Source organism: Roseivivax sp. GX 12232, from assembly GCF_021272185.1.
Classification (GTDB): Bacteria; Pseudomonadota; Alphaproteobacteria; order Rhodobacterales; family Rhodobacteraceae; genus Roseivivax.
In genome coordinates, this window is record NZ_JAJSEC010000003.1 from 389,148 (window position 1) to 434,625 (window position 45,478).

The following is a 45,478-nucleotide window of genomic DNA, read 5'->3' on the forward strand; positions in this document are numbered from 1 at the left end:
GTGCTTGAGGCCTTCCGCAAGTCCTGGCCCGACGTGGATGTCGACATCCGCCCCGGCCTGGCCTTCGACGCGCTGCCCGCGCTGATGAAGGAAGAGGTCGACCTGGTGGTCTCCTCGGACCCCGAGGACCTGCCCGGCGTCACCTTCACCGAGCTTTTCGACTACAACCCGGTCTTTGTCGCCGCCTCGGCGCATCCGCTTGCGCAGAAGCCCTATGTCGAGGCCGAGGATTTCCGCGGCCAGACGCTGATCACCTACCCGGTGGAGCGCTCGCGGCTCGACATCTTCTCGCAGCTCCTGACGCCCGCCAAGGTCGAGCCCGCCTCGGTGCGCCAGGTCGAGCTGACGGCGGTGATCCTGCTGCTCGTGGCCTCGAACCGGGGCATCTCGGTGCTGCCCGACTGGGTGGTGCGCGAGGTGAAATACAACTCCGACTATGTCACCCGCCCGCTCACCGCCGAGGGCGTGACCCGCAGGCTCTATGCCGCCACGCGCACCGCCGACCAGGACAAGGGCTTCGTGCAGGAGCTGATCTCGCTGGCCCGGCAGGAGGCCGAGAAGCTGCAGGCCGCCTGACGCGGGGGGAGCCGTGGAACCTCGCGCGGGGCGGCGCGGTTTCCCGCCTGACCACCACGCAAGACCACGACGCGAGGCAAGCCATCATGAAAATCTACGGTATCAAGACCTGCGATAGCTGCAAAAAGGCCCAGAAGGCGCTGCCCGACGCGGAGTTCGTCGACGTGCGCGAGGACGGGCTTCCGAGCGATGTTCTGACCGCCGCGCTCGACCGCTTCGGGGATCGGCTCCTGAACACCCGCTCGACCACCTGGCGCGAGCTTTCCGAGGAAGAGCGCAAGAAGCAGCCGGTCTGGCTCATCGCCGCGCATCCGACGCTGATGAAGCGTCCGCTCATCGTGAAGGGCGAGGAGATGCACCTGGGCTTCGACGCCACCACCCGCGAGGCGCTGGGCGCCTGAGCCTCAGATCCGCGCGGCCCCGCGCTCCGGGGCCGCGAGCCGCGCCTCGAGCAGGCGATCGAGCGAGAGCGCGCCCGCGCCTTTCACCACGATCAGCACCAGGGTGAACGTCCAGAAGGCGCGCTGGTCCAGGATCACCCCGTCGGGGAAGCGGTCGAACCAGGCGCCCAGCGTCTCGGCGTGTTCGATGCCGCCGTGGCCGTAGAGATCGGTCAGGCTCTGGATCACCAGGAAGCCGATCATCCCCAGCGCCGCGAGCCGCGCCAAGAGCCCCAGCACGATCAGTGCGGGCAGGATGAACTCCGCATAGGTGCCCGCCAGCGCCACCAGGTAGTGGAAGACCCCGAGCTGGCTCGCGTCATATCCCACCGCCGCGAAGGCCTTGGGGAAGATCTGCGCATAGGCCCCCATCGACAGGCTGAAGGGCCCGCCCTCAAGCTTGGTGAGCCCGGCGTTCCAGAAATAGACCAGAAGCGTCGCGGCGAAGACGAACCGCGCGAGCAGCGGCAGGACCATGTCGGTCCGGTCGGCGGGCGTGAAGAGAAGCCGGTTCAGCATGGGTCAGGTCCTTTCGGGGCGCGCACCAGCGCGCGATGAGTGAAAAGTAGCGACAGCGTGGCGCCGAGGTCGAAGCCCGGGCCCGCCGCCGCGATGGCGCGGCCCAGGGGCGCGCCGCTGCCGCAGGCGGTCAGGAAGGCATAGGCGCCGGGCGGCAGGGCCACCGGTTCGGGGTCGAACTCGGCGCGCAGGATCGCCAGCGTCTCGGCCCCGCCCTTGGGTTTCTCGGAGGTGCGGCCCATGGTGTAGCGCCAGACCTGCAGGACCGGCCAGCGCGAGGACAGAAGCCGCACCGAGGGCGCCAGTTCCAGCACCTGCGCCTCCAGCGCCTCTTCATCCAGCGCGGCCAGCGCCTCGGGCGCGAGGGGCGCGTGGTCCCCGGCGTGGTAGCTCTGGCGCATCATCAGGTCGATCCGCGCCACATCGGGCAGATAGGGCAAATGCGACAGCGCCGGCAGGCCCGCGATGAAGTCGGGCAGGTCGCGGCCATAGGTGGCGATCAGCGGCGTGCGGGGCGGATGCGCGCGCAGGAAACTGCCCGCGAGCCCGCGCATGGCCTGCGCCCCGATCAGCCGGGTGATGGCGGGAAAGCCGGTCTCCAGCGCCTCGGTCAGCGAGGCGGCGATATTGTTGCGATAGACCGCGTAGCGCCGCCCGGCCGGGCGGCCCGCGCCATCGGTCAGCCCCTCGGGCACCGGCGCCGCGGGATCGAGAAGCGCGGCGCGAAAGGCGTCCTCTGCGCTCATTGCCCCGCCCCGAGCCGGTCGAGCGCCCGGCCCGCGCGTTCGGCTTCGGCGGCGAGCACCGGCCAGTCCGGCACATCGGTGTCCCATTCCACCAGGAGCGGCAGCGGCCCGGTGCGCCGCAGCACCATGGCGAGCAGCGCCCAGACCGGGTCGGCCACCGCGCGGCCATGGCTGTCGATCAGAAGCGGCGCGCCGCGGTCGTCCTCGTCACTGTCGTGGCCGCCCAGGTGGATCTCGCCCACGGCGGCCAGCGGGAAGGCCTCGATGTAGCTCTCGGGCGCATAGCCGAGGTTGGTGGCCGAGACGAAGACGTTGTTCACATCGAGCAGGAGCCCGCAGCCGGTGCGCACCACCAGTTCCGAGAGGAACTCGGTCTCGGTCATCTCGGACTCGGTAAAGGCCAGGTAGGACGAGGGGTTCTCCAGCAGCATCTGCCGGTCGAGCCGCTCCTGCACCTCGGAGACATGCCCCGCCACCCGCGCCAGCGTTTCCTCGGTATAGGGCAGGGGCAGGAGGTCGTTGAGATAGCTGGTGTCATGGGTCGACCAGGCCAGGTGCTCGGAAAAGCGCGCGGGCGCGATCCGGTCGACCAGCGCCTTCAGGCGCGCCAGGTGATCGGCGTCGAGCGGCTCGGCCCCGCCGATCGACAGGCCGACGCCATGCACCGAGATCGGGAAGCGCTCGGCCAGGGCGGCAAGCTGGGCCTGCGGGCGGCCGCCCGCGCCCATGTAGTTCTCGGCGTGGATCTCGAGCCAACCGACCGGGCCGGGGTCGGCCATGAGCGCCTCGAAATGGCGCGCCTTGAAGCCGACGCCGGGCCTGTTCGGCAGGCCCTCGCGGGTCAGATCGAACATCTGCGCTGCCCTCCCCCTAAGCGGTGGCGCGGGGGGCAAGCGCGCGCGGGCGGTGCCTTGGCGCCCGCGCGCGGCCCCCCGCGCCGCTGCCGATGCCTTAGGCCGGCAGGTCGCGGTCGAGCGGCTCGAGCGAGCCCTCGCGCGCGGTGCCGTCGGCCATCTCCGGCAGGTCGATCTCGGCGCATGTGCCCTCGGCGACGAGGGTCCAGGCGTTGCCCTGGTAGTCGACGGTCGAGGTGCCCGCGCAGGTGGTGCCGGGGCCCGCGGCGCAGTCGTTCTCGCCCGCCAGCGAGATGCCGTAGCACTTCTCCTGGGACTGGGCGGAGACGCCGGTGGCGGCGAAACTTGCGGCGACGGCGCCGACGATGGCGGCGGTCTTCATGGTCGTGGACATCGCGTCCTCCCTTCAATCGAACAGGTCAAAGGCCCGCCGGACGTACCGTGCGGGTCCTCTTCAGCCTCGCCTGCGACGGGCTGTCGCGCCACTCACAGGGGTGTCAATCACGCCGCTCTTATCGCGCGTCAGCCGCGCCCGCGCCGCGAAATGCCTCGTAACCACCTGTCCTGGTTGAATAATATGCCTGCCGCACAAGGCGCGCCGCAGCGCGCCCCTTGTAACATTTCGCGCTTCCCACGCTGGAATGTTGCAACCCCGGACCCGCGCCCGCCCGCCCGATCACGCGCCCCGCGCGAATTGTTACAATCCCGCCGCCGGGCCCGGAGAGCGGCACCAAAGCCCGCGCCCCCCGAAAGCCCCTTCAGCTTGGCGAAAATACCTCGGGAGCGCGAGGGCAGAGCCCTCGCCGGCTCCGCCGCCCAACGCGCCCCGCGCGCGCCCCGGGCGCAGCAGCCGAACCAACCGCGCCGCGCCCTTACAACGCCGCAGCCCGCGCCTCGGCGCAATGGGTCCAAAACCCCCGTCAGACAAGCCCGGCCCGACCCGAAGGCCGGGCCGCGCGCAAGATCACCCCATGTCCGGGGGCGTCGCCTCCGCGCCGAGCGCCGCGATCACCTCGTCGAGCGCCATTACCTCGGTCTTCTTCTCGCCGAGGCGCCGCAGGGTGACGGTGCGCTCCTCGACCTCGCGGTGGCCGATGGCCAGGATCACCGGCACCTTGCCGACCGAATGCTCGCGGACCTTGTAGTTGATCTTCTCGTTGCGCAGGTCGGTCTCGGCGCGGACGCCGGCGGCCGAAAGCGCCGCGGCGACCTCCTGGCAGTAGTCGTCGGCCTCCGAGGTGATCGAGGCCACGACCACCTGGCGCGGGGCCAGCCAGAAGGGCAGCTTGCCGGCGTGTTCCTCGATCAGGATGCCGATGAAGCGCTCGAAGGAGCCCAGGCAGGCGCGGTGCAGCATGTAGGGCCGGTGCTTGGCGCCGTCGGCGGCGATATAGCTCGCGCCCAGCCGCTCGGGCAGATTGGGGTCGACCTGGAAGGTGCCGCACTGCCAGACCCGGCCGATGGCGTCGGTCAGGTAGAAGTCGAGCTTCGGGCCGTAGAAGGCACCGTCGCCGGGCTCGAGCACGTAGTCGCGACCGACCGCCTTGATGGCGTTCTCCAGCGCGCCCTCGACGTGGTCCCAGCTTTCCTCGGAGCCCACGCGCTTCTCGGGGCGGGTGGCGAAGCGGATCTCGAACTCGGGGAAGCCCAGCTCGCGGTAGACCCCGGCGAGGAAGTCGATGAAGCGCGCGCATTCCTCCTGGATCTGGTCCTCGGTGCAGAAGATATGCGCGTCGTCCTGGGTGAAGCCGCGCACCCGCATGATGCCGTGCAGCGCGCCCGAGGGCTCGAAGCGCGCGCAGGAGCCGAACTCGGCCAGCCGCAGCGGCAGGTCGCGGTAGGACTTCAGGCCCTGGTTGAAGACCTGCACGTGGCAGGGGCAGTTCATCGGCTTCAGCGCGTTGATCCGCGTCTGGTCCTTGTTCTTGGCGCTGGCGTCATCGGTCTCGCCGTCGCGGCTCTCGTCCACTTCGACCACAAACATGTGGTGCTGGTACTTGTCCCAGTGGCCCGAGGCCTCCCAGAGGCGGCGGTCGACCACCTGCGGGGTGTTGATCTCGCGGTAGCCGCCGGCGCGCTGCTTGCGGCGCATGTAGTCCTGCAGCTCGGTGTAGATGGTCCAGCCGTTGGGGTGCCAGAAGACCTGGCCCGGGGCCTCTTCCTGCATGTGGAAGAGGTCCATCTCGCGGCCGAGCTTGCGGTGGTCGCGCTTGGCGGCCTCCTCGAGCATGGTCAGATGCGCCTTGAGCGCCTCCTTGTTCTTGAAGGCGACGCCGTAGATGCGCTGCAGCATGGCGCGGCTCGAGTCGCCGCGCCAGTAGGCGCCGGCCACCGACATCAGCTTGAAGGCGTCGGCGGGCACCTGGCCGGTGTGCTGCAGGTGCGGGCCGCGGCAGAGGTCCTGCCAGTCGCCGTGCCAATACATGCGGATCGGGTCGGTGCCGGGGATCGCCTCGATCAGCTCGACCTTGAAGGGCTCGCCGCGCGCCTCGTAGTGGGCGATGGCGCGGTCGCGCTCCCAGACCTCGGTGGTCACCGGGTCACGCGCGGCGATGATCTCCTTCATGCGCTTCTCGATCCGCCCGAGGTCCTCGGGGGTGAAGGGCTCCTGGCGGTCGAAGTCGTAATACCAGCCGTTGTCGATCACCGGGCCGATGGTGACCTTCACGTCGGGCCAGATCTCCTGGACCGCGCGCGCCATGATATGGGCGAGGTCGTGGCGGATCAGCTCGAGCGCCTGGTCGTCGTCCTGCAGCGTATGGATGGCGATCTGCGCGTCCTGCGCGATCGGCCATTGCAGGTCCCAATGCGTGCCGTCGACCGAGGCCGAGATGGCCTTCTTCTGCAGCGACTTCGAGATCGAGGCGGCGACCTCGGCAGGGGTCACCCCTGCGTCGAAAGCGCGCGCATTGCCATCGGGAAATGTCAGGGAAATCTGGGGCATAAAGCCTTGTCTCCTCGTCGGTTTGGCGCCCACGGAACGCCCGGTTGCGGGTTTTATGTGATGCCCCGCCTTCTGCGCGGCGCGGAACCGGCTGTCAAGCGCCGGCGTTTGGGCCATCTTTACCGAGGGGACCGGCATGAACGAGATCACCGACACCGACGCCAAGGACATCTACGGCGCGCTGACCGACGACGCGGGCGCCGCGGATGCGCGCGAGGCCCAGAACGGGCTGCGCCACATGCTGTCGCTGTCGATGACCAAGGTGGCCGACGGGCTGATCTCGCCGAAGCTGGTGCTGGCCTACATGATGCAGGCGATCGGCGCGCCGGCGGTGCTGGTGGGCCTTCTGGTCCCGATCCGCGAGGCCGGGGCGCTCCTGCCGCAGGTGCTGATGGCCGGCCCGGTCGAGGGCGCGGAGCGGCGGAAGTGGTTCTGGGTCGCGGGCTCGGCGGGGCAGGGTCTCGCCGCGCTCGGCATCGCGGGCGCCGCACTGACGCTCGAGGGCTGGACCGGGGGGCTCGTGATCTGCGGGCTCCTTGCGCTTCTGGCGGTCTCCCGCGCGGCCTGTTCGGTGAGCTACAAGGACATCCTCGGCAAGACCGTGAAAAAGACCCGCCGCGGCGCGGTCAAGGGCGTGGCGGGCTCGGCCGCCTCGGCGGCGGTCCTGCTGTTTGCGCTGCTCCTGATGTCGGGGCTCCTGCAGGAGGTCACGCCGCTCGCCGTGGCGGTGGGCCTCGCGGCGCTGCTCTGGCTCCTGGCGGCGCTTCTCTTCACCCGGATCGAGGAACAGCCCTCGGAGCCGCAGGACCGCGCGGCGCTGAACCTCGCGCCGCTGCGCGAGGATGCGCAGTTCCGCCGCTTCATCGCGACGCGCGGGCTGCTCACGGCGACGGCGCTGGCGCCGCCCTACCTCGTGCTACTCGACGAGGGCGGCGGGGCGCTCGGCCAGCTTGGCGCGCTGCTTCTGGCCTCGGCGGCGGCGGGCTTCCTGTCCTCCTTCGTCTGGGGGCGGCTCTCGGACCGCTCGGCGCGGCAGGTCATGGCGCTGGGCGGGCTGGTCGGCGGCGGCGCCATGGGCGTCGCGGTGCTGGCCGCACTTCTGGGCTGGACCTCGGCGGTCTGGGCCACGCCGCTGGTGCTGTTCGTGCTGCAGACCGGCTACCACGGGGTGCGGGTCAGCCGCTCGACCTACCTCGTGGACATGGCGCCCGAGGACCAGCGCGCCTCTTACGCGGCGCTGGCCAATACCGCGATCGGGGTGCTGCTCCTGGTCGTGGGTGCGCTGGGTGGCGCGCTGGCCGCGTTGGGGCCCGTGGCGGCCCTGGCGGGTTTCGCGCTCCTGTCGATCGCGGGCGCCGTCCTGGCGCTGCGTCTGAACGAAGTCGAACAAGCCTGAGCCCGTGACGCATCCGCCGGGGCTGGCCAGCGCCGCCCCGGCCCGGCATGGTCGCGCGCGAGGCGACGGAGGCAGAACGATGAGCGAGATCCAGAAACTGACGAGCCCCGAGGGGCGTGAGCTGGCCTATGCCAAGACCGAGGGCGAAGGGCCGACGGTGGTCTTCCTCTCGGGCTACAAGTCCGACATGGAGGGCACCAAGGCGGTGCACCTCGAGGCCTGGGCCAAGGCGCAAGGCCGCGCCTTCCTGCGGCTCGATTATTCCGGCCACGGCCAGTCGGGCGGTGTCTTCGAGGAGGGCGCCATCGGTGACTGGGCCGCTGATGCCGAGGCGGTGATCCGCGCGGCGGCCCCGGGCAAGGTGCTGCTGGTGGGCTCCTCCATGGGCGGCTGGATCGCGACACTCCTGGCCAAGCGGCTGGGCGAGGCGGTCGCGGGCTTCGTCGGCATCGCCGCGGCGCCGGATTTCACCGAAGAGGGCTTCTGGGCCGGTTTCTCCGAGGCCGAACGCCAGACGATCATGGAAGACGGGCAGATCGAGCTGCCCTCGGACTACGGCGATCCCTATATCGTCACCCGCCGGCTGATCGAGGACGGGCGGGCGAACCTGGTGATGCGCAGCCCGCTGGTCATGCCTTACCCGGTGCGGCTTTTGCAGGGCACCGAGGACGAGGCCGTCACCCGCGCCACCGCGCTGGGCCTGCTGGATCACATCTCCGGCGACGACGTGCGGCTGAGCCTGGTGCGCGGCGCCGACCACCGCTTCTCGGACCCCGCCTGCCTGCGGATGATCGAAGTGGCGATCGAGGATGTGTTGGCGGGAGGCGCCGCCGCTGGGTGAAGGGCGGGGTGCGTCGGCGCACGCCGGGGGCGGCCTTGCAAGGGCAGGGGGCTTGGATGCCCCCGTGCATGGTTTCTTACAGCCCGCCGCCCCGCGGTCTCGGCCGGTCCGCGCCTGGTTTCCTCCAGCCGCCGCCCCGCAGTCTAGACCAGTCCGCGCAGGGTCCTAGCGCACCGCGCCGCACCGACGGCCATTCGGCGCTTGGTTCTCAGCGCCCACCGCGCCGCCCCGCCACCCGCTGCCCACCGCGCCGCCCACGCTGCCCGCTGCCCAGCGCGCCGCTCCCGCCTCTGGCCACGCGAGCCCCTCACACCAGAGCATCAAGCGGAACCCGGTCGCGCGCGGCACGTTCGGCTTGTGAGTTATCGCAAATCCACGGAGGACCCATGTCCCGCATCGACCCCGGCCAACCGCTTCCCGCCATCGAACTGCCGACCCTCTCGGGCGGCGCCGCCAAGCTCGGCCAGCCGCAGGGCGACCACGACTGGCAGATGGTCGTGGTCTACCGCGGGCTGCACTGCCCGATCTGCAAGACCTACCTCAAGGAGCTGCAGGAACTGGCGCCGCGCTTCTCCGAGCTGGGCATCGACCTCCTGGCGATCTCGGGCGACCCCGAGGACAAGGCCCGCGCCTTCGTCGAGGAGACCGGCATCTCGCTGACTGTCGGTTATGACCTGAGCCTCTCGGACATGAGCCGCCTCGGCCTCTACATCTCGGACCCGCGCGGCCCGCAGGAGACCGACCAGCCCTTCGCCGAGCCCGGCCTCTACGTGGTCAACGCCGAAGGCAACCTGCAGATCGTCGACATCTCCAACGCGCCCTTCTCGCGGCCCGACCTGCAGAAGGTGATGAAGGGCATCTCCTTCATCCGCGAGAAGGACTACCCGATCCGGGGCACCAGCAAGGCCGCCTGATCGACGCCTATGCCCGAGCCCAAGCTGCGGCCGCGTCCCTCCGAGGGCGCGGCCGCTTGCGTTTGGGGTAAGGGAGTGCGCCCCAGACACCCGCCTTTCGGCACGAGGTGCACCGTCCCCGGTCCGCTGATCCGGGGTGCGTCGCTCGGGGCGAAGCGTCCGCACCCGACGAAACACCCCCCATTCTCCGAGGCCCCCCCTCCCTGAGCCAATGACAGGGACCGCGCCCCTTGAGACGCACCGCCCCCAACCCACCGACACCCGCGACATCGCCCCGGGCGCGGCCGCTCGCGCATGGGCGAGAGTTTCTCTGGCCTGAGCGCGGCAAGCCCGCTACTATGACGCCCGAGACCCGGACAACCGGGCGTATCGAGGCAGAAAATTCGGGCGGTTCCCATGACCGAGATGGTATATGGCACGGTACCGGTGCGCGACAGCGAGCCGATCCTGCCGAAATGGTGGCGGACGATCGACAAGTGGTCGCTCTCCTGCATCCTCATTCTCTTCGCGATCGGCATCCTGCTGGGTCTCGCGGCCTCGCCGCCCCTGGCCGAGCGCAACGGCTTCGACCCCTTCCACTACGTCCAGCGCCAGGCGGTCTTCGGCTTCGCGGCGCTGGGGGCGATGTTCATCACCTCGATGATGGCACCCGCGACGGTGCGGCGCCTGGCGATCCTGGGGTTCCTGGTGTCCTTCGTGGCGCTGGCGCTCCTGCCGTTCTTCGGCACCGACTTCGGCAAGGGGGCGGTGCGCTGGTATTCGCTGGGCTTCGCGAGCCTGCAGCCCTCTGAGTTCCTGAAGCCCACCTTCCTCGCGGTCGCCGCCTGGATGATCGCCGCGGCGCAGGACATCGGCGGCCCGCCGGGGCGGCTCTGGTCCTTCTGCCTGGTGACGGCCATCGTGCTGATGCTGGCCATGCAGCCCGACTTCGGCCAGGCCTGCCTGGTGCTCTTCGGCTGGGGGGTGATGTATTTCGTCGGCGGCGCGCCCATGGTGCTGCTGATCGGCATGGCCGGGCTCGTGGTGCTGGGCGGCATGGTCGCCTACAACAACTCCGAGCATTTCGCCCGCCGCATCGACGGCTTCCTCGATCCCGACATCGATCCGACCACCCAGATCGGCTATGCCACCAACGCCATCCAGGAGGGCGGCTTCCTGGGCGTGGGCGTCGGCGAGGGCCAGGTGAAATGGTCGCTGCCCGATGCCCATACCGATTTCATCATCGCGGTCGCCGCCGAGGAATACGGGCTCGTTCTTGTCCTCCTGATCATCTGTCTTTATGCGCTCGTCGTCGTCCGGTCGCTCCTGCGGCTGATGAAGGAACGCGATCCCTTCATCCGGCTTGCCGGGACCGGGCTGGCCTGCATGTTCGGCGTGCAGGCGATGATCAACATGGGCGTCGCGGTGCGGCTTCTTCCGGCCAAGGGCATGACCCTGCCGTTCGTGAGCTACGGCGGCTCGTCGCTGATCGCCATGGGCATTACGGTGGGCATGCTGCTCGCCTTCACCCGGACGCGGCCGCAGGGCGAGATCGGCGACCTCCTGCGCGGGCGGCTGCGCTAAGCCGGGCCTCGCGCGCGGGTCGGCACGCGCGCCAGGATAGGAGGGATGAGATATGACCGAGGGCACTCCCCCGCTTCTGGTCATCGCGGCCGGCGGCACGGGCGGGCACATGTTCCCCGCCCAGAGCCTGGCCGAGGTCATGCTGCGGCGCGGCTGGCGGGTGAAACTCTCCACCGACGCCCGCGGCGCGCGCTACACCGGCGGATTTCCGCATACCGTCGAGATCGAGCAGGTCTCCTCGGGGACCTTCGCCCGGGGCGGGCTCCTGTCCAAGGCGCGGGTGCCCTTCACCGTGGCCGGCGGCACGCTGGCAATGACCTGGCGGATGATGCGCGACCGCCCGACGGTGGTGGTGGGCTTCGGCGGCTACCCCTCGATCCCGGCGCTGAGCGCCGCGACGCTGCTGCGGCTGCCGCGGATGATCCACGAACAGAACGGCGTGCTGGGCCGGGTGAACGCGCTTTTCGCCACCCGCGTCGACCGCATCGCCTGCGGCACCTGGCCGACCGAGCTGCCCGAGGGCGTCGAGGCCATGCACACCGGCAACCCCGTGCGCATGGCGGTCTACGAGCGGCGCGGCGCGGGCTACATCCCGCCCGGCGACTACCCGATGTCGCTTCTGGTGATCGGCGGCAGCCAGGGCGCGCGGGTGCTCTCGGACGTGGTGCCCCCGGCCATCGCCAGCCTGCCGGTCGACTACCTGCGCCACCTGCGCGTCAGCCACCAGGCCCGCGAGGAGGACCTCGAGCGGGTGCGCGGCTTCTACGCCGAACACGGCATCGACGCCGAGGTGGCGCCCTTCTTCAAGGACATTCCCGCGCGCATGAGCGAGGCGCAGCTGGTGATCTCGCGCTCGGGCGCTTCCTCGGTGGCCGATCTCTCGGTGATCGGGCGTCCGGCGATCCTGGTGCCCTTCGCCGCCGCCACCGCCGACCACCAGACCGCCAATGCCCGCGGGCTGACCGAGGCCGGCGGCGCGATCCGCATCCCCGAGCGCCGGCTCTCGGTCGAGAGCTGCGCCGAGGCGATCCAGAGCGTGCTCGAACATCCCGACGGCGCCATGCAGATGGCCCGCGCCGCGCTGAGCACCGGCAAGCCCGAGGCCGCCGAGGCCCTGGCCGAGCTGGTCGAAGACCTCGCCCGGCCGTGACCCTCAGACCCGCCCAGACCTGCGCCCAGACTTGCGCCCAGAGCTGCGCCACTACCCGCGCCCAGAAAGGAGCCTTCCGCCCATGAACGCCGCCGCCACCAAGCTGCCGACCGATGTCGGCCCGATCCATTTCGTCGGCATCGGGGGCATCGGCATGTCCGGCATCGCGGAGGTGCTGTTGAACCACGGCTACGCGGTGCAGGGCTCGGACCTGAAGGCCTCCAAGATCACCGAGCGGCTCGCGGGCCTCGGTGCGCGGATCTTCGAGGGCCAGAGCGGTGAGAACCTCGAGGGCGCGGAGGTCGTGGTGATCTCCTCGGCGATCAAGCCGGGCAACCCCGAGCTCGACGCCGCGCGCCAGCAGGGCCTGCCGGTGGTGCGCCGCGCCGAGATGCTGGCCGAGCTGATGCGGCTGAAGTCCAACATCGCGGTCGCCGGCACCCACGGCAAGACCACCACCACCACGCTGGTGGCCGAGCTCCTGGTCTCGGGCGGGATCGACCCGACGGTGATCAACGGCGGCATCATCCACGCCTATGGCTCCAACGCCCGGATGGGGCAGGGCGAATGGATGGTGGTCGAGGCCGACGAGAGCGACGGCACCTTCAACCGCCTGCCCGCGACCATCGCCATCGTGACCAACATCGATCCCGAGCACATGGAGCACTGGGGCGACTTCGAGCGGCTGAAGCAGGGTTTCACCGATTTCGTCTCGAACATCCCCTTCTACGGGCTGGCGGTCTGCTGCACCGACCACGAGGAGGTGCAGCGCCTGGTCGGCCGGATCTCCGACCGCCGGGTGGTGACCTACGGCTTCAACAGCCAGGCCGACGTGCGCGCGGTGAACCTGCGCTACGAGGCGGGCGTGGCGCATTTCGACGTGGCGCTGCAGGCCGAGGGCCAGGTGATCGAGGGCTGCACCCTGCCGATGCCCGGGGACCACAACGTCTCGAACGCGCTTTCTGCGGTCGCCGTGGCGCGGCATCTCGGCATGAAGGCCGAGGAGATCCGCGCGGCGCTGGCCAAGTTCGGCGGCGTGAACCGGCGCTTCACCCGGGTCGGCGAGGTCGGCGGCGTCACGGTGATCGACGATTACGGCCATCACCCGGTCGAGATCCAGGCGGTGCTGCGCGCCGCCCGCCAGGCCACCACCGGCCGGGTCATCGCGGTGCATCAGCCGCACCGCTACTCGCGGCTCTCGAGCCTCTTCGAGGACTTCTGCGGCTGTTTCAACGAGGCCGACGTGGTGGCCATAGCCAATGTCTATGCCGCCGGAGAGGACCCGATCCCCGGCGCCTCGCGCGACGACCTGGTGGCCGGGCTGATCCGCCACGGCCACCGCAACGCCCATGCGATCAGCGACGAGGAAGAGCTCGCCGCCCTGGTCCGCGCCGAGGCCCGCCCCGGCGACATGGTGGTCTGCCTCGGCGCCGGCACGATCAGCGCCTGGGCGCATGGCCTGCCGGCCCAGCTCGGGGGCTGAGGGGATGGGAGCGGTGGTCCTGATGGCCGGTTCGGTGGCGCTGCCGGGAGCGGGTGCGTGAGGGCCGTGGTTTTCAGTTGGTGCCGCATCGCGGGGCTGGGGCACGAGTGCCCCGATTTCGATTTGGTTCGGCTTCGCGGGGCGGGTGCGTGAGCCCCTCGCTGATCCTGGTGCTCTGCTGGGCGCTCCTGGCGAACCTCCTGGCGATGCTGCCCTCGCGGGACAACCACTGGACTCGGGCCTATGTGCTGATCGCGCTGGGCATCCCGCTCCTGGGTTTCGTGACCTATCAGAACGGGCCTTTCGTGGGCCTCCTCGCCTTTGCCGCCGGTGCCAGCATGCTGCGCTGGCCCCTGCGCTTCCTCGCCGCCTGGCTGCGGAGGCGTTTGGGGCGCGGGGTTTAGGAGGGGGCTGACGGAGATGGCGCGGGGAGGTGGTTTGCTGCCGAGCTGCTTCACAGCCGAGCATCAAGCTTCTTACCCTCCAAGAGCGCCGCGCGCCCCGAGTTCCATTCAGAACCGAAAGCGCCAAGCGCACACCTGATCCAACCCGCTCGATCCGCTCGCCGCACCCAACTCATCCCCAACGGCAATCTCAGGCGCCACTTGCGCCCGAATAGCACCGAAGGTGCCGGGCGCGCGCCGGACCGGCCCCTTGGGCCGGCGCTCCTTGGGATGGTATGCATCGCTCACCCCTAGTCCTGACCTTGCATGGATTAAGCGCATAGCTCAGAGGTCGGCAGCGCCGGCCCCCGGTCCGGCGCGCGCCCTCTGGTGGGGTGGGTGGAGAGGGCGGTGGTTTGGCTTTCAGGCGTGCCCATCTGCACCGCCGTTCCACTAGAGTGGATCGTCTCAACAAACGCCTCCTTGCGCCCGAATAGCACCGAAGGTGCCGGGCGCGCGCCGGACCGGCCCGATGGGCCGGCGCTCCTTGGGGCGGCGTGCGCAGATCAGCCCTAGTCCTGACCTTGCTGGGATAAAGTGCCTCGCTCGGAGCTCAGCAGCGCCGGCCCCCGGTCCGGCGCGCCCTCTGGCGGGATGGGTGGAGAGGGCAGGGGGGCGGCTTTAAGGGGCGTCAGTCTGCACGACTGTTCGTTCTCGCCTTCACCTGGCCAACAGACGCTCCCTCCCGCCAGGAGTTCACCAAAGCTGCCAGGCGCGCCGCGGACTGGGGCAGGCGCCTGCCGACCCACCCTGCCCCCACACCCCTTGCACCTCCGTCTCGCCGCGCCGATAAGCGCCGCATGATCGACATGCCCCAGACCCGAGGAAAACTCACCCAGGACCGCGCGCTGGCGGATCTGACCTGGCTGCGCGTGGGCGGGCCGGCCGACTGGTTCTACCAGCCCGCCGACCGCGAGGACCTCGCCGCGTTCCTCGCCGCCCTCCCCGAAGACCTGCCGGTTTTCCCCATGGGCGTCGGCTCGAACCTGATCGTGCGCGACGGCGGGCTCCGGGCGGTGGTGATCCGGCTCGGACGGGGCTTCAACACAATCACCGTCGAGGCGGGGAACCGCCTGCGCGTCGGCGCCGCGGCGCTCGATGCCCATGTGGCGCGCAAGGCGGCGGATGCGGGCGTGGACCTGACCTTCCTGCGCACCATCCCCGGCGCCATCGGCGGGGCGGTGCGGATGAACGCGGGCTGCTACGGCACCTATCTCGCCGATTGCCTGGTCGAGGCGACGGCGGTGACGCGGAGGGGCGAGGTGGTGACCCTCACCCCCGCGGACCTGAACCTGCAATACCGCCAGAGCGACCTGCCCGAGGGCTGGGTGTTGACCGAGGCACTCCTCGAAGGCCCCGCCGGCGCGCCGGACGACCTGCACGCCAAGATGGAAGATCAGCTCGCCCGCCGCGATGCCTCCCAGCCCACCAAGGAGCGCACCGCAGGCTCGACCTTCCGCAACCCGGCGGGCTTTTCCTCGACCGGGCGGGCGGACGACAGCCAGGAGCTCAAGGCCTGGAAGGTGATCGACGAGGCGGGCCTGCGTGGAGCGCGCCGCGGCGGCGCCCAGATGAGCGAGAAACACCCCAATTTCCTGATCAACACCGGCGGCGCCAGCGCCGCCGACCTCGAGGAATTGGGCGAGGAAGTTCGAAAAAAGGTTTTCCAAAACAGCGGAATACGGCTAGACTGGGAAATCAGACGCGTGGGCGATCCCGCGTAGGCGACAGAAGGGCAGAACAGCCCCGGCGCCAGGTGCAATCGCAGGCAGGTTGCAAAGAAGAATAGGGGCAAAGCCCCGACTTGAGAGGCAGTTTCGGGATGTCGAGCAGGGCAACCCCGAAAGTGGCGGTGATTATGGGCGGACCCTCGCGAGAACGCGAGGTCTCACTCAGTTCCGGCAGGGAATGCGCCGCCGCTTTGCGGACAGAGGGTTTTGAGGTGATCGAGGTCGATGCCGGCCGCGACCTCGTTGCGCGTCTCTCGGAGATTTCCCCAGATGTCGTCTTCAACGCCCTGCATGGCCGCTGGGGCGAGGACGGCTGCGTCCAGGGGCTGCTGGAATGGCAGGGCTGGCCCTACACCCATTCGGGCGTCCTGGCCTCGGCGCTCGCCATGGACAAGGAACGCACCAAGGAGGTCTACCGCGCCGCCGGGCTGCCGGTGGCCGAGAGCCGCCTGGCGACCAAATCCGAGGTCATGGCCGCCCATGTGCTGCCGCCGCCCTACGTAGTTAAACCCTATAACGAGGGCTCCTCGGTCGGGGTCTACCTGGTCCATGAGGATGCCAACGGCCCGCCGGTCCTCGACGATCAGATGCCCGATCTGGTCATGGTCGAGGCCTTCCTGCCCGGCCGCGAGCTGACCACCACGGTCATGGGCGACCGGGCGCTCGGGGTGACCGAGATCGTCACCGAGGGCTGGTACGACTACGCCGCCAAATACACCCCCGGCGGCTCGCGCCACATCTGCCCCGCCGAGATCCCCGAGGAGATCACCGAGGCCTGCCTCGACTACGCGCTGCGCGCCCATGCGGCGCTCGGGCTGCGCGGGGTCAGCCGCACCGATTACCGCTGGGACGAGCGCCGCGGCCCCGAGGGGCTGGTGCTGCTCGAGACCAACACCCAGCCCGGCATGACGCCGACCTCGCTTTCGCCCGAGCACGCCCAGCTTGCCGGGATGAGCTTCGGCGCCTTCTGCCGCTGGATGGTGGAGGATGCCTCGTGCCCCAGGTGAGCCGCTTCGATCCCGCGCCCTCGCGGCTGAAATACCGGCTCGAGCGGATGATGCTCACGCCGGTCTACCGGCTGATGCTGCGCTTCGGGCTGCCTTTCCTTCTGACCTTCGGGGCGACGACCTGGTGGTTCTCGGTCGAGGAGAACCGCGACGCCTTCCTGCTGACGCTCGCCGACATGCGCGCCGCGATCGAGCAGCGCCCGGAGTTCATGGTCAAGCTCATGGCCATCGACGGCGCGAGCGACGGCGTGGCCGAGGACATCCGCGAGGTGGTGCCGCTCGATTTCCCGATCAGCTCCTTCGATCTCGAGCTGGACGCCATGCGCCAGACGATCACCGGGCTCGACGCGGTGAAGAACGCCAATCTCTTCATCCGCCAGGGCGGCATCCTGCAGATCGACGTGATCGAACGCGCGCCGGTGGTCCTGTGGCGGACCCGGCAGGGGCTGGAGCTTCTCGACCGCGAGGGGGTCATGACCGGCCCCGTCGCCGAGCGCGCCGATCATCCCGATCTGCCGGTCATCGCGGGCGCAGGCGCCGACCGCCAGGTGCGCGAGGCGCTGCGGCTGCTCTCGGCGGCAGCGCCGCTGCAGGCGCGGCTGCGTGGGCTCGAACGGATCGGCGAGCGGCGCTGGGACGTGGTGCTCGACCGCGGCCAGCGCATCCTTCTGCCCGAGACCGGCGCGGTGCGCGCGCTGGAGCGGGCCATCGCCATGGATCAGGCGGTCGACATGCTGGGCCGGGATGTCGTCGCCGTCGACCTGCGTCTGGCCGAACGGCCGACGCTCCGGCTCTCAGAATACGCGCTGGAGGAACTCCGGCGGATCAGAAAAATCGAGGTAGGGGACAGGTAACATCATGATCGAGCTGTACGAATCCCAGCGAGCGATGCGCAACATGCGCCGGGCCGCCATGCAGCGCGGGGTTGTTGCCATCCTGGATGTGGGCTCGTCCAAGATCGCCTGCCTGATCCTGCGTTTCGACGGGACCGAGCGTGACTTCGACAGCGACGGGGTCGGCTCGCTCGCGGGGCAGTCGGGCTTCCGGGTGATCGGCGCGGCGACCACGCGCTCGCGCGGGGTGCGCTTCGGCGAGGTCGCCTCCATGGGCGAGACCGAACGCGCGATCCGCACCGCGGTGCAGGCGGCGCAGAAGATGGCGCAGATCCGGGTCGACCACGTGATCGCCTGTTTCTCGGGCGCCGATCCGCGCTCCTACGGGCTGGCGGGGCAGGTCGAGCTCGAGGGCACCCAGGTCAGCGAACAGGACGTGGCGCGGGTGCTCTCGGCCTGCGACGTGCCGGACTTCGGCGACACCCGCGAGGTGCTGCACGCTCAGCCGGTGAACTTCGCGCTGGACCACCGCTCGGGCCTCTCGGACCCGCGCGGGCAGATCGGCCAGGAGCTGGCCACCGACATGCATATGCTCACCGTCGACGGCATGGCGATCCAGAACCTCGCCCATTGCGTGAAGCGTTGCGACCTGGAGCTGGCGGGCCTGGCCTCGTCCTCCTATGCCTCGGGCATCGCGGCGCTGGTCGAGGACGAGCAGGAGCTGGGCGCGGCCTGCATCGACATGGGCGGCGGCTCCACCGGGATCTCGATCTTCATGAAGAAACACATGATCTACGCCGATGCAGTGCGCATGGGCGGCGATCACATCACCTCGGACATCTCCATGGGCCTGCAGGTGCCCATGGCCACCGCCGAGCGCATCAAGACCTTCTACGGCGGCGTCGTGGCCACCGGCATGGACGACCGCGAGATGATCGAGATCGGCGGCGAGACCGGCGATTGGGAACACGACCGCCGCACCGCCAGCCGGGCCGAGCTGATCGGCATCATGCGCCCCCGCGTCGAGGAGATCCTCGAGGAGGCGCGTGCCCGGCTCGACGCGGCGGGCTTCGACCATCTGCCCTCGCAGCAGATCGTGCTGACCGGGGCGGGCAGCCAGATCCCCGGGCTCGACGGGCTGGCCTCGAAGATCCTCGGCCAGCAGGTGCGGCTCGGCCGGCCGATGCGCGTGCACGGTCTGCCGCAGGCCGCCACCGGGCCCGGCTTCTCCAGCGCGGTGGGGCTCTGCCTCTTTGCCGCGCACCCCCAGGACGAATGGTGGGACTTCGAGATCCCGGTCGAACGGCTGCCCGCGCGGTCGTTTCAACGGGCGGTAAAATGGTTCAGGGATAATTGGTAACCGCAAGATATCGCTGAATCGGCGAAATACCGCGAATCTGGGGGTCTGATTTCCCAGATTTGGTAGAAAATACGTGTTTTTCACGTGACGAGATGCGCTGCCATCGGTAATACTTGGGGGAAATAGGCGAAAAAGGGCTGGCAACCGGTCCAGAACAAGCAGGCGGATTTGCGATGACTTTGAACCTTTCTGTGCCCGGGCACGAAGAGCTGAAGCCGCGTATCACCGTGTTCGGTGTCGGCGGTGCGGGCGGCAATGCCGTGAACAACATGATCGAGAAGTCGCTGGACGGCTGCGACTTCGTTGTGGCGAACACCGATGCCCAGGCGCTGCAGCAAAGCCGCGCGCAGGCGACGATCCAGCTGGGCGTGAAGGTGACCGAGGGTCTCGGGGCGGGCGCCCGGGCCACCGTCGGCGCCGCCGCCGCCGAGGAAAGCATCGAGCAGATCGTCGATCACCTGGCCGGCGCGCATATGTGCTTCATCACCGCGGGCATGGGCGGCGGCACCGGCACCGGTGCGGCGCCGATCATCGCCCAGGCGGCCCGCGAGCTGGGCGTGCTGACCGTCGGCGTCGTGACCAAGCCCTTCCAGTTCGAGGGCGGCAAGCGGATGCGCCAGGCCGAGGACGGCGTCGAGGCGCTGCAGAAGGTCGTCGACACGCTGATCATCATTCCCAACCAGAACCTCTTCCGGCTGGCGAACGAGCGCACCACCTTCACCGAGGCCTTCTCGATGGCCGATGACGTGCTCTACCAGGGCGTGAAGGGCGTGACCGACCTGATGGTCCGTCCGGGCCTCATCAACCTCGACTTCGCCGACGTGCGCGCGGTCATGGACGAGATGGGCAAGGCGATGATGGGCACCGGCGAGGCCGACGGCGAGGATCGCGCGATCCAGGCCGCCGAGAAGGCCATCGCGAACCCGCTGCTCGACGAGATCAGCCTCAAGGGCGCCCGCGGCGTGCTGATCAACATCACCGGCGGCCACGACCTGACGCTCTTCGAACTGGACGAGGCGGCCAACCGCATCCGCGAAGAAGTCGACCCGGACGCCAACATCATCGTCGGCTCGACCCTCGACGACACGCTGGAAGGCTGCATGCGCGTGAGCGTCGTGGCCACCGGCATCGACGTCAGCGAAGAACAGGCCGAGGTGCCGGTCCCGCGCCGCACCCTGCGCGAGCCCCTGAACCAGGGTGACGAGGTCGAGGAAGTGGCGCCCGCCGCCGCCCCGGCCCCTGCCGCGCAGCAGCCCGCCCAGCGTCCCGCCGCCCGCGCGGTCCGCGCCGAGACCTACGAGGACGAGGAGCCCTCGCTCTTCACCGACCTCGAAGGCCAGCGCACCGCCGACGGCCAGCTGCCGCCCTCCTACGATGACGGCCAGCAGCACGCGGCCCAGGGCGACGACGGCCTGCCGCCGCCGGCCTACCAGCCGCGCGTTGCCGAGTTCCAGCCGCAGCCCGACGCGGTCGACCAGAACGCCGAGGCCTTCGTCGCCCCGCGCGGCCAGCAGCAGCCCGCCGGGCGGCCGTCGCCGGACACGCTGGCGCGCCTTCAGGCCGCCGCCGACCGCGCCCGTGACGAGGCCCCCGCGGGCCGCGGAGCACCGCGCGGACAGGAGCGGGGCACCGGTGGCGAGGCCGAGAAATCGCGCTTCGGGATCAACTCGCTGATCAACCGGATGACCGGCCATCACGGCGAAGGATCGGCCGCGCCCGCGCGCCGCACCCAGCCGCCGATGCACGCCCGTCAGCCCGACCCGATGACCAGCCACGACGAGGAGGAAGACGAGGATCGGATCGAGATTCCCGCCTTCCTGCGGCGCCAGGCGAACTGAAAACCGGTCACGAATGACCCAGGCGCCCCCGGATTTCCGGGGGCGTTTTTGTTTGTATTCCAGGTATTTATCCCCGATGGGCGGGGTGCCGCCGCAATGTTACGGGTCATGTTTCATTCGGTCGTAATACTTGATTTGAGCCATCCGGCGCGGGTCTTTACCTCCGAGACAACGCAAGAAGTGCGCCCGTCGAGGCGCGACGAAAGGGGTCACACCGTGCAGACGACGCTCAAGGCACCGGTCACATTCGAAGGTCACGGCCTGCATTCCGGCCGGCCCGCCCGCATGACCGTGCGCCCCGCGGTGGCCGAGCATGGCATCTGGTTCAAGCGCGTCGACATCGCCATCGGCGACAACCTGATCCCGGCCCTCTGGAACGCCGCCGAGCGGACGCCGCTTTGCACCCGGATCGTGAATGCCGCCGGCGTCTCGGTCTCGACCATCGAGCATGTCATGGCCGCACTGGCCGGCACCGGCGTGCACAACGCCCTGATCGAGATCGACGGCCCCGAAGTGCCGATCCTCGACGGCAGCGCCGCGCCCTTCGTGAAGGGCATCCTCGAACGCGGCCTGCGGATGCTGAACGCCCCGGTGCGCGCCATCGAGGTGCTGAAGCCCGTCAGCGTCGACACCGGCTCCGGCTGGGCCCGGCTCGAGCCCGCGCGGCTGCCCTCGATGTCCTTCTCGATCGACTTCGACGACGCGGCGATCGGCGTGCAGTCCAAGCGCATGACGCTGGCCAACGGCGCCTTCGTGCGCGAGCTTTGCGACAGCCGCACCTTCTGCCGCCAGCGCGACGTGGAGGCCATGCAGGCCCAGGGCCTCGCCCTCGGCGGCACCTACGAGAACGCCGTGGTGGTCGAGGGCGACCGCGTGCTCTCGCCGGGCGGGCTGCGCCATGCCGACGAGGCGGTGCGCCACAAGATGCTCGACGCGCTCGGCGACCTCGCGCTCGCGGGCGCGCCGGTGCTGGGGCATTACACCGGCATGCGCGCCGGTCACTCGATGACCAACATGCTGCTCGAGGCGCTCTTCACCACCGATGGCGCCTTCCGCATGATCACCTGCGACAGCAGCCGCCGGGCGGCTCTGCCCGGCGCGGGTGTGGTCCTCGACGAGGTTCCCGCGGTCGCGTGAACCGGCGTGACGACGGCCCTCCGCGAAATCGCGCTAAGGCGTTTTGCACCGGAATTTTCTGTGCTACGACCCGGTGTGAACCGGGCCGGATTGCCCGGTCGGACCGGCGAGGGACATCGGGCATGGCAAGGGGCGCATCCATGAAATCGGCATTCGCTGCAGGTTGTCTGGCGCTGGCGCTGTCGGGCTGCGGCGCGCTTGGAAACCTGACCGGCGGCGGCGGCGCGGAAGCGGGGCTCGGCCCCGGCGGCCAGCCGCTCGAGAACTTTTCGGCCGATCAGATCTTCGAGCGCGGCGAGTTCGAGCTCGACCGCAACCGCCCCGACGACGCGGCGACCTATTTCGCCGAGGTCGAGCGGCTCTACCCCTATTCCGATCTCGCCAAGCGGGCGCTGATCATGCAGGCCTTCGCCTTCCACCAAGACCGCGATTACGAGAACTCGCGCTCCGCCGCGCAGCGCTACATCGACTTCTACCCGCTCGATGACGACGCGGCCTATGCACAGTATCTCCTGGCGCTCAGCTATTACGACCAGATCGAGGACGTGGGCCGCGACCAGGGGCTGACCTTCCAGGCGCTGCAAAGCCTGCGCACGGTGATCGAACGCTACCCCGAGAGCGAATACGCACGCTCCTCGATCCTGAAGTTCGACCTGGCCTTCGACCACCTGGCGGCCAAAGAAATGGAGATCGGGCGCTACTACCTCAAGCGCCAGCACTACGCCGCCGCGGTGAACCGCTTCCGCGTCGTGGTCGAGGATTTCCAGACCACCACCCATACGCCCGAGGCGCTGCACCGCCTGGTCGAGGCTTATCTGTCGCTCGGGTTGACCGACGAGGCGCAGACCGCCGGCGCGATCCTGGGGCACAACTACCGCTCGACCGAATGGTATGAGGACAGCTTCGCGCTGCTGACCGGGCAGGGGCTCGAACTGCGCCCCCGCGGCGACAGCTGGCTTGCGCGCATCTATCGCCAGACGGTCAAGGGCGAGTGGTTGTAACACACGCGGGGCTGACCGATAAGCGTTCCCATGCTGCGCGCGCTTGAAATCAGGGACATGTTGATCATCGACCGGCTGGATCTTGCCTTCCAGCCGGGGCTGAACGTGCTGACCGGCGAGACCGGGGCGGGCAAGTCGATTCTGCTGGATGCGCTTGGCTTCGTGCTGGGCTGGCGCGGCCGGGCCGAGCTGGTGCGCTCGGGCGCCGACCAGGGCGAGGTGGTGGCCGAGTTCGCGCTGCCGCCGGGCCATGCCGCCCGCGAGATCCTGGAGGAGGCCGGGCTGCCGATCGAGGATGCGCTGATCCTGCGCCGGGTGAACACCCGCGACGGCCGCAAGACCGCCTGGGTCAACGACCGCCGCGCCTCGGGCGAGGTGCTGCGGCGGCTCTCGGACACGCTGGTCGAGCTGCACGGCCAGCATGACGACCGCGGTCTTCTGAACCCGCGCGGGCACCGCCAGCTTTTGGACGCCTATGCCGACACCGAGGCGGCGCTTGCCGCCACCCGCGCCGCCTGGCGCGCCAAGGCCGCCGCCGAGAAGGCGCTGACCCGCGCCGAGGCGGAGCTGGCCGAGGTCCGCGCCGAGGAGGACTTCCTGCGCCACGCGGTCGAGGAGATCGACGGCCTGTCGCCCGAACCCGGCGAAGAGGACCGGCTCGACACCGAGCGGCGGCGCATGCAGGCCGCCGAGAAGATCCGCGAGGACATCGCCCGCGCCTACCAGGTGCTTTCCGAGGGCGCCGAGGGCTCGATGAGCGACGCGCTGCGCTGGCTCGAAGGCGCCGCCGACAAGGCCGAGGGCGCGGTCGAGGCCCCGGTCGCCGCGCTGGAACGCGCCATGGTGGAGCTGGGCGAGGCGGTCTCGGGCGTGGAAAGCTGCCTCGAGGGGCTGAGCTTCGACCCGCACGAGCTGGAGGCGACCGAGGAGCGGCTCTTCGCGATCCGGGCCCTGGCGCGCAAGCACCAGGTCGCCCCCGACGTGCTGCCCGACCTCGGCGAGGAACTGCGGAGCCGCCTGGCGCGGCTCGACCGGGGCGCCGAGGACGTCGAGAGCCTGCGCGCCGCGCAGAAGACCGCGCTCAAGGACTATGCCCGCGCCGCCGAGGACCTCTCGGAGATCCGCCGCAGCGGCGCCAAGGCGCTCGATGCCGCGGTCAGCGCCGAGCTCGCGCCCCTGAAGATGGAGCGCGCGGTCTTCGAGACCCAGATCACCGAGGCCGAGCCCGGCCCCGAGGGCATCGACGCCGTGGCCTTCACCGTGGCGACCAACCCCGGCGCCCCGGCGGGGCCCCTGAACAAGATCGCCTCGGGGGGCGAGCTGTCGCGCTTCCTGCTGGCGCTGAAGGTCTGCCTGGCCGAAGGCGAGGCCGCCCGCACGATGATCTTCGACGAGATCGACCGCGGCGTCGGCGGGGCCACCGCCGATGCGGTCGGCCGCCGCCTCAAGGCCCTGGCCGAGGGCGGGCAGGTGCTGGTCGTGACCCACAGCCCGCAGGTCGCGGCCCTTGGCGCGCATCACTGGCAGGTCGCCAAGCGGGTCGACGGTGAGGTCACCACCTCGACCGTGGCGCCGCTCGGCGCCGAGGACCGCGAGGACGAGATCGCCCGGATGCTCGCCGGCGACACGGTCACGCAGGAGGCCCGCGCGGCGGCCCGGGCGCTTCTGCAGGGCTAGGGCGCGGCGCTTCGGTGACAGCCGCCCGCCAAGCCGCGGGGCCACTCTTGCCCGGGGCCGGGCCGGCACTTTACCCTCGGGACGTAACTCCTTAAGAACTCGGGCGAGTTCGGGGAGGGAGATGGCCGAGAACAGCCTCATGCGCATGAACGTCCAGGCTTTCACCGCCAAGTGCGGAGAGGGCTGGGACCTTTTGCGGCACCGCGGCCCCGGCCAGGTGCAGTTCTGGTTCATCGCGCTGGCCATCGGCATCGCCTCGGGTTTCGCGGCGCTGATCTTCCGCATCGGCATCGAATGGCTGCAGACCCGGCTCTACGGCACCGAGGACCCGAACCTCCTGGCCAGTTTCGCCGAGACGCTGCCCTGGTACTGGGTGCTGGCGATCCCGGTCCTGGGCGGGGTCACCGTCGGGCTGATCGTGCATTTCTTCACCCCCGACGGGCGCGTGCGCAGCGTCGCCGACGTGATCGAGGGCGCGGCGCTGAACGACGGACGGGTCGAGAAGAAGGCCGGCATCGCCTCGGCGCTCTGTTCCTGGATCACGCTCTCCTCGGGCGGCTCCTCGGGCCGCGAAGGGCCGGTGGTGCATATCGCCGCGATGATCGCGAGCTGGGTCTCGAACCTCCTGCGGGTCGACGGGATCACCGGGCGCGACCTGCTGGGCTGCGCCGTGGCCGCCGCCGTCTCGGCCAGCTTCAACGCGCCCATCGCCGGGGCGCTTTTCGCGCTGGAGGTGGTGCTGCGCCACTTCGCGCTGCATGCCTTCGCGCCGATCGTGGTGGCGAGCGCGGCGGGCACGGTGATCAACCGGCTGGCCTTCGGCGATGTGACCGAGTTCCGCCTGCCGGGCACCACCACGGTGGAGTTCTACCTCGAACTGCCCGCCTTCCTGATCCTGGGGCTCCTTTGCGGGCTGATCGCGGTGGTCACCATGAAGGCGATCTTCGCCGCCGACGACCTCGGCACCGGGCTGCAGCGGCGGCTGGGCCTGCCGCATTTTCTGCGCCCGGCGGTGGCGGGGGTGCTTCTGGGCGGGCTCGCGATCTTCTATCCGCATATCATCGGGGTCGGCTACGAGACGACTTCGCTGGCGCTGACCGGGAACCTTCTGACCCATGAGGCCATCGTCTTCGCCGTCCTCAAGGTGGCGGCGCTGGCGATCACCATGGCCGGGCGCATGGGCGGCGGGGTCTTCTCGCCCTCGCTGATGATCGGGGCGCTGACCGGGCTGGCCTTCGGGCTGATTGCCACGGGGATGTTCCCGAACCAGTCGGGCTCTTCGACGCTCTACGCGCTGGCGGGCATGGGGGCGGTCGCCGCGGCGGTGTTGGGCGCGCCGATCTCGACCACGCTGATCGTCTTCGAGCTGACCGGCGACTGGCAGACCGGGCTGGCGGTGATGGTCTCGGTCTCGATGTCCACGGCGGTGGCGGCGCGGCTGGTCGACCGGTCCTTCTTCCTCAGCCAGCTCGAGCGGCGCAACGTGCACCTGGCCGCCGGGCCGCAGGCTTACCTCCTGGCGATGTTCGGGGTCTCGGGGGTGATGCGCAAACCCACCGACCTCAGCGCCGCCGACGAGGAGAGCTGCCACGCGATGATCGAGCAGGAGCTTTTCGTGAACGCCAGCTCGACGCTGGAGACGGCCATGCCGCTCTTCGAGAAGTCCGGCGTCGCCTTCCTGCCGGTGATCCGCCGCGACCCCGAGAGCGACGCGCCGATCCTGCAGGGCGCGCTGTTCCACGTCGACGCGCTGAAGGCCTACAACAAGGCGCTGGCCGCGACGGCGGCGGAGGAGCACAGCTAGGGGGGCAGGGGGGCCGCCGGGTTGGGCCGCTTGGCGGCGTGGACAGGGTTCCCGTGGCCCCGCCGCAACCGCAGGTCTGACACCCGCGCAGTGACCGGCCAAAACCGCGCGCCCAACTCCGTCCCGCTGCCAAAGCCCATGCCGCGCCTCCCTCGGCACCCGCCCAAAGAAAAACCGCCGCGAGGCCCCCGCGGCGGTTCACTCAATTCCATAGGCCGTCCGGCCCAGCCCGTTCAGAGCTGCTCGACCGTCACCCCGTCCTGGACGTGGAAGGCGAGGTGGTCCTTGATCTCGGCCACACCCTCCTTGGGGTCCTCGTAGGTCCAGACCGCGTCTTCGTAGGTCTTCGACTTCGACATGATCGAATAATAGTTCGCCGTGCCCTTCTTGGGGCAGGTCGTCGTGGTATCGGTGCGGTCCAGGAAGGCCATGCCGATGTCCTTGCGGGGGAAATAGATGACGAAGGGATGGCCCTCTTCGCTCAGCTCCAGCGCATTGGCGCTTTCCCCCAAGACAGCGCCGCCTGCGCGCACAACCCAGGTGCCCTCGGCGGGGCGGATCGCGATATCCTTGCTCATGCCAATCTCCCTTTGGCGCCCTGTCCTGACAGACCAGGACAACAGCGATGTAACAGCCCCGTCGTCGCGCGCGGGCCCCGCCTCAGAGCGGCGCGGTCGCCGCCTCCAGCCAGTCCGCCGCCGCACCCTCGAGCTCGGGCGCGAGGCGCGCGCGGCAGGTGGCGTGATAGGCATCCAGCCAGTCGCGCTCTTCTGCGGTCAGCATCTCGGCCACGATAAGCCGTCGGTCGATCGGGACATAGGTCAGCGTCTCGAAGGAGAGCATCGTCTCGACCGTCTGGCCGGGCAGCGCCTCGGCCTTGTGCACCACGACGAGGTTTTCCAGACGGATACCATAGGCCCCTTCACGATAGAAGCCCGGTTCGTTGGAGAGAATCATGCCCGGCTCGAGCGGCACATTGCCGGTCTTCGAGAGCCGCTGCGGGCCCTCGTGCACGCAGAGATAAGAGCCGACGCCATGGCCCGTGCCATGGCCGAAATCGAGCCCCGCCTGCCAGAGCGCATGCCGCGCGAAGGGGTCGAGGTCGCGCCCCGCCATGCCCTTGGGCCAGCGCAGACGCGAGACCGCGATCAGCCCCTTGAGGACGCGGGTGAAGTTCTGCCGCTCCTCCTCGCCGGGCGTGCCGATGGCCAGCGTGCGGGTGATGTCGGTGGTGCCGTCGGCGTATTGGCCGCCTGAATCGACCAGGTAGAGCTCGCCCTCGTTCAGGGCCGCATCGGTGCTTTCGGTCACCCGGTAATGCACCACCGCCCCATGGGCGCCGGCGCCCGAGATGGTCTCGAAGGAGATGTCGCGCAGCGCGCCGGTCTCGCGCCGGAAGGCCTCGAGCTCTTGCGCGGCGGCGATCTCGGTCAGGCTGCCCGGCGCCTGGGCGTCGAGCCAGGCGAGGAAGCGGCACATGGCCAGGGCGTCGCGCTGATGCGCGGCGCGGGCCCCGGCGATCTCGGTCTCGTTCTTCAGCGCCTTGGGCAGGAGGCAGGGGTCCTTGCCCTCGGTGATCTCGATCCCGGCCTCCGACAGCGCATCACCCACCGCCAGCGGGCAGCTCGCCGGGTCGATCAGCACCGGACCCGCCAGTTCGGCGAGCGCGGGCAGGAAATCCTCGGGCCGGGCCAGATCGGCCTCGAGCGGGGTCTCGAGCCCCTCGAGCTTCTCGGGCGCGATGAAGAGGCGCAGCCGCCCCGAGGCTTCGAGGATCGCCGTGGCATGCGGGATCGGGTTCCGGGGGATGTCGCTGCCGCGGATGTTCAGAAGCCAGGCGATGCTGTCGGGCTGGGTCAGCACGGCGTGCGCGGCGGGGGCGAGGCCCTTGGCCAGCCGCGCGATCTTGGCGGCGGCGGCCTCGCCCGCCAGCTCTTCGGGCTGCCGGGTCACCCGGCCAAGCGGCGGCTCGGGCTGATCCTCCCAGATCGCGTCGACCAGGTTGGCGCTGCGCACCAGCTCCGCCTCGGGCAGCTTCTCCTCGAGGTCGCGCGCCTGGTCCAGCGTCAGAAGCCAGGGGTCGATGCCGATCCGCGCGCCCTTGGGCGCCTCGGCGGCGATCCAGGCCGCCAGCGTGGTCTCGGGCCAGTCGACCGGGGTGAAGACCTCGGCGACCTGGTCGCGGACCTGCACCCGGTAGCGCCCGTCGACGAAGACCCCGGCCTTCTCGGCCAGCACCACGCAATGACCCGCCGAGCCGGTGAACCCCGTCAGCCAGGCCAGCCGGTCGTCGCGCGGGGCGACGTATTCGCCCTGGTAGGCATCGGCGCGGGGGACGTGGAAGGCGTCGAGCCCGGCCTCACCCATGGCGGCACGCAGGGCCTTAAGGCGCGGCGGCCCCTGATCGGGGCAGGTGCTGTCGGCAAAGCTCTGGAACTGGGTGTCGGGCATGAAACCTCGGGGAACGTCGGTCTGCGGGGAGGGGTCGGAACGCCTGCGGGCGGCCCGGAGCCCGGACCGCCCGCAGGTTGGGAATGGATCAGGAGGCGCGGCGGATGCCCATCACCCGGGCCCGCGCGCGCGGATCGCTGTCGAAGAGCGAGGCCAGCTGCTCGGTCATCGCGCCGGCGAGCTGTTCGACATCGGTGATCGTCACCGCGCGGTCGTAGTAGCGGGTCACGTCGTGGCCGATGCCGATGGCGAGAAGCTCCACCTGGCGCTTGCGCTCGACCATGGCGATGACGTCGCGCAGGTGCTTCTCGAGGTAGTTCGCCGGGTTCACCGAGAGCGTCGAATCGTCCACCGGCGCACCGTCGGAGATCACCATGAGGATCTTGCGTTGCTCGGGCCGGCCGGCCAGCCGGCGGTGCGACCATTCCAGCGCCTCGCCGTCGATGTTCTCCTTCAGGAGGCCCTCTTTCATCATCAGCCCGAGGTTCGCCCGTGCCCGCCGCCAGGGGGCGTCGGCGCCCTTGTAGATGATGTGGCGCAGGTCGTTGAGGCGCCCGGGCTGCTGCTCGCGGCCCGAGTTCAGCCAGTCCTCGCGGCTCTGGCCGCCCTTCCAGGCGCGGGTGGTGAAGCCCAGGATCTCGACCTTGACGTCGCAGCGTTCGAGCGTGCGCGCCAGCACGTCGGCGCAGATCGCCGCGATGGAGATCGGCCGCCCGCGCATCGAGCCCGAGTTGTCGAGCAGCAGCGTCACCACGGTGTCGCGGAACTCCATGTCCTTCTCGACCTTGAAGCTCAGCGGCGTCGTCGGGTTGGCCACCACCCGCGCCAGCCGCCCGGCGTCGAGGATGCCTTCCTCGCGGTCGAACTCCCAGGAGCGGTTCTGCTTGGCCTGGAGCCGGCGCTGCAGCTTGTTGGCCAGCCGCGAGACCGCGCCCTTGAGCGGGTCGAGCTGCTGGTCGAGATAGGCGCGCAGGCGCTCGAGCTCGGCCGGTTCGGCCAGCTCCTCGGCGCGGATCTCCTCGTCGTGGGTCGAGGAATAGACGCGGTAATGCGGATCGGCCTCGGAGGCCGGCGGCGGCGCCGGGGGCTCGAGCGGGGCCTCGCCCTCGGGCATTTCGATCTCTTCGGCCTGGTCCTGGTCGGCCTGGTCGTCCATCGAGACCTGCGCCTGGCTGGCGTCCTGGGTCTGCTCCTGGCTCTGCTCGGGGGCGGCCTCGTCGTCCTCTTCGCCGTCGTCCTGGTCCCCGTCCTGCTGCTCTTCCTCGCTGTCATCCGAGCTGTCCTCGGCCTGGTCCTCGGAGTCCTCGTCCTGATCGTCGGGGTCGTCGCCGAGCTGGTCGCCATAGCCCAGGTCGGTGATCATCCGGCGGGTGAAACGCGAGAACTCGGACTGGTCGGCGAGCTTCTCGCCGAGGTTCTCAAGGGTGTCGCCGGCCTTGTCCTCGATATGGCCGCGCCAGAGCTCCATGACGTTCTGCGCCGCCGGCGGCAGGTCGCGGCCGGTGGCCAGGTGTCGCACCAGGTAGTTCAGCGCCTGGGGCAGGGGCACATCGGCGGCCTCGCGGACCTCGGCATAGCCCTTGCGGCCGGCGTCATGGCCGATCTTGGTGTCGATGTTGACCGCGGTGCCCGGCATGTCGCGGGCGCCCATGGCCTCGCAGCGGGCGGTTTCCATCGCCTCGTAGATCTCGCGCGCCATGTCGCCCTGGGGGGCGTAGCGGGCATGGGTTCCGGCATCGTGGTAGCGGCGGTGCAGCGCCAGCGCGTCGGCGGTGCCGCGCGCCAGCATGACCTCGTCCCGGCTCATCCGGCGCGAGACCTGCGGCAGCCGCATCTGGTCGCCCGAGACGCCCGAAGGATCGACGCTGTAGCTGACCTGCAGCTCGGCGTCATGCGCCATGACCTTGGTCGCTTCGGCAAGCGCCTTCTTGAAGGGATCGGCCGGGTTGTCGGAACTCTTGCTCATGGGGCTTTGTGTTCTCAGTGGCGCTGAAAGGCAAGGGCGCGGGCGCGCCCCGCACTCTATAGAAGTAAGCCGCCCCGCGCCCGGCGCAAGCGCGCCTCTTCCGCGCATTTGGCCTATTCAAGCCAGATTTCCGGGTATAGGTGCTTCGGTGATGCGACTTCTCTTTCTAGGCGACGTCATGGGCCGCGCCGGGCGCGCCGCCGTGACCGAACAGCTGCCGCGCCTCCGGGCCGACTGGAAACTCGATTTCGTCGTGGTCAACGGCGAGAACGCCTCCAACGGGGCGGGCCTCAGCGTGGCCCATGCCAAGCTCCTCTTCGAGGCAGGCGCGGACTGCGTGACGCTGGGCGATCATGCCTTCGACCAGAAGGACATGCTGCAATACTGCGAAGAGGAGACCCGCATCATCCGGCCCGTGAACTACGCCAAATCGGCGCCGGGCCGCGGGTTCCGCATCTTCGAGGACCGCCGCGGGCGCAAGGTGCTGGTGGTGCAGGTCCTGGGCCAGGTCTTCATGAAGCGGCCCTTCGACGACCCCTTCAGCCACATGGAGCGGGTGCTCAAGACCCATCCCATGGGCGGCCAAGCCCAGGCGGTGCTGGTCGACATGCATTGCGAGGCGACCTCGGAGAAGATGGCCATGGGCCATTTCTGCGACGGCAAGGCGAGCCTGGTGGTCGGCACCCACACCCATGTGCCCACCGGCGACGCGCAGATCCTGCCGGGCGGCACGGCCTATCTGACCGACGCGGGCATGTGCGGGGATTACGATTCGGTGATCGGCATGGAGAAATCCGAGCCGCTCCGCCGCTTTGTGACCGGCATGTCCAAGGGCCGCTTCCAGCCCTCGCGCGGGGAGGCGACGCTTTCGGGCGTCTACGTCGAGACCGACGACCGCAGCGGCAAGGCCACCCGCATCGAGATGGTGCGCCAGGGCGGCCGGCTCGCCCCCGCGGGGCCCGTGGCGGGCTGAGTTTCTTTTTTCGTTGGTCTGTCCCCTTTTGCCGGGGGCAGGCGCCTCCCGGGCATCGAGCCCGGTCGGCGCCTCCGAGAGCTCTGCTCTCGGGCTCTCGGAGTATTTTCAGCCCGGTCAGGCCGGAAGTGGGGTTGCGCCTCGCGGGCGGCGTTGGACGTGGGATGAGAGGTGGGCTGTCGGTTGCGCTTCGTTCCCGGTGATCTGCGTGGGGTGTGCGGTTGGTTGAGGGGGGGCGCGCCGCTGGGAGCGCGGGGCGTGCTCGACGGTGACGGCATGGGCGCAGGCGTCGGCGTGGCGCGCGGCTTGATGCGCTGCGCGGGGTGGGGCAGGTCCGAGAGGTCGCGCAGTGCCGCCGGGGCGGCCCGCTCAGCGCGACTGCACGGGGGCGCCAAGGTCGGCGGGCGGCAGGGCGGCGACGAAGGCGAGGATGTCCTCGATGTCGGTCAACGTCATCTCCAGCGGCGCGATCGGCGAGGGGCGCGCGGGGTCGAAGGGCGGGGTGACCTCGGCGACCTGGGTGAAGGCGGGATGCGGCGCCAGCGCGAAGAAGCTTCGGAAGCGGCGGGCCCAGTCGGGCAGGGTGCGCAGCATCGCGAAGGAGGGCGTCGAGCCGATGGCCTTCATGCGGTTGACCTCGCCGACGACATGGCAGCGCCCGCAGAGCGCCAGCGCCCGCTTGGCGCCGCGCGTCGCTTCGCCCGCAAGCTCGGGCGCGGCCTTGGCCTGCCGTTGCGGCGCGCCTGGGGTGAAGGCGGCGCGGCCCTCGGGCGCATAGCCCGCGATCGTGGCGCGGCCGGCCTCGGAGGCCAGCCAGTCGGCGAAGGCCCGGGCGTCGGGATCCTCGGGCGCGGCGAGGACCAGCGCCCAGGGCCCGCCGGGCCCGGTGAAAAGCGCGGTCCCCTCGCGGGTGAAGCGCGCGTCGGCACCCTCGGCCGTGCCGGGCTGGCGGGTGATCCGCGTCGCGGTCTTCAGCGAGAAGCGTGGCAGCAGGTGGTCGGGCAGGCCGCTCTCGGCCAGATCCGCGGGCAGGGCGAGCGAGAAGGCCTTGTCGGGCGCCGGGGCGGTGCCTTCAGCATGGGCCGGGGCGGGCGCGAGCCCGAGGCCCGGGGCGCCGAGCGCGAGCAGCAGGGGGGCCGTGGCGAGGGCCGGTCTGATCATCGCGCGCGCTCCTCTTCGCGGGCTCTGGCTTGCAAGGCTAGTGGGCCTATCCTACAGAGGTCAACGGCCTGAGGAGGAGGACGAGCCGATGAACGAAGACCTGAACATGTCGATGCGGAAGTTCCTCAAGCAGGTGGGCGTCACCTCGCAGAAGGCGATCGAGGACGCGGTCGCCGCGCAGGGCGGGGTCGAGGGCCAGAGCTTCGAGGCGAAGGTGGTGCTGACCGTCGAGGGACTTGACCTCGAACATGTCGTGACCGGAACCATCAAGGGGTAGACGCAGAAGTGGCGCTTACACGCGACGCGGTATTGACCGCACTGAAGGATGTCGAGGACCCGGCCGGCGGTGACCTGGTCGGCCAGGGCCGGATCAAGGCGCTGAACGTCGAGGGCGGAGCCGTGCGCTTCGTGCTCGAGGTGCCGGCGGACAAGGGCGAGGCCTACAAGCCGGTGCGCGAGGCCGCCGAAGGCGCCGTGAAGGCGCTCGAAGGGGCCGAACAGGTCTCGGTGGTGATGACGGCGCATAGCGCGCCGAAGCCGCCGCCGGATCTCAAGGGCGCCGGCAAGCCCAAGCCGCAGGGGCCGCAGCGGGTCGAGGGCATCGACCGGATCGTCGCCGTGGCCTCGGGCAAGGGCGGCGTCGGCAAATCCACCGTCTCGGCCAACCTGGCCTGCGCGCTGGCCGCCGAAGGCCGCCGCGTCGGGCTGCTGGACGCCGATGTCTACGGGCCCTCGCAGCCGCGCATGCTCGGGGTCTCGGGCCGCCCGGCGAGCCCGGACGGCAAGACCATTCTGCCCTTGCGCAACTTCGGCGTGACGATGATGTCGATCGGGCTGATGACCAACGAGGGCCAGGCCGTGGCCTGGCGCGGGCCGATGCTCATGGGCGCGCTGCAGCAGATGATGAACCAGGTGCAATGGGGCGCGCTCGACGTGCTGATCGTCGACCTGCCGCCGGGCACCGGCGACGTGCAGATGACCCTGGCGCAGAAGTTCGCCGTGGACGGGGCCATCGTTGTCTCGACGCCGCAGGACGTCGCACTGCTCGATGCGCGCAAGGGCATCGACATGTTCCGCCAGCTCAAGGTGCCGCTGATCGGCATGATCGAGAACATGTCGACCCATGTCTGCTCGAACTGCGGCCACGAGGAGCACATCTTCGGCCATGGCGGCGTGGTGCAGGAGGCCGAGGCCCTGGGCGCGCCGCTCCTGGGCGAGATCCCGCTGCATCTCGACATCCGCACCGCCTCGGACGGCGGTGCGCCGATCGTGGTCTCCAAGCCCGAGAGCGCCGAGGCGCGGGCCTTCCGCGACATGGCGCGGAGGCTCGTGGCCGACGGCCAGGCATGAGCGCCGCGCCGGGCTTCCCGCCGCTTCTGCGCGGGCAGGCGCTGCCCGGCGGGCGGCCCTACGCGGAAGCCTGCGCGGCGGCACGGGCCGGGGCCGAGCCGGGGCTGGTTCTCTATGATCCGCTGGGCGCGGATCTGCAGGCCGCCCTGGTCTTCGCCCCCGAGGTGCCGCGCCGTGAGGCCGCGGTCATGCTGCCGCTCGCCGGCGTGGCGCTGCAGAACGCCCTGGGCTCGGTGGCGCCGCCCGAGGTGGCGCTGCATCTGGGCTGGGACGGTGCGGTGCTGGTCAACGGCGGCCGGGCCGGGCGGCTCCGCGCCGCCGCGGCGCCGGGGCCCGAGGACGCGGTGCCGGACTGGCTGGTCATCGGGCTCGAGCTGCGCTTCGAGGCGCCCGAGGATGACGGCGGGCTCCGCCCCGGCGAGACCGCGCTTTATGCCGAGGGCTGCGGCGAGCTGACGCCGCTGCCGCTGCTTGAAAGCTGGACGCGGCACCTGCTGCACTGGCTGCACGACTGGGAGACCGACGGGCTGAAGGCCTTGCACCGCGACTACGCGGGCCTTGTCTGGCAGCTTGGCGAGGAGACCGAACTGGCCGGCCGGCGGGGGCATTTCCTCGGCCTCGACGAGGGGCTCGGGGCGCTTCTGAAGACCGGCGGCACCACCGAGGGCCTGGCCCTGCACATGCTTCTGGAGGACGGGGAATGAACCTCGCGCGGGCGATCCATTTCGACGAGAGCGACACACGGGTCTTCCACAGCCCGGCCCGGACGGGCGAATGGTGCATTTCGGGCGGCTTCGAGTTCTCCAACTGGGGCGAGGCCGACCTCGAGGGCAAGGCCCGGCAGGCCTTCGCCAACGGCTGGCTCGGGCTCGAGACCTTCGGGCGGGTGACCTTCGTCGCCGTGACCCGGATCGAACCCGAGGAACGCGCCCGGCTGGTCGAGGCGCTGGCGGGGCATTTCATGCAGATCTACGGCGCTCCTTCCGAGGCCGCCGCGCGCGAGGTCGCCGAGGGCGAGATCGCCGAGATGATGTCGATGTGCGACGACTTCGCGCCGAACACCATCCTGACCGTGGCGCGGGAGCTGTCGGACGCGGGCGTGCGCGAGGCTTACCGGGTGATCGAGGCGCCCGAGGCCGAGCTTGAGGCCTTCGCGGTGCACGGCAGTCTCGACGACTGAGGGTCCGGGGCGCTGAGCCTTGGGTCTAATTGGGGCGGGTCGGCTTGGCCGAATCCGCTGCAGTCTGGGTCAGGCCCGCGCCAGCCCGCCTTTCAGCGGCAGATGTTCTCCACCTCCGCCCCCGACCAGGGGATGCGGACGTTGCGCGCCTGCAGCAGCGCCTCGAGCCCCGAGAGGTCCATCGCCCCCTCGATCGTCGCCTTGAGCCGCGCGGTGCGCGGGGCCTCGGGATCGAGCACCTGGCAGCAGACGTATTCCTCGACCAGCGAGCCCTGCTGCTCGTAGCCGTAGTCCGCGAAGACCCCGGTGCTGTCGGGATCGAAGAGATAGGGATCTTCGCTCCGCTGGTGCTCGGCGGCGGCGCGGAAGGGGTGGTAGCCGGTCACCTTGCGCTGCTGCCATTGCCAGACATGGGTCATCTCATGGGCAAAGAGCATGGCGGAATAGAGGTCGATGACCTCGGGCATCTCGGCGAAGAAATCCTCGCGGTAGAGATCCTCGCGCCAGAGCACCCGCTGGAAGAGCGCGATGGCGCCCGGGGAGAGCTCCACCGTCTCGCCGCGGGAGGGCGGGAAGAGCCGCTCCTGGCAGGTCAGCCGCGGCCGGATCGGGCGGGTGTAGCTGTAGGAGGCGAAGGGGTGGCCCTCGTGGAAACGCACCGGGCCGGGGTCGATGGTGCCCCCCGAGAGCGCCGCGGCGACCGCCGTCTCGCGCGGGGTCAGCGGGCGGCCGCAGGCGGCGGTGAGGATCAGGGCGGCAAGGAGCAAGAGGCGCATGCCAGGAGCGAAGCGCAAAGCGCGCGGCGCCGCAAGAGGGGGAAGCGGCGAGCGGCGCGGGGGCGCTGGTGGGGGGCGGTTGGTGGCGGGTGTTGCGTGTGTGTTGGGCGCGGGGGTGTGTGCTGGTTGTTCGGCGGTTGGTGCCTTGCGCTGATGCTTGGCGGCAATCGTGCGAAGCCGTCCGCCCGAAACACTGAGCGCGGAGCGTCACGCTCGGAAGGTGGTTCGACACATGCGCAACCCGCTGCCTCTCGCCGGAACGTCGCGCCTAAATCCGGGATCCCGACGCCTGCCTCGGGAGGCCGGGCGACTCACGCACTCAGCTCGGAGCAGAGACACCATCGTGCTGCCCACGGCCCGAACAGCACCGAAGGTGCCGGGCCAGCGCCGGACCGGCCCGATCGGTCTGGCGCTTTGCTCTGTCACGCGCGGCACGGGCCGAGCGATGAGGTTGCGGGATAAAGCGCGCAATTCCTCCGTGGCTGCGCCAGCCCGCCGGTCCGGCGCTGGCCCTCGGAGGATGAGAGGGGGGTATTGGGCGCGAGGGCCGCGGCTATGCGTGCAGCCCCGGGCGCTGGTTGGCTTGCTGAGTGCGGGCTCTCGGAAGGGGAAGCCCGACCCGAAACGGGACAGGCGTTGAGCGCGGAAGCGACCCGCGCTCGCGCGCATCGCCGGAGCCCCGCATCACCCCCGGGCCGGAGAACAGGCAGCCACCAAAAGCAGCCGCCCCCTCTACCTCACACGTCCAGCTCTTCCACGAAGCGCGCGTTCTCCTGGATATACTGGAACCGCAGCTCGGGCTTCTTGCCCATCAGCCGTTCCACCAGGTCGCCGGTCTCGCCGGGCTCGTCCTCGTCGATGGTCACCCGGATCAGCTTGCGCGTCGCGGGGTCCATGGTGGTCTCCTTGAGGTCCTTGGCGTCCATCTCGCCCAGACCCTTGAAACGCTGCACGTCGATCTTGCCCTTGCCGCCGAGGCCCTTCTCCATCCAGTGGTCCTTCTCGGCGTCATCGGCCACGTAAAGCCGCTTCGGCCCCTGCGTCAGCCGGTAGAGCGGCGGGCAGGCGAGGTAGAGATGCCCCTGGTCGATCAGCGGCCGCATCTGGCTGAAGAAGAAGGTCATCAGAAGCGAGGCGATATGCGCCCCGTCGACATCGGCGTCGGTCATGATGATGATCCGGTCGTAGCGCAGATCGTCGATCCGGAACTTCGATCCGAGCCCGACGCCCAGGGCCTCGCAGAGGTCGTTGATCTCGGCATTGGAGCCGAGCTTCGAGGAGGCCGCGCCCAGGACGTTCAGGATCTTGCCCTTGAGCGGCAGGAGCGCCTGGGTCTCGCGGAAGCGCGCGCCCTTGGCCGAGCCGCCGGCCGAGTCGCCCTCGACGATGAACAGCTCGGTGCCCTCGCGGTTCTTCGAGGTGCAGTCGGTCAGCTTGCCCGGCAGGCGCAGCTTCTTGGTGGCCGACTTGCGCTGGGTCTCCTTCTCCTTCTTGCGGCGCATCCGCTCTTCGGCGCGCAGCACCAGGAAGTCGAGGATCGCGCCCGCGGACTTGGTGTCCGAGGCCAGCCAGTTGTCGAAACGGTCGCGCACCGCGCCTTCGACCAGCTTGGCGGCCTCGGTGGTGGCCAGCCGGTCCTTGGTCTGGCCGACGAACTCGGGCTCGCGGATGAAGCAGGAGACCAGCGCGCAGCCGCCGGTGGTCAGGTCCTCGCGGGTGATCTGCTGGGCCTTCTTGTTGCCCGCCAGATCGCCGTAGGCGCGGATGCCCTTGAGGATCGCCGCCCAGAAGCCGGCCTCGTGGGTGCCGCCCTCGGGGGTCGGCACGGTGTTGCAGTAGCTCTGCAGGAAGCCGTCGCGCGAGGGCGTCCAGTTGATCGCCCATTCCACCTTGCCGGGCCGGTCGAAACGCTCGCGGAAGTCCACCGTGCCCGAGAAGGGCTGCGCGGCATAGGTCGAGGCGCCGCCCAGGGTCTCGATCAGGTAGTCCGAGAGGCCGCCGGGGAAGTGGAAGCTGGCCTCGGTCGGGGTCTCGCCGTCGTCCACGGCGCTTTTCCAGCGGATCTCGACGCCCGAGAAGAGATAGGCCTTGGAGCGCACCATCTTGAAAAGCCGCGCGGGCTTGAGCTGGTGGTGGCCGAAGATCTCGGCATCGGCGTGGAAGGTCACCGTGGTGCCGCGGCGGTTCGGCGCCTGGCCGGCCTTCTCGACCGGGCCGAGCGGCTTGCCGCGCGAGAAGCGCTGGACGTAGAGCTCGCGGTTGCGGGCGACCTCGACGACCATGCTGTCCGAGAGCGCGTTGACCACCGAGGCGCCGACCCCGTGCAACCCGCCCGAGGTCTCATAGGCCTTGCCCGAGAACTTGCCGCCGGCGTGCAGCGTGCAGAGGATCACCTCGAGCGCGGATTTGCCGGGGAACTTCGGATGCGGATCGATCGGGATGCCGCGGCCGTTGTCGCGGATCCGGCAGCCGCCGTCCTCGAGCAGCTCCACCTCGATGCGGTTGGCGTGGCCCGCCACGGCCTCGTCCATAGAGTTGTCGAGCACCTCGGCGACCATGTGGTGCAGCGCCCGCTCGTCGGTGCCGCCGATATACATGCCCGGCCGCTTGCGCACGGGCTCGAGGCCCTCGAGCACCTCGATGGAAGCGGCGTCGTAATCGGAGGGCTCATGCCCGTCGAGGAGGTCTTCGGCCATTCTGCTCGGTCCCGGATTCTCTGGGTTGGGTTGGCCTCGGATTAGACCATCTGGGGCCGGGCAGGGCAAGCATCGCCATATCTGGCGCTTTGCCCCGGGCGGTGCTAGCGCTTGGCCATGGCAAATGCAGCGGACAGGCCCGGGACGGATGCGGCGGAGAACGCGCGCGGCGCGGGCTTGATGGTGGCCTCCATGGCGGCCTTCACCATCAACGACACCTTCGTGAAGGCCGCCGGGGCGACGCTTCCCTTGGGCCAGATCCTGATGCTGCGCGGGCTCCTGGTGCTGGTGGCGGTCTATCTGCTGGCGCGGCGGTTCAAGGCGCTCAGGCGGATTCCGGCGCGCGACGCGGGGCTGGTGGCGCTGCGGTCGCTCGCCGAGATCGGCGCGGCCTTCTTCTTCCTGACCGCGCTTCTGGCGCTGCCGCTCGCCAATGTGACCGCGATCCTGCAGACCCTGCCGCTGACCGTGACGCTCGGCGCGGCGCTCTTTCTCGGCGAGGAGGTCGGCTGGCGCCGCTGGGCGGCGATCGGCGTGGGCTTTCTGGGTATGCTCCTGATCGTGCGGCCGGGCACGGCGGATTTCACCGCCGCCTCGGTCTACGTGCTGGTGGCGGTGGCCTGCGTGACCCTGCGCGACCTGGTGACCCGGCGGATGAGCCGGGAGGTGCCCTCGCTTCTGGTGACGCTGGCGGCGGCGGGGGCGGTGACGCTCTTTGCCGCCGGGCTGAGCCTGGTGCAAGGCTGGGCGCCGCTGACGCCCGCCTCGGCGGGGATGATCCTCGGCTCGGCGGGCTTCGTCAGCGCCGGGTATCTTTTGTCGGTCATTGTGATGCGGGTGGGCGACGTGAGCGCCGTGGCGCCCTTCCGCTTCACCGGGCTGCTCTGGGCGCTGGCGCTGGGGTTCCTGGTCTTCGGCGATTGGCCCGAGCCCCTGACGCTCGCAGGCGCCGCGCTGGTCGTCGGCGCGGGTGTCTTCACCCTGCGCCGCGAGCGGAAGGTGAAGGGGCGGGGGTAGGGGCTATTCCTGAGGGGAGAGAGGGCTTTTCCTAAAGATGGTGTGTTGCTTGGGGTTGGTGGCTCGCATTGGGGAGGCGCCAGACAGGGCAGGGTCGGGCACGGCAAACCTCCAAGAACCCAACCGTGACCACTATCGCCTCTCCAACCCAAACCACCTTTTCCCACACCAGCCGTGGCGCCGCACTCCCTTGCGCCCGAATAGCACCGAAGGTGCCGGGCGCGCGCCGGACCGGCCCGATGGGCCGGCGCTCCTTGGGGCGAAGCGCATAGCTCACCTCTAGTCCTGACCTTGTTGGGATAAAGCGTCCCGCTCAGAGGTCAGCAGCGCCGGCCCCCGGTCCGGCGCGCGCCCTCTATTGCGCGGGCTTTGAGCGGGCATGGTCTGTTTTGAGAGGTTGGGTGTCGGTGCAGGTGTTCCGCCCGCTTCCAGCCGCCCGCCCTCATCTTCCAGGTGAAGCGCAACCCGGGCGTGGTCTTTTCCCCGGCCTTGCAAAGCGTTGCACCTCCTTGCGCCCGAACAGCACCGAAGGTGCCGGGCGCGCGCCGGACCGGCCCCTTGGGCCGGCGCTCCTTTGGGCGAAGCGCATAGCTCACAGCCAGTCCTGACCTTGTTGGGATTAAGTGCGCCGCTCAGAGGTCGGCAGCGCCGGCCCCCGGTCCGGCGCGCGCCCTCTGGTGGGATGTGTTGTGAGGGAGGGGATTGGCGCGGGTTCTCTGTTGGGGCGATGGGGAAGGACGTCTGGCCAGCCACCCGCCGACCGCCCTCTCACCCGACGACCACCCCCCTCACCCCCCGCGAAACACCGCCCGCACCGCGCGCTCCTCCACCGCGAAGCGCGAGCGCAGCTCCGCGGCACCCTCGGCGTCGAGCGGGGGCAGGGGGTGGGGCTTCACGTGCCGCTTCTGGCGGCTGTCGTTGAAGCCGTTGTGCCCGCGCAGATACATCGGCGGCTCGGAGAAGGTCAGCGTCGGCATGAAGAGGTTCAGCCGCTGGTGCCCGAAGTTCATCACCGTCTGGCGCACGCCGGGCTGGGCGGCGACGGCCTGGGCGACGCCCCAGTAAGGCTGCTGCACGCGCTCGGCCCGGAGGCCCTCACCATCGGCGCGCACCAGCCAGCCGCGGTTCCAGTCGAAGCCCACCAGCCGATGCGCGGCCAGAAGCGGCGCGCAATCCTCGGCGGCGCGGCGCAGGCGGGCGACGAAATCCACCGCGACCGCGTCGTCGTCGTCATGGCGGAACTGGAGGCAGGCTTCGCCGGGGCGGCGCTCGGCGTTGATGACCTCCTGGCAGACCTGGCGGTGCGGGCCGGGCGGCCGGGCGACGATGCGCGCCTGGGGCATGTCGGCGGTCATCGCCTCGAGCCGGGCGCGGGCGGCATCGGGCAGGCTGTCGCCGATCAGGATGAGGAAGGTGAAATCGGGATCGCTCTGGGCCTTGAGGCCGGGCAGGCAGAGGGCCTCGAAGAGCCGCAGCCGTTCCTCGAGCCGCTCCGGCGCGTAGAGATAGGCGCGGCGCTCGGCGAGGCTCTGGTGCTCGACCTGGAAACCGCCCTCGGCGGGGTAGGAGAAGCGGCAGAAGCCGATCACTTGCATTGGCACCCGGGCTCCCTCGCCGCGCTTGGCGCGGGTCACGCGGGCCCGCAGGCCGGACGGTGCCAGCGGGACTTGGGGCGGACAAGTGGCGTGCGGCGGGCGCGGCGAGAAGCGTGGCCGCGCGGCACGGGTAGGGAGTGAAGGCGCGCTTGGAGAGAAGCGGGGTGGGCCTAAGAGGGTGAGCATAGAAAGAGGAGGGGCGTGAGAGAGTGGCCGTAGAGAGTCGAGCGTGACAGATTGCGGAGAACATGGCTGGGGACGTCAGCCGGGAGAGCAAGTCGGGAGGCTGGTTCCCAGCCTTCACGGCACCAGGTCCAGCCGCTCACACAGAGGGCTGAGTCGGCGGGCAACAGGGCATCGACAAGACCCCTGCGCCGAGACCCTTCCTCCCGCCAACTCCCCCCTTGGGCCCGGCCCCCGAACCGGATACACCCGACCCGCCGCAGAGCCCTGCGCGAAAAGGCCCCGAACTGGCCTCCGGCGCCAGACCGCAACCGCCGCAAAGCCGCCCGGGGCAGGCTGTTGACAAGCCGGGCGACTCCCCATATACGCCGCCCATCCTGACCGGACCCAGCTTGCTGGCCGGTCCGACATACAGAACCGAAGCGGTCATGATCCGGGCCACGCGCCCCGATCCTCTGGTGTCTCCCGCGTCGTTCCCGGAACGGGGAACGGATGCGGCTTTTTGCGTCGGCGTGGCCGGGCGCAGAGAAGGCCGGAGATGGCGGTGCCCCGACCCGGGGCGCTGCGGGGCGCAAGCGGAGAAGACACCGGTGATCTCGCGGACGCGCGAGGCGCCAACAGACTTAGGAACCGATGCGTTGGGCCGCGGCCCGTCGCAGATGATGTGAGCTATACGGGGAAACCGGAATGCCAACGATCCAGCAGCTGATCCGCAAGCCGCGGCAGCCCAAAGTCAAGCGCTCGAAGTCGCTGCATCTCGAGCAATGCCCGCAGAAGCGGGGCGTGTGCACGCGCGTCTACACTACCACGCCGAAGAAGCCGAACTCGGCCATGCGGAAGGTGGCCAAGGTGCGCCTGACCAACGGCTACGAGGTGATCAGCTACATTCCGGGCGAGAGCCACAACCTCCAGGAGCACTCGGTTGTGCTGATCCGTGGCGGCCGTGTGAAGGACCTTCCCGGTGTCCGCTACCACATCCTGCGCGGCGTGCTCGACACCCAGGGCGTCAAGGACCGCAAGCAGCGCCGCTCCAAGTACGGCGCCAAGCGTCCGAAGTAACGCCCTCGGGCGTCATCCCCGAGAATATCGGGGATCTCACTGGATTGAGATCCTCGGGTCCGGCCCGAGGATGACAATAGGAAAGAGAAGAACATGTCCCGTCGTCACTCTGCAGAGAAGCGCGAGATCCTGCCCGACGCCAAGTATGGCGACCGGGTGCTGACCAAGTTCATGAACAACCTGATGGTCGACGGCAAGAAGTCCGTCGCCGAGGGCATCGTCTACAACGCGCTCGACCGCGTCGAGACGAAGATCAAGCGGGCGCCCGTCGAGGTCTTCCACGAGGCGCTGGACAACATCAAGCCCTCCGTCGAGGTTCGCTCCCGCCGGGTTGGCGGCGCGACCTACCAGGTGCCCGTCGAGGTGCGCCCCGAGCGCCGTGAAGCCCTGGCGATCCGCTGGCTGATCACCGCCTCGCGCTCGCGCAACGAGAACACCATGGAAGAGCGCCTCGCCGGCGAGCTTCTGGATGCCGTGCAGTCGCGCGGTTCCGCGGTGAAGAAGCGCGAAGACACCCACAAGATGGCCGACGCCAACAAGGCGTTCAGCCATTACCGCTGGTAATTACTCTTTAGCCTGAGGACACGCTTCATGGCACGCGAATACTCCCTCGACCGCTACCGGAACTTCGGGATCATGGCGCATATCGATGCAGGCAAGACCACCTGCACCGAGCGCGTCCTGTTCTACACCGGCAAGTCCCACAAGATCGGCGAAGTCCACGACGGCGCCGCCACCATGGACTGGATGGAGCAGGAGCAGGAACGCGGGATCACCATCACCTCGGCGGCGACCACCACCTTCTGGTTCCGCACCGAGGATGGCGAGAATCCGACCGGCATCTACGGTGACACCCCGCAGGAAGCCAAGTTCCGCTTCAACATCATCGACACCCCCGGCCACGTCGACTTCACCATCGAGGTCGAGCGTTCGCTCGCCGTCCTCGACGGCGCGATCTGCGTGCTGGACGCCAACGCCGGCGTCGAGCCCCAGACCGAGACCGTCTGGCGCCAGGCCGACCGCTACCACGTTCCCCGCATCGTCTTCGTCAACAAGATGGACAAGCTCGGCGCGGACTTCTGGAACTGCGTCAAGATGATCAAGGACCGGACCGGTGCGAACCCGGTGCCGATCCAGATGCCGATCGGGGCGGAAGACAAGCTCGAGGGCATCGTCGACCTCGTGACCATGAAGGAATGGGTCTGGAAGGGTGAGGACCTCGGCGCGAGCTGGGTGATCCAGGACATCCGCGACGATCTGCGCCCCAAGGCCGAGGAAATGCGCGCCGAGCTCATCGAGAACGCCGTCGAGATGGACGACGACGCGATGGAGAAGTACCTGGAAGGCGAAGAGCCCGATCTGCCGACCCTGCGGTCGCTGATCCGCAAGGGCACGCTGTCGCTTTCCTTCGTGCCGGTCCTCGCGGGCTCCGCCTTCAAGAACAAGGGTGTCCAGCCGCTCCTGAACGCGGTCATCGACTACCTGCCCGGTCCGCTCGACGTGCCGCCCTACATGGGCTTCTCGCCGGACGACGAGACCGAGACCCGCAACATCGAGCGCAAGCCCGGTGACGACCAGCCGTTCTCGGGCCTGGCGTTCAAGATCATGAACGACCCCTTCGTCGGCTCGCTGACCTTCACCCGGATCTACTCGGGCCTCCTGGAAAAGGGCGGCACCGTGATGAACTCCACGAAGGGCAAGAAAGAGCGCATCGGCCGGATGATGATGATGCACTCGAACTCCCGCGAGGAGATCGATTGGGCCGGCTCCGGCGACATCATCGCGCTGGCGGGTCTGAAGGACACCACCACCGGTGACACGCTCTGCGACGCGCAGAAGCAGGTCGTCCTGGAAACCATGACCTTCCCCGACCCGGTGATCGAGATCGCGGTCGAGCCGAAGACCAAGGCGGACCAGGAAAAGATGTCGGCGGGCCTGCAGCGCCTGGCGGCGGAGGACCCCTCCTTCAAGGTCGAGACCGACATCGAGAGCGGCCAGACCATCATGAAGGGCATGGGCGAACTTCACCTCGACATCCTGGTCGACCGGCTGAAGCGCGAGTTCAAGGTCGAGGCCAACATCGGTGCGCCTCAGGTGGCCTACCGCGAGACCATCTCGCAGCAGATCACCCATACCTACACGCACAAGAAGCAGTCGGGCGGCTCCGGCCAGTTCGGCGAGGTGCAGCTCGAGATCACCCCGACCGAGCCGGGCGAAGGCTACTCCTTCGAGTCCCGCATCGTCGGCGGCTCGGTGCCGAAGGAATTCATCCCCGGCGTCGAGAAGGGCATCAAGTCGGTGATGGACTCCGGTCCGCTCGCGGGCTTCCCGGTGATCGACTTCAAGGTCGCGCTGGTCGACGGCAAGTACCACGACGTGGACTCCAGCGTTCTCGCCTTCGAGATCGCCAGCCGGATGTGCATGCGTGAAGGCCTCCGCAAGGCCGGCGCGCAGCTGCTCGAGCCGATGATGAAGGTCGAGGTGGTTGGTCCCGAGGAATACACCGGGTCGATCATCGGTGACCTGACCTCCCGCCGGGGGCAGGTGACCGGCCAGGAGCCGCGCGGCAACGCCGTGGCGATCCACGCCCAGGTGCCGCTGGCCAACATGTTCGGCTACATCAACAACCTGCGCTCGATGTCCTCGGGCCGCGCGCAGTTCACGATGCAGTTCGATCATTACGATCCGGTTCCGCAGAACATCTCGGAAGAGATCCAGTCGAAATACGCATAAGCAGCGGTGCGTGGGAGACCACGCACCCTACCCCCCCGTAGGGCGCGCGCCCGCGCGCACCGCCAGAGACAAGGAGGCCATC

At 69.7% G+C, this 45,478-nt stretch carries 39 protein-coding genes (1 of these 39 running past the window's edge); 27 read left to right on the forward strand and 12 right to left on the reverse strand.

Going from position 1 to position 45,478, the window contains the following annotated elements; genetic code table 11:
• Nucleotides 1-576: the 3' portion of a LysR family transcriptional regulator gene (locus LR948_RS08290; RefSeq protein ID WP_232753525.1), read on the forward strand. Its footprint begins 330 nt before the window's first position; the window shows 576 of its 906 coding nt (coding positions 331-906); the start codon falls outside the window, past its left edge; it ends in the stop codon at nt 574-576.
• A gap of 86 nt (nt 577-662) precedes the next feature.
• Nucleotides 663-977, forward strand: coding sequence for an ArsC/Spx/MgsR family protein (locus LR948_RS08295; protein WP_232753526.1), 315 nt, complete (start codon nt 663-665; stop codon nt 975-977).
• 3 nt (nt 978-980) lie between these two features.
• Here the strand turns inward: LR948_RS08295 and LR948_RS08300 are convergent, their stop codons facing one another.
• The 5 genes from LR948_RS08300 to thrS all read right to left on the reverse strand — a co-directional run bounded on the left by LR948_RS08300 (nt 981) and on the right by thrS (nt 6,079).
• Nucleotides 981-1,535 (reverse strand): DoxX family membrane protein, encoded by a 555-nt coding sequence (locus LR948_RS08300; protein WP_232753527.1) that lies wholly within the window; start codon nt 1,533-1,535, stop codon nt 981-983.
• The gene (locus LR948_RS08305; RefSeq protein WP_232753528.1) at nt 1,529-2,281 is read right to left on the reverse strand and encodes a DNA-binding domain-containing protein; all 753 of its coding nucleotides are present in this window, start codon (nt 2,279-2,281) and stop codon (nt 1,529-1,531) included. Before LR948_RS08305 ends, LR948_RS08300 begins: the two co-directional genes overlap by 7 nt.
• Nucleotides 2,278-3,135: a DUF692 domain-containing protein gene (locus tag LR948_RS08310; protein ID WP_232753529.1), complete on the reverse strand. Its 858-nt coding sequence runs from the start codon at nt 3,133-3,135 to the stop codon at nt 2,278-2,280. Before LR948_RS08310 ends, LR948_RS08305 begins: the two co-directional genes overlap by 4 nt.
• Before the next feature lie 97 nt (nt 3,136-3,232).
• Nucleotides 3,233-3,529 (reverse strand): DUF2282 domain-containing protein, encoded by a 297-nt coding sequence (locus LR948_RS08315; RefSeq protein WP_232753530.1) that lies wholly within the window; start codon nt 3,527-3,529, stop codon nt 3,233-3,235.
• Nucleotides 3,530-4,099: 570 nt separating this feature from the next.
• Nucleotides 4,100-6,079: a threonine--tRNA ligase gene (thrS, locus tag LR948_RS08320; RefSeq protein ID WP_232753531.1), complete on the reverse strand. Its 1,980-nt coding sequence runs from the start codon at nt 6,077-6,079 to the stop codon at nt 4,100-4,102.
• A gap of 136 nt (nt 6,080-6,215) precedes the next feature.
• Here thrS and LR948_RS08325 point away from each other — a divergent pair, with 136 nt between their 5' ends.
• The 16 genes from LR948_RS08325 to LR948_RS08400 all read left to right on the forward strand — a co-directional run bounded on the left by LR948_RS08325 (nt 6,216) and on the right by LR948_RS08400 (nt 26,256).
• The gene (locus tag LR948_RS08325; RefSeq protein ID WP_232753532.1) at nt 6,216-7,475 is read left to right on the forward strand and encodes an MFS transporter; all 1,260 of its coding nucleotides are present in this window, start codon (nt 6,216-6,218) and stop codon (nt 7,473-7,475) included.
• A gap of 79 nt (nt 7,476-7,554) precedes the next feature.
• The gene (locus tag LR948_RS08330) at nt 7,555-8,316 is read left to right on the forward strand and encodes an alpha/beta fold hydrolase (RefSeq protein ID WP_232753533.1); all 762 of its coding nucleotides are present in this window, start codon (nt 7,555-7,557) and stop codon (nt 8,314-8,316) included.
• A 386-nt stretch (nt 8,317-8,702) separates the two neighbouring features.
• The gene (locus LR948_RS08335; protein WP_232753534.1) at nt 8,703-9,230 is read left to right on the forward strand and encodes a peroxiredoxin-like family protein; all 528 of its coding nucleotides are present in this window, start codon (nt 8,703-8,705) and stop codon (nt 9,228-9,230) included.
• Nucleotides 9,231-9,626: 396 nt separating this feature from the next.
• Nucleotides 9,627-10,793 (forward strand): putative lipid II flippase FtsW, encoded by a 1,167-nt coding sequence (ftsW, locus tag LR948_RS08340; protein ID WP_232753535.1) that lies wholly within the window; start codon nt 9,627-9,629, stop codon nt 10,791-10,793.
• Between the two features lie 52 nt (nt 10,794-10,845).
• The gene (locus tag LR948_RS08345) at nt 10,846-11,943 is read left to right on the forward strand and encodes a UDP-N-acetylglucosamine--N-acetylmuramyl-(pentapeptide) pyrophosphoryl-undecaprenol N-acetylglucosamine transferase (RefSeq protein ID WP_232753536.1); all 1,098 of its coding nucleotides are present in this window, start codon (nt 10,846-10,848) and stop codon (nt 11,941-11,943) included.
• Between the two features lie 82 nt (nt 11,944-12,025).
• Complete coding sequence (murC, locus tag LR948_RS08350; RefSeq protein WP_232753537.1) at nt 12,026-13,426, forward strand: UDP-N-acetylmuramate--L-alanine ligase; 1,401 nt, start codon at nt 12,026-12,028, stop codon at nt 13,424-13,426.
• Nucleotides 13,427-13,575: 149 nt separating this feature from the next.
• Nucleotides 13,576-13,830, forward strand: coding sequence for a DUF2484 family protein (locus LR948_RS08355; protein WP_232753538.1), 255 nt, complete (start codon nt 13,576-13,578; stop codon nt 13,828-13,830).
• An 839-nt stretch (nt 13,831-14,669) separates the two neighbouring features.
• Nucleotides 14,670-15,593 carry a UDP-N-acetylmuramate dehydrogenase gene (murB, locus tag LR948_RS08360; RefSeq protein ID WP_232753539.1) on the forward strand — a complete coding sequence of 308 codons (924 nt, stop codon included), beginning with the start codon at nt 14,670-14,672 and terminating at the stop codon, nt 15,591-15,593.
• 98 nt (nt 15,594-15,691) lie between these two features.
• Entirely contained in the window at nt 15,692-16,606 is a 915-nt protein-coding gene (locus LR948_RS08365) for a D-alanine--D-alanine ligase (protein WP_232753540.1), read from the forward strand.
• Between the two features lie 47 nt (nt 16,607-16,653).
• The gene (locus LR948_RS08370; RefSeq protein ID WP_232753571.1) at nt 16,654-17,460 is read left to right on the forward strand and encodes a cell division protein FtsQ/DivIB; all 807 of its coding nucleotides are present in this window, start codon (nt 16,654-16,656) and stop codon (nt 17,458-17,460) included.
• 4 nt (nt 17,461-17,464) lie between these two features.
• Nucleotides 17,465-18,799: a cell division protein FtsA gene (ftsA, locus tag LR948_RS08375; RefSeq protein ID WP_232753541.1), complete on the forward strand. Its 1,335-nt coding sequence runs from the start codon at nt 17,465-17,467 to the stop codon at nt 18,797-18,799.
• Nucleotides 18,800-18,972: 173 nt separating this feature from the next.
• Nucleotides 18,973-20,637: a cell division protein FtsZ gene (gene ftsZ / locus LR948_RS08380; protein ID WP_232753542.1), complete on the forward strand. Its 1,665-nt coding sequence runs from the start codon at nt 18,973-18,975 to the stop codon at nt 20,635-20,637.
• A gap of 216 nt (nt 20,638-20,853) precedes the next feature.
• Nucleotides 20,854-21,774 (forward strand): UDP-3-O-acyl-N-acetylglucosamine deacetylase, encoded by a 921-nt coding sequence (gene lpxC / locus LR948_RS08385; protein WP_232753543.1) that lies wholly within the window; start codon nt 20,854-20,856, stop codon nt 21,772-21,774.
• Between the two features lie 122 nt (nt 21,775-21,896).
• On the forward strand, nt 21,897-22,775 hold the full coding sequence (locus LR948_RS08390) for an outer membrane protein assembly factor BamD (protein WP_370634916.1): 879 nt from the start codon (nt 21,897-21,899) through the stop codon (nt 22,773-22,775).
• Nucleotides 22,776-22,805: 30 nt separating this feature from the next.
• Nucleotides 22,806-24,452, forward strand: a complete 1,647-nt coding sequence (gene recN, locus LR948_RS08395; protein WP_232753545.1) for a DNA repair protein RecN — start codon at nt 22,806-22,808, stop codon at nt 24,450-24,452.
• A gap of 121 nt (nt 24,453-24,573) precedes the next feature.
• The gene (locus LR948_RS08400; RefSeq protein ID WP_370634917.1) at nt 24,574-26,256 is read left to right on the forward strand and encodes a chloride channel protein; all 1,683 of its coding nucleotides are present in this window, start codon (nt 24,574-24,576) and stop codon (nt 26,254-26,256) included.
• 233 nt (nt 26,257-26,489) lie between these two features.
• On the opposite strand, the gene LR948_RS08405 is transcribed toward LR948_RS08400, so the two are convergent.
• From LR948_RS08405 to cobT, 3 genes are all read right to left on the reverse strand, one after another.
• Nucleotides 26,490-26,834: a DUF427 domain-containing protein gene (locus tag LR948_RS08405; RefSeq protein WP_232753546.1), complete on the reverse strand. Its 345-nt coding sequence runs from the start codon at nt 26,832-26,834 to the stop codon at nt 26,490-26,492.
• Between the two features lie 82 nt (nt 26,835-26,916).
• Nucleotides 26,917-28,707, reverse strand: coding sequence for an aminopeptidase P family protein (locus tag LR948_RS08410; protein ID WP_232753547.1), 1,791 nt, complete (start codon nt 28,705-28,707; stop codon nt 26,917-26,919).
• Nucleotides 28,708-28,795: 88 nt separating this feature from the next.
• Nucleotides 28,796-30,673 carry a cobaltochelatase subunit CobT gene (gene cobT, locus LR948_RS08415; RefSeq protein ID WP_232753548.1) on the reverse strand — a complete coding sequence of 626 codons (1,878 nt, stop codon included), beginning with the start codon at nt 30,671-30,673 and terminating at the stop codon, nt 28,796-28,798.
• Between the two features lie 151 nt (nt 30,674-30,824).
• On the opposite strand from cobT, the gene LR948_RS08420 reads away from it, so the two are divergent.
• Entirely contained in the window at nt 30,825-31,646 is an 822-nt protein-coding gene (locus LR948_RS08420) for a TIGR00282 family metallophosphoesterase (protein ID WP_232753549.1), read from the forward strand.
• 369 nt (nt 31,647-32,015) lie between these two features.
• Here LR948_RS08420 and LR948_RS08425 read toward each other — a convergent pair whose 3' ends face one another.
• Nucleotides 32,016-32,807 carry a hypothetical protein gene (locus LR948_RS08425; RefSeq protein WP_232753550.1) on the reverse strand — a complete coding sequence of 264 codons (792 nt, stop codon included), beginning with the start codon at nt 32,805-32,807 and terminating at the stop codon, nt 32,016-32,018.
• 88 nt (nt 32,808-32,895) lie between these two features.
• Between LR948_RS08425 and LR948_RS08430 the strand changes: the two genes are divergently transcribed.
• The 4 genes from LR948_RS08430 to LR948_RS08445 are packed head-to-tail and all read left to right on the forward strand — an operon-like array spanning nt 32,896 to nt 35,337.
• Nucleotides 32,896-33,084: a DUF6494 family protein gene (locus tag LR948_RS08430; RefSeq protein ID WP_232753551.1), complete on the forward strand. Its 189-nt coding sequence runs from the start codon at nt 32,896-32,898 to the stop codon at nt 33,082-33,084.
• A gap of 8 nt (nt 33,085-33,092) precedes the next feature.
• Nucleotides 33,093-34,157, forward strand: coding sequence for an Mrp/NBP35 family ATP-binding protein (locus tag LR948_RS08435; RefSeq protein WP_232753552.1), 1,065 nt, complete (start codon nt 33,093-33,095; stop codon nt 34,155-34,157).
• Complete coding sequence (locus tag LR948_RS08440; protein ID WP_232753553.1) at nt 34,154-34,861, forward strand: biotin/lipoate--protein ligase family protein; 708 nt, start codon at nt 34,154-34,156, stop codon at nt 34,859-34,861. Before LR948_RS08435 ends, LR948_RS08440 begins: the two co-directional genes overlap by 4 nt.
• The gene (locus tag LR948_RS08445) at nt 34,858-35,337 is read left to right on the forward strand and encodes a DUF6505 family protein (RefSeq protein WP_232753554.1); all 480 of its coding nucleotides are present in this window, start codon (nt 34,858-34,860) and stop codon (nt 35,335-35,337) included. Before LR948_RS08440 ends, LR948_RS08445 begins: the two co-directional genes overlap by 4 nt.
• 92 nt (nt 35,338-35,429) lie before the next feature.
• Here the strand turns inward: LR948_RS08445 and LR948_RS08450 are convergent, their stop codons facing one another.
• Together LR948_RS08450 and parE are read right to left on the reverse strand one after the other, a co-directional pair.
• The gene (locus LR948_RS08450) at nt 35,430-36,113 is read right to left on the reverse strand and encodes a hypothetical protein (protein ID WP_232753555.1); all 684 of its coding nucleotides are present in this window, start codon (nt 36,111-36,113) and stop codon (nt 35,430-35,432) included.
• Between the two features lie 737 nt (nt 36,114-36,850).
• Complete coding sequence (gene parE, locus LR948_RS08455) at nt 36,851-38,809, reverse strand: DNA topoisomerase IV subunit B (protein WP_232753556.1); 1,959 nt, start codon at nt 38,807-38,809, stop codon at nt 36,851-36,853.
• Nucleotides 38,810-38,926: 117 nt separating this feature from the next.
• Between parE and LR948_RS08460 the strand changes: the two genes are divergently transcribed.
• A complete protein-coding gene (locus LR948_RS08460; RefSeq protein WP_232753557.1) occupies nt 38,927-39,826 on the forward strand; it encodes a DMT family transporter in 900 nt (299 codons plus the stop codon).
• A 788-nt stretch (nt 39,827-40,614) separates the two neighbouring features.
• Here LR948_RS08460 and LR948_RS08465 read toward each other — a convergent pair.
• Entirely contained in the window at nt 40,615-41,421 is an 807-nt protein-coding gene (locus LR948_RS08465) for a glycosyltransferase (protein WP_232753558.1), read from the reverse strand.
• An 870-nt stretch (nt 41,422-42,291) separates the two neighbouring features.
• Here LR948_RS08465 and rpsL point away from each other — a divergent pair.
• From rpsL to fusA, 3 genes are all read left to right on the forward strand, one after another.
• Nucleotides 42,292-42,663, forward strand: coding sequence for a 30S ribosomal protein S12 (gene rpsL / locus LR948_RS08470; RefSeq protein ID WP_085855220.1), 372 nt, complete (start codon nt 42,292-42,294; stop codon nt 42,661-42,663).
• Nucleotides 42,664-42,756: 93 nt separating this feature from the next.
• Nucleotides 42,757-43,227 carry a 30S ribosomal protein S7 gene (gene rpsG / locus LR948_RS08475; protein ID WP_232753559.1) on the forward strand — a complete coding sequence of 157 codons (471 nt, stop codon included), beginning with the start codon at nt 42,757-42,759 and terminating at the stop codon, nt 43,225-43,227.
• Nucleotides 43,228-43,254: 27 nt separating this feature from the next.
• Nucleotides 43,255-45,396, forward strand: coding sequence for an elongation factor G (fusA, locus tag LR948_RS08480; RefSeq protein ID WP_232753560.1), 2,142 nt, complete (start codon nt 43,255-43,257; stop codon nt 45,394-45,396).
• Nucleotides 45,397-45,478: the final 82 nt, after the last annotated feature.

Excerpts from the sequence above, each read along its gene's own strand:
- rpsL (WP_085855220.1), top strand. The coding sequence starts at position 42,292 with ATGCCAACGATCCAGCAGCTGATCCGCAAGCCGCGGCAGCCCAAAGTC.
- LR948_RS08460 (WP_232753557.1), top strand. The coding sequence starts at position 38,927 with ATGGCAAATGCAGCGGACAGGCCCGGGACGGATGCGGCGGAGAACGCG.
- LR948_RS08465 (WP_232753558.1), bottom strand. The coding sequence starts at position 41,421 with ATGCAAGTGATCGGCTTCTGCCGCTTCTCCTACCCCGCCGAGGGCGGT.
- LR948_RS08345 (WP_232753536.1), top strand. The coding sequence starts at position 10,846 with ATGACCGAGGGCACTCCCCCGCTTCTGGTCATCGCGGCCGGCGGCACG.
- LR948_RS08390 (WP_370634916.1), top strand. The coding sequence starts at position 21,897 with ATGGCAAGGGGCGCATCCATGAAATCGGCATTCGCTGCAGGTTGTCTG.
- LR948_RS08325 (WP_232753532.1), top strand. The coding sequence starts at position 6,216 with ATGAACGAGATCACCGACACCGACGCCAAGGACATCTACGGCGCGCTG.
- LR948_RS08440 (WP_232753553.1), top strand. The coding sequence starts at position 34,154 with ATGAGCGCCGCGCCGGGCTTCCCGCCGCTTCTGCGCGGGCAGGCGCTG.
- LR948_RS08410 (WP_232753547.1), bottom strand. The coding sequence starts at position 28,707 with ATGCCCGACACCCAGTTCCAGAGCTTTGCCGACAGCACCTGCCCCGAT.
- LR948_RS08430 (WP_232753551.1), top strand. The coding sequence starts at position 32,896 with ATGAACGAAGACCTGAACATGTCGATGCGGAAGTTCCTCAAGCAGGTG.
- LR948_RS08310 (WP_232753529.1), bottom strand. The coding sequence starts at position 3,135 with ATGTTCGATCTGACCCGCGAGGGCCTGCCGAACAGGCCCGGCGTCGGC.
- parE (WP_232753556.1), bottom strand. The coding sequence starts at position 38,809 with ATGGCCGAAGACCTCCTCGACGGGCATGAGCCCTCCGATTACGACGCC.
- LR948_RS08300 (WP_232753527.1), bottom strand. The coding sequence starts at position 1,535 with ATGCTGAACCGGCTTCTCTTCACGCCCGCCGACCGGACCGACATGGTC.
- ftsW (WP_232753535.1), top strand. The coding sequence starts at position 9,627 with ATGACCGAGATGGTATATGGCACGGTACCGGTGCGCGACAGCGAGCCG.
- LR948_RS08365 (WP_232753540.1), top strand. The coding sequence starts at position 15,692 with ATGTCGAGCAGGGCAACCCCGAAAGTGGCGGTGATTATGGGCGGACCC.
- LR948_RS08295 (WP_232753526.1), top strand. The coding sequence starts at position 663 with ATGAAAATCTACGGTATCAAGACCTGCGATAGCTGCAAAAAGGCCCAG.
- ftsA (WP_232753541.1), top strand. The coding sequence starts at position 17,465 with ATGATCGAGCTGTACGAATCCCAGCGAGCGATGCGCAACATGCGCCGG.
- LR948_RS08370 (WP_232753571.1), top strand. The coding sequence starts at position 16,654 with ATGATGCTCACGCCGGTCTACCGGCTGATGCTGCGCTTCGGGCTGCCT.
- thrS (WP_232753531.1), bottom strand. The coding sequence starts at position 6,079 with ATGCCCCAGATTTCCCTGACATTTCCCGATGGCAATGCGCGCGCTTTC.
- LR948_RS08425 (WP_232753550.1), bottom strand. The coding sequence starts at position 32,807 with ATGATCAGACCGGCCCTCGCCACGGCCCCCCTGCTGCTCGCGCTCGGC.
- rpsG (WP_232753559.1), top strand. The coding sequence starts at position 42,757 with ATGTCCCGTCGTCACTCTGCAGAGAAGCGCGAGATCCTGCCCGACGCC.
- LR948_RS08450 (WP_232753555.1), bottom strand. The coding sequence starts at position 36,113 with ATGCGCCTCTTGCTCCTTGCCGCCCTGATCCTCACCGCCGCCTGCGGC.
- LR948_RS08330 (WP_232753533.1), top strand. The coding sequence starts at position 7,555 with ATGAGCGAGATCCAGAAACTGACGAGCCCCGAGGGGCGTGAGCTGGCC.
- LR948_RS08405 (WP_232753546.1), bottom strand. The coding sequence starts at position 26,834 with ATGAGCAAGGATATCGCGATCCGCCCCGCCGAGGGCACCTGGGTTGTG.
- recN (WP_232753545.1), top strand. The coding sequence starts at position 22,806 with ATGCTGCGCGCGCTTGAAATCAGGGACATGTTGATCATCGACCGGCTG.
- murC (WP_232753537.1), top strand. The coding sequence starts at position 12,026 with ATGAACGCCGCCGCCACCAAGCTGCCGACCGATGTCGGCCCGATCCAT.
- LR948_RS08420 (WP_232753549.1), top strand. The coding sequence starts at position 30,825 with ATGCGACTTCTCTTTCTAGGCGACGTCATGGGCCGCGCCGGGCGCGCC.
- LR948_RS08335 (WP_232753534.1), top strand. The coding sequence starts at position 8,703 with ATGTCCCGCATCGACCCCGGCCAACCGCTTCCCGCCATCGAACTGCCG.
- LR948_RS08445 (WP_232753554.1), top strand. The coding sequence starts at position 34,858 with ATGAACCTCGCGCGGGCGATCCATTTCGACGAGAGCGACACACGGGTC.
- cobT (WP_232753548.1), bottom strand. The coding sequence starts at position 30,673 with ATGAGCAAGAGTTCCGACAACCCGGCCGATCCCTTCAAGAAGGCGCTT.
- fusA (WP_232753560.1), top strand. The coding sequence starts at position 43,255 with ATGGCACGCGAATACTCCCTCGACCGCTACCGGAACTTCGGGATCATG.
- LR948_RS08305 (WP_232753528.1), bottom strand. The coding sequence starts at position 2,281 with ATGAGCGCAGAGGACGCCTTTCGCGCCGCGCTTCTCGATCCCGCGGCG.
- LR948_RS08315 (WP_232753530.1), bottom strand. The coding sequence starts at position 3,529 with ATGTCCACGACCATGAAGACCGCCGCCATCGTCGGCGCCGTCGCCGCA.
- LR948_RS08400 (WP_370634917.1), top strand. The coding sequence starts at position 24,574 with ATGGCCGAGAACAGCCTCATGCGCATGAACGTCCAGGCTTTCACCGCC.
- murB (WP_232753539.1), top strand. The coding sequence starts at position 14,670 with ATGATCGACATGCCCCAGACCCGAGGAAAACTCACCCAGGACCGCGCG.
- ftsZ (WP_232753542.1), top strand. The coding sequence starts at position 18,973 with ATGACTTTGAACCTTTCTGTGCCCGGGCACGAAGAGCTGAAGCCGCGT.